Annotated in this window: 54 protein-coding genes and 1 pseudogene (2 of these 55 cut by a window edge); 28 read left to right on the top strand and 27 right to left on the bottom strand. The window is 67.5% G+C overall.

What is annotated here, in order from left to right; all coding sequences use genetic code 11:
* Both KDW55_RS11830 and KDW55_RS11835 read left to right on the top strand, forming a co-directional pair.
* On the top strand, nucleotides 1-665 hold the 3' portion of the coding sequence (locus KDW55_RS11830) for a nitronate monooxygenase family protein (protein WP_069241964.1). The gene continues 526 nt to the left of window position 1, outside the view; the window shows 665 of its 1191 coding nt (coding positions 527-1191); its start codon lies beyond the left edge, outside the window; it ends in the stop codon at nucleotides 663-665.
* A gap of 65 nt (nucleotides 666-730) precedes the next feature.
* Entirely contained in the window at nucleotides 731-1372 is a 642-nt protein-coding gene (locus tag KDW55_RS11835; RefSeq protein WP_040144245.1) for an OmpW family outer membrane protein, read from the top strand.
* An 81-nt stretch (nucleotides 1373-1453) separates the two neighbouring features.
* Here the strand turns inward: KDW55_RS11835 and KDW55_RS11840 are convergent, their stop codons facing one another.
* A complete protein-coding gene (locus KDW55_RS11840) occupies nucleotides 1454-1657 on the bottom strand; it encodes a DUF1289 domain-containing protein (protein WP_040144244.1) in 204 nt (67 codons plus the stop codon).
* A 339-nt stretch (nucleotides 1658-1996) separates the two neighbouring features.
* On the opposite strand from KDW55_RS11840, the gene KDW55_RS11845 reads away from it, so the two are divergent.
* The 4 genes from KDW55_RS11845 to KDW55_RS11860 all read left to right on the top strand — a co-directional run bounded on the left by KDW55_RS11845 (nucleotide 1997) and on the right by KDW55_RS11860 (nucleotide 6082).
* A complete protein-coding gene (locus KDW55_RS11845) occupies nucleotides 1997-3091 on the top strand; it encodes a polyamine ABC transporter substrate-binding protein (RefSeq protein WP_069241425.1) in 1095 nt (364 codons plus the stop codon).
* A gap of 86 nt (nucleotides 3092-3177) precedes the next feature.
* On the top strand, nucleotides 3178-4338 hold the full coding sequence (potA, locus tag KDW55_RS11850) for a polyamine ABC transporter ATP-binding protein (protein WP_040144242.1): 1161 nt from the start codon (nucleotides 3178-3180) through the stop codon (nucleotides 4336-4338).
* Entirely contained in the window at nucleotides 4335-5264 is a 930-nt protein-coding gene (locus KDW55_RS11855; RefSeq protein ID WP_040144241.1) for an ABC transporter permease subunit, read from the top strand. The genes potA and KDW55_RS11855 overlap by 4 nt, the downstream gene beginning before the upstream one ends.
* Nucleotides 5261-6082: an ABC transporter permease subunit gene (locus KDW55_RS11860; RefSeq protein ID WP_040144240.1), complete on the top strand. Its 822-nt coding sequence runs from the start codon at nucleotides 5261-5263 to the stop codon at nucleotides 6080-6082. Before KDW55_RS11855 ends, KDW55_RS11860 begins: the two co-directional genes overlap by 4 nt.
* 128 nt (nucleotides 6083-6210) lie before the next feature.
* Here the strand turns inward: KDW55_RS11860 and KDW55_RS11865 are convergent, their stop codons facing one another.
* From KDW55_RS11865 to KDW55_RS11875, 3 genes are read right to left on the bottom strand one after another with little or no spacing between them, the layout of a single operon-like run.
* On the bottom strand, nucleotides 6211-7017 hold the full coding sequence (locus KDW55_RS11865; protein WP_212160614.1) for a sulfite exporter TauE/SafE family protein: 807 nt from the start codon (nucleotides 7015-7017) through the stop codon (nucleotides 6211-6213).
* A gap of 18 nt (nucleotides 7018-7035) precedes the next feature.
* Nucleotides 7036-8727 (bottom strand): bifunctional protein tyrosine phosphatase family protein/NAD(P)/FAD-dependent oxidoreductase, encoded by a 1692-nt coding sequence (locus KDW55_RS11870; RefSeq protein ID WP_212160615.1) that lies wholly within the window; start codon nucleotides 8725-8727, stop codon nucleotides 7036-7038.
* Between the two features lie 28 nt (nucleotides 8728-8755).
* The gene (locus tag KDW55_RS11875; protein ID WP_059544295.1) at nucleotides 8756-9640 is read right to left on the bottom strand and encodes an MBL fold metallo-hydrolase; all 885 of its coding nucleotides are present in this window, start codon (nucleotides 9638-9640) and stop codon (nucleotides 8756-8758) included.
* Nucleotides 9641-9887: 247 nt separating this feature from the next.
* On the opposite strand from KDW55_RS11875, the gene KDW55_RS11880 reads away from it, so the two are divergent.
* Nucleotides 9888-11300: a sigma 54-interacting transcriptional regulator gene (locus tag KDW55_RS11880; protein WP_212160616.1), complete on the top strand. Its 1413-nt coding sequence runs from the start codon at nucleotides 9888-9890 to the stop codon at nucleotides 11298-11300.
* A 104-nt stretch (nucleotides 11301-11404) separates the two neighbouring features.
* On the opposite strand, the gene KDW55_RS11885 is transcribed toward KDW55_RS11880, so the two are convergent.
* From KDW55_RS11885 to KDW55_RS11900, 4 genes are all read right to left on the bottom strand, one after another.
* Entirely contained in the window at nucleotides 11405-12433 is a 1029-nt protein-coding gene (locus tag KDW55_RS11885; RefSeq protein WP_040144236.1) for a MerR family transcriptional regulator, read from the bottom strand.
* A 129-nt stretch (nucleotides 12434-12562) separates the two neighbouring features.
* Nucleotides 12563-14152, bottom strand: coding sequence for an efflux transporter outer membrane subunit (locus tag KDW55_RS11890; protein WP_212160617.1), 1590 nt, complete (start codon nucleotides 14150-14152; stop codon nucleotides 12563-12565).
* Between the two features lie 2 nt (nucleotides 14153-14154).
* Nucleotides 14155-17289, bottom strand: coding sequence for an efflux RND transporter permease subunit (locus KDW55_RS11895; protein WP_212160618.1), 3135 nt, complete (start codon nucleotides 17287-17289; stop codon nucleotides 14155-14157).
* Nucleotides 17286-18395, bottom strand: coding sequence for an efflux RND transporter periplasmic adaptor subunit (locus tag KDW55_RS11900; RefSeq protein WP_040144233.1), 1110 nt, complete (start codon nucleotides 18393-18395; stop codon nucleotides 17286-17288). Before KDW55_RS11900 ends, KDW55_RS11895 begins: the two co-directional genes overlap by 4 nt.
* Before the next feature lie 187 nt (nucleotides 18396-18582).
* Here KDW55_RS11900 and KDW55_RS11905 point away from each other — a divergent pair, with 187 nt between their 5' ends.
* On the top strand, nucleotides 18583-19203 hold the full coding sequence (locus tag KDW55_RS11905; RefSeq protein ID WP_040144232.1) for a TetR/AcrR family transcriptional regulator: 621 nt from the start codon (nucleotides 18583-18585) through the stop codon (nucleotides 19201-19203).
* Nucleotides 19204-19301: 98 nt separating this feature from the next.
* Here KDW55_RS11905 and KDW55_RS11910 read toward each other — a convergent pair whose 3' ends face one another.
* Both KDW55_RS11910 and KDW55_RS11915 read right to left on the bottom strand, forming a co-directional pair.
* A complete protein-coding gene (locus tag KDW55_RS11910; protein WP_212160620.1) occupies nucleotides 19302-21035 on the bottom strand; it encodes a ClcB-like voltage-gated chloride channel protein in 1734 nt (577 codons plus the stop codon).
* Between the two features lie 115 nt (nucleotides 21036-21150).
* On the bottom strand, nucleotides 21151-22227 hold the full coding sequence (locus tag KDW55_RS11915; protein ID WP_059544070.1) for a YeiH family protein: 1077 nt from the start codon (nucleotides 22225-22227) through the stop codon (nucleotides 21151-21153).
* A 111-nt stretch (nucleotides 22228-22338) separates the two neighbouring features.
* Between KDW55_RS11915 and KDW55_RS11920 the strand changes: the two genes are divergently transcribed.
* From KDW55_RS11920 to KDW55_RS11955, 8 genes are all read left to right on the top strand, one after another.
* Complete coding sequence (locus KDW55_RS11920; RefSeq protein ID WP_212160621.1) at nucleotides 22339-23232, top strand: LysR family transcriptional regulator; 894 nt, start codon at nucleotides 22339-22341, stop codon at nucleotides 23230-23232.
* A 162-nt stretch (nucleotides 23233-23394) separates the two neighbouring features.
* The gene (locus KDW55_RS11925) at nucleotides 23395-24159 is read left to right on the top strand and encodes a xylose isomerase (RefSeq protein ID WP_040144228.1); all 765 of its coding nucleotides are present in this window, start codon (nucleotides 23395-23397) and stop codon (nucleotides 24157-24159) included.
* Nucleotides 24160-24187: 28 nt separating this feature from the next.
* Nucleotides 24188-25180 (top strand): sugar kinase, encoded by a 993-nt coding sequence (locus KDW55_RS11930; RefSeq protein ID WP_059544077.1) that lies wholly within the window; start codon nucleotides 24188-24190, stop codon nucleotides 25178-25180.
* Between the two features lie 163 nt (nucleotides 25181-25343).
* Nucleotides 25344-26624, top strand: a complete 1281-nt coding sequence (locus KDW55_RS11935; protein WP_069241418.1) for an MFS transporter — start codon at nucleotides 25344-25346, stop codon at nucleotides 26622-26624.
* Between the two features lie 5 nt (nucleotides 26625-26629).
* A complete protein-coding gene (locus KDW55_RS11940) occupies nucleotides 26630-27595 on the top strand; it encodes an NAD(P)-dependent oxidoreductase (RefSeq protein ID WP_040144957.1) in 966 nt (321 codons plus the stop codon).
* 317 nt (nucleotides 27596-27912) lie between these two features.
* A complete protein-coding gene (locus tag KDW55_RS11945) occupies nucleotides 27913-28956 on the top strand; it encodes a LacI family DNA-binding transcriptional regulator (RefSeq protein WP_040144956.1) in 1044 nt (347 codons plus the stop codon).
* Between the two features lie 55 nt (nucleotides 28957-29011).
* The gene (locus KDW55_RS11950; RefSeq protein ID WP_069241417.1) at nucleotides 29012-29800 is read left to right on the top strand and encodes a YhfC family intramembrane metalloprotease; all 789 of its coding nucleotides are present in this window, start codon (nucleotides 29012-29014) and stop codon (nucleotides 29798-29800) included.
* A 12-nt stretch (nucleotides 29801-29812) separates the two neighbouring features.
* A complete protein-coding gene (locus tag KDW55_RS11955; protein WP_069241416.1) occupies nucleotides 29813-30175 on the top strand; it encodes a DUF3022 domain-containing protein in 363 nt (120 codons plus the stop codon).
* Nucleotides 30176-30199: 24 nt separating this feature from the next.
* Here the strand turns inward: KDW55_RS11955 and KDW55_RS11960 are convergent, their stop codons facing one another.
* Nucleotides 30200-30631 carry a PGDYG domain-containing protein gene (locus tag KDW55_RS11960; RefSeq protein WP_040144223.1) on the bottom strand — a complete coding sequence of 144 codons (432 nt, stop codon included), beginning with the start codon at nucleotides 30629-30631 and terminating at the stop codon, nucleotides 30200-30202.
* Between the two features lie 130 nt (nucleotides 30632-30761).
* The gene (locus KDW55_RS11965; protein WP_040144222.1) at nucleotides 30762-31301 is read right to left on the bottom strand and encodes a Spy/CpxP family protein refolding chaperone; all 540 of its coding nucleotides are present in this window, start codon (nucleotides 31299-31301) and stop codon (nucleotides 30762-30764) included.
* A gap of 321 nt (nucleotides 31302-31622) precedes the next feature.
* Here KDW55_RS11965 and KDW55_RS11970 point away from each other — a divergent pair, with 321 nt between their 5' ends.
* Together KDW55_RS11970 and KDW55_RS11975 are read left to right on the top strand one after the other, a co-directional pair.
* Nucleotides 31623-32087, top strand: coding sequence for an Lrp/AsnC family transcriptional regulator (locus KDW55_RS11970; RefSeq protein WP_006481526.1), 465 nt, complete (start codon nucleotides 31623-31625; stop codon nucleotides 32085-32087).
* 431 nt (nucleotides 32088-32518) lie between these two features.
* The gene (locus tag KDW55_RS11975) at nucleotides 32519-33619 is read left to right on the top strand and encodes a saccharopine dehydrogenase C-terminal domain-containing protein (protein WP_040144221.1); all 1101 of its coding nucleotides are present in this window, start codon (nucleotides 32519-32521) and stop codon (nucleotides 33617-33619) included.
* 121 nt (nucleotides 33620-33740) lie between these two features.
* Here the strand turns inward: KDW55_RS11975 and KDW55_RS11980 are convergent, their stop codons facing one another.
* Both KDW55_RS11980 and cydX read right to left on the bottom strand, forming a co-directional pair.
* Complete coding sequence (locus KDW55_RS11980) at nucleotides 33741-34367, bottom strand: ATP-binding protein (RefSeq protein WP_069241415.1); 627 nt, start codon at nucleotides 34365-34367, stop codon at nucleotides 33741-33743.
* Nucleotides 34364-34510 (bottom strand): cytochrome bd-I oxidase subunit CydX, encoded by a 147-nt coding sequence (gene cydX, locus KDW55_RS11985; RefSeq protein ID WP_040144219.1) that lies wholly within the window; start codon nucleotides 34508-34510, stop codon nucleotides 34364-34366. The genes KDW55_RS11980 and cydX overlap by 4 nt, the downstream gene beginning before the upstream one ends.
* A gap of 179 nt (nucleotides 34511-34689) precedes the next feature.
* On the opposite strand from cydX, the gene corA reads away from it, so the two are divergent.
* Nucleotides 34690-35667: a magnesium/cobalt transporter CorA gene (gene corA / locus KDW55_RS11990; RefSeq protein ID WP_040144218.1), complete on the top strand. Its 978-nt coding sequence runs from the start codon at nucleotides 34690-34692 to the stop codon at nucleotides 35665-35667.
* Between the two features lie 2 nt (nucleotides 35668-35669).
* Here corA and KDW55_RS11995 read toward each other — a convergent pair whose 3' ends face one another.
* Nucleotides 35670-35957: a YciI-like protein gene (locus KDW55_RS11995; RefSeq protein ID WP_040144217.1), complete on the bottom strand. Its 288-nt coding sequence runs from the start codon at nucleotides 35955-35957 to the stop codon at nucleotides 35670-35672.
* A 477-nt stretch (nucleotides 35958-36434) separates the two neighbouring features.
* On the opposite strand from KDW55_RS11995, the gene KDW55_RS12000 reads away from it, so the two are divergent.
* From KDW55_RS12000 to KDW55_RS12010, 3 genes and pseudogenes are all read left to right on the top strand, one after another.
* On the top strand, nucleotides 36435-36923 hold the full coding sequence (locus KDW55_RS12000) for a YbaK/EbsC family protein (RefSeq protein ID WP_040144216.1): 489 nt from the start codon (nucleotides 36435-36437) through the stop codon (nucleotides 36921-36923).
* Nucleotides 36924-37230: 307 nt separating this feature from the next.
* Nucleotides 37231-37714, top strand: a pseudogene (locus KDW55_RS12005) (helix-turn-helix domain-containing protein); the annotation flags it as partial.
* Nucleotides 37715-38298: 584 nt separating this feature from the next.
* Complete coding sequence (locus KDW55_RS12010) at nucleotides 38299-39006, top strand: SDR family oxidoreductase (RefSeq protein WP_069241413.1); 708 nt, start codon at nucleotides 38299-38301, stop codon at nucleotides 39004-39006.
* Between the two features lie 93 nt (nucleotides 39007-39099).
* On the opposite strand, the gene KDW55_RS12015 is transcribed toward KDW55_RS12010, so the two are convergent.
* Complete coding sequence (locus KDW55_RS12015) at nucleotides 39100-40032, bottom strand: LysR family transcriptional regulator (protein ID WP_212160622.1); 933 nt, start codon at nucleotides 40030-40032, stop codon at nucleotides 39100-39102.
* A gap of 289 nt (nucleotides 40033-40321) precedes the next feature.
* Between KDW55_RS12015 and KDW55_RS12020 the strand changes: the two genes are divergently transcribed.
* The 4 genes from KDW55_RS12020 to KDW55_RS12035 all read left to right on the top strand — a co-directional run bounded on the left by KDW55_RS12020 (nucleotide 40322) and on the right by KDW55_RS12035 (nucleotide 42294).
* Entirely contained in the window at nucleotides 40322-40786 is a 465-nt protein-coding gene (locus KDW55_RS12020) for a RidA family protein (protein ID WP_040144213.1), read from the top strand.
* 287 nt (nucleotides 40787-41073) lie between these two features.
* The gene (locus KDW55_RS12025) at nucleotides 41074-41493 is read left to right on the top strand and encodes an organic hydroperoxide resistance protein (protein WP_040144212.1); all 420 of its coding nucleotides are present in this window, start codon (nucleotides 41074-41076) and stop codon (nucleotides 41491-41493) included.
* A 65-nt stretch (nucleotides 41494-41558) separates the two neighbouring features.
* Nucleotides 41559-41891, top strand: a complete 333-nt coding sequence (locus tag KDW55_RS12030; RefSeq protein WP_069241961.1) for a DUF4148 domain-containing protein — start codon at nucleotides 41559-41561, stop codon at nucleotides 41889-41891.
* A 73-nt stretch (nucleotides 41892-41964) separates the two neighbouring features.
* A complete protein-coding gene (locus KDW55_RS12035; protein ID WP_069241411.1) occupies nucleotides 41965-42294 on the top strand; it encodes a DUF4148 domain-containing protein in 330 nt (109 codons plus the stop codon).
* A gap of 1043 nt (nucleotides 42295-43337) precedes the next feature.
* On the opposite strand, the gene KDW55_RS12040 is transcribed toward KDW55_RS12035, so the two are convergent.
* The 7 genes from KDW55_RS12040 to KDW55_RS12065 form a co-directional block, all read right to left on the bottom strand.
* Nucleotides 43338-43793, bottom strand: a complete 456-nt coding sequence (locus tag KDW55_RS12040; RefSeq protein WP_040144954.1) for a MarR family transcriptional regulator — start codon at nucleotides 43791-43793, stop codon at nucleotides 43338-43340.
* 130 nt (nucleotides 43794-43923) lie between these two features.
* Entirely contained in the window at nucleotides 43924-44058 is a 135-nt protein-coding gene (locus KDW55_RS29635; RefSeq protein ID WP_257785753.1) for a hypothetical protein, read from the bottom strand.
* Nucleotides 44055-44426, bottom strand: a complete 372-nt coding sequence (locus KDW55_RS12045; protein WP_040144953.1) for a GFA family protein — start codon at nucleotides 44424-44426, stop codon at nucleotides 44055-44057. The genes KDW55_RS29635 and KDW55_RS12045 overlap by 4 nt, the downstream gene beginning before the upstream one ends.
* A gap of 135 nt (nucleotides 44427-44561) precedes the next feature.
* Nucleotides 44562-45662: a nitronate monooxygenase gene (locus tag KDW55_RS12050; protein WP_212160623.1), complete on the bottom strand. Its 1101-nt coding sequence runs from the start codon at nucleotides 45660-45662 to the stop codon at nucleotides 44562-44564.
* Between the two features lie 261 nt (nucleotides 45663-45923).
* Complete coding sequence (locus KDW55_RS12055) at nucleotides 45924-47183, bottom strand: MFS transporter (RefSeq protein ID WP_212160624.1); 1260 nt, start codon at nucleotides 47181-47183, stop codon at nucleotides 45924-45926.
* A complete protein-coding gene (locus KDW55_RS12060; RefSeq protein ID WP_069241960.1) occupies nucleotides 47180-48382 on the bottom strand; it encodes a YbfB/YjiJ family MFS transporter in 1203 nt (400 codons plus the stop codon). Before KDW55_RS12060 ends, KDW55_RS12055 begins: the two co-directional genes overlap by 4 nt.
* 116 nt (nucleotides 48383-48498) lie before the next feature.
* On the bottom strand, nucleotides 48499-49425 hold the full coding sequence (locus tag KDW55_RS12065) for a LysR family transcriptional regulator (protein WP_040144208.1): 927 nt from the start codon (nucleotides 49423-49425) through the stop codon (nucleotides 48499-48501).
* A 146-nt stretch (nucleotides 49426-49571) separates the two neighbouring features.
* On the opposite strand from KDW55_RS12065, the gene KDW55_RS12070 reads away from it, so the two are divergent.
* Complete coding sequence (locus KDW55_RS12070) at nucleotides 49572-50720, top strand: hypothetical protein (protein ID WP_212160625.1); 1149 nt, start codon at nucleotides 49572-49574, stop codon at nucleotides 50718-50720.
* 439 nt (nucleotides 50721-51159) lie between these two features.
* Nucleotides 51160-52617, top strand: coding sequence for an MFS transporter (locus KDW55_RS12075; RefSeq protein WP_040144206.1), 1458 nt, complete (start codon nucleotides 51160-51162; stop codon nucleotides 52615-52617).
* Nucleotides 52618-52704: 87 nt separating this feature from the next.
* Here KDW55_RS12075 and KDW55_RS12080 read toward each other — a convergent pair whose 3' ends face one another.
* The 4 genes from KDW55_RS12080 to KDW55_RS12095 form a co-directional block, all read right to left on the bottom strand.
* On the bottom strand, nucleotides 52705-53598 hold the full coding sequence (locus KDW55_RS12080) for a LysR family transcriptional regulator (RefSeq protein WP_059544099.1): 894 nt from the start codon (nucleotides 53596-53598) through the stop codon (nucleotides 52705-52707).
* A 109-nt stretch (nucleotides 53599-53707) separates the two neighbouring features.
* Entirely contained in the window at nucleotides 53708-54532 is an 825-nt protein-coding gene (locus tag KDW55_RS12085) for an alpha/beta hydrolase (protein WP_069241407.1), read from the bottom strand.
* A gap of 255 nt (nucleotides 54533-54787) precedes the next feature.
* Nucleotides 54788-55171, bottom strand: coding sequence for a VOC family protein (locus tag KDW55_RS12090; protein ID WP_040144952.1), 384 nt, complete (start codon nucleotides 55169-55171; stop codon nucleotides 54788-54790).
* A protein-coding gene (locus tag KDW55_RS12095; RefSeq protein ID WP_052111042.1) for a hydroxymethylglutaryl-CoA lyase crosses the window boundary here: on the bottom strand, nucleotides 55158-56111 show its 3' portion. Its footprint extends 39 nt past the window's final position; only the last 954 of its 993 coding nucleotides appear in the window; the start codon falls outside the window, past its right edge; its stop codon occupies nucleotides 55158-55160. The genes KDW55_RS12090 and KDW55_RS12095 overlap by 14 nt, the downstream gene beginning before the upstream one ends.

The following is a 56111-nucleotide window of genomic DNA, read 5'->3' on the forward strand; positions in this document are numbered from 1 at the left end:
CGGCGCGTGCGGGCGGGCACCTCGGCGTCACGCAGATCGACGACATGAACGACGCACGCTTCGATTTCGCGCGGGTGCTCGACGAGACCGCGCAGGTGATGGCATCGCTCGGCATCGCGCGCGACACGATTCCGCTGATCGTCGCAGGCGGCATCAACAGTCACGACACGGTGCGCGCGGCGCTCGCGGCAGGCGCGAACGGCGTTCAAGTGGGCACGCCGTTCGCGGTGACGGAAGAGGGCGACGCGCACCCGAACTTCAAGCGCGTGCTGGCCGATGCGCAGCCCGAGGACATCGTCGAATTCGTCAGCGTGACGGGGCTGCCCGCGCGCGCGGTGAAGACGCCGTGGCTCGATCGTTACCTGCGCAACGAAACGCGCATTCGCGACAAGCTCGGTGCGTTCAAGCAGCGCTGCCCGACGGCCCTCGAATGCCTGAGCGTGTGCGGCCTGCGCGACGGCATCGAGAAGTTCGGCCACTTCTGCATCGACACGCGGCTCGCGGCCGCGTTGCGCGGCGACGTCGCGAACGGCCTGTTCTTTCGCGGCCGCGAAGCACTGCCGTTCGGCAACGCGATCCGCAGCGTGCGCGACCTGCTCGACCTGCTGCTGACGGGCCGTGCGGCGGAGCCTGCGACAAAGCGTCCGATGTTTACGCTGGCTTGATGAATATCAAGATGAGGCAAAGACCCTACGTAGAGAATGGAATCAATTCTTCAAGGGTCCGCATCATGCACAAAACCATTCGAACATGTGTCACCGCCGCCGCTGTCGCGGCCACCGTCGTAGCAATGCCGTCGCTGTCGTACGCGGCATCGCCGGGTGACGGGATCAACCAGGGCGACGTGCTGGTACGGCTGCGCGCGATCAGCATCCAGCCGAACGAGCGCGCGAGCGACACGCTCGGCGCGATCAACACCGGCGTGAACAACGCGATCGTGCCGGAGCTCGACTTCACGTACATGATCCGCGACTACCTGGGCGTGGAGCTGATTCTGGGCACGTCGCGTCACCAGATGACGTCGAGCCTCGGCAATCTCGGCGGCGTCGGCGTGCTGCCGCCGACGCTGCTGCTCCAGTACCACTTCAATCATGCGGGCAAGGTGCGTCCGTACGTCGGCGCAGGCCTGAACTACACGTACTTCTACAACAACGGGCTCAACGTCGGCGGGGAGGGCGTGTCGATCAACAAGAGCAGCTTCGGTCCGGCACTGCAGTTCGGCGTCGACGTGCAGCTCACGAAGAAGGTGTTCATGAACGTCGACGTGAAGAAGATCTGGATGAGCACCGACGCGACGCTCGGCGACAAGGGCATCGGCACGCTGCACATCGATCCGCTGATCGTCGGCGTGGGCGTCGGGATGAAGTTCTAGACGCAGCGCGCGCGCACGGGAACAGAGTTGGGGTTGGCGGCATGGCAGTTGGCATGCCGCTCTTTTTTTTTGTGCGCGGAATTACAGCTTGTCGTACTGGAAACGCATCGCGGTGCCGTCGCGCGTGATGCGCTCCCAGATCGCGCGTTTTTCGTCGTCGCTCAGGAACACCCAGTTCGATACCTCGGCGGCGGTGCGGCCGCAGCCCTTGCAGACTTCGTCGAAGAGGGTGGAACAGACGCCGATGCAGGGGCTGTCGGGCAGGTCATGGAGATTGGATGCCATCGGAAGGGGCGCGCCGTGAAATCGTCAGGGCGTCATTTTAATGCATCGGCCGACGCGGCCCGGTCGCGCGGGCGGCGGCCGGTTTCGGCGCCGCTTTGTTTTCCTGATGGACAGCCGCCGATTACCCGATAGAATTCCCCGGAACGCCCCGCTGCGCGGGCCGCACGACCGGCCGGCAGCGGGAATCTGTTCCGTTTGCGCGACACGGTCATGATTTTTTTGTGACGGAGCGCGAATGATGGTAGCGTTCGGGGTTTTCGAGGGGCGGCGCGCCAGAACGCGCCGCCATGACGAGGCAGACGGCAGCCGGACACACGGTCCGGCCGGAGGGAGAACGGGATGAAGGCAAAGGTAGTGGGCCGGTTCGCAGCGCTTGCGCTGTGCGTGGGTGCATCGGCGGCGGCGGCGAAGGATACGCAACTCAATATCTATAACTGGTCGGACTACATTGCGAAGGACACGATCCCGAACTTCGAGAAGCAGACGGGCGTCAAGGTCCGCTACGACAACTACGACAGCGACGACACGCTGCAGGCGAAGCTGCTGACGGGCAGCTCGGGCTACGACATCGTCGTGCCGACCAGCAATTACGCGGGCAAGCAGATCGCTGCCGGCATCTTCACGCCGCTCGACAAGTCGAAGCTGCCGAACCTCAAGTACCTCGATCCGCAACTGATGGCGCTCGTCGCCGGCGCCGACCCGGGCAACAAGTACGCGGTGCCCTGGGCATACGGCACGACGGGTCTCGCCTACAACCTGACGAAGGCGCAGCAGGCGCTCGGCAAGGTGCCGCTCGATAACTGGGACATCCTGTTCAAGCCGGAAAACCTGTCGAAGCTGAAGAGCTGCGGCGTGTCGGTGCTCGACGCGCCGGACCAGATGTTCGCGGCCGCGCTGCACTACATCGGCAAGGATCCGATGAGCACGAACCCGGCCGACTACAAGGCCGCGATGGACGTGCTGAAGAAGATCCGCCCGTACATCACGCAATTCAACTCGTCGGGCTACATCAACGACCTGGTCGGCGGCGACGTCTGCTTCGCATACGGCTGGTCGGGCGACGTCGTGATCGCGAAGCATCGCGCGGCCGAAGCGAAGAAGCCGTACAAGATCGAGTACTACATCCCGAAGGGCGGCGCGCCGGTCTGGTTCGACGTGATGGCGATCCCGAAGGATGCGAAGAACAAGGAAGCCGCGCTGCAGTGGATCAACTACATCGAGGATCCGAAGGTGCACGCGGCGATCACGAATGCGGTGTATTACCCGAGTGCGAACGCCGAGGCGCGCAAGTACGTACGCCCGGATGTCGCGAACGACCCGGCCGTCTACCCGCCGGCCGACGTCGTGAAGACGCTGTTCCTGCTCAAGCCGCTGCCGCCCGAAATCCAGCGTCTGCAGACGCGTCTGTGGACCGAGCTCAAATCGGGCCGCTGACCCGAGCCGCAGTGAGCCAGCAGTCATGAAGCCCCTGGTGCCCCCGGGGGCTTTGTTCGTCAAACGCAGGAGAGAAGCAGCACATCATGAATAGCCAGTCGGGCGCGCCGGTCGCGGGCGTGCCGTCCTTCGTTCCTTCGACCGGCGCCGCCGCGCGCGCCGAGAACTTTGTCCAGATCGTCGACGTCGTCAAGAAATTCGGCGAGACCGAAGTGGTCCGCAACGTGAACCTGACGGTGCGCCAGGGCGAGCTGTTCGCGCTGCTCGGCAGCTCGGGGTCCGGCAAGTCGACGTTGTTGCGGATGCTCGCCGGCCTCGAGACGGTCACGTCCGGAAAGATCCTGATCGACGGCGAGGACCTCGCGCAGATGCCGCCGTACAAGCGGCCCGTGAACATGATGTTCCAGTCGTATGCGCTTTTTCCGCACATGTCGGTCGAAGCGAACGTCGCGTACGGGCTGAAGCAGGAAGGCACGCCGAAGGCCGAGCTGAAGGAGCGCGTGGCCGCCGCGCTCGAGCTCGTGCAGATGAGCAAGTACGCGAAGCGCAAGCCGCATCAGCTGTCGGGCGGCCAGCAGCAGCGCGTCGCGCTCGCGCGTTCGCTCGTCAAGCGCCCGAAAGTGCTGCTGCTCGACGAGCCGATGTCGGCGCTCGACAAGCAGATCCGTCAGCGCACGCAGATCGAACTCGTCAACATCCTGAAGAAGGTCGGCGTGACCTGCATCATGGTCACGCACGATCAGGAAGAGGCGATGACGATGGCGAACCGGCTCGCGGTGATGAGCGAAGGCCAGATCGTGCAGATCGGCTCGCCGAGCGAAGTCTACGAGTATCCGAACAGCCGCTTCTCGGCCGAGTTCATCGGCTCGACGAACCTGTTCGACGGCGTCACCGTCGAGGACGAACCCGACCACGTGTACATCGAATCGCCGGAGTTGCCGAGCCGGTTGTACGTGAGCCACGGGATCACGGGGCCGCTCGGGATGCCGGTCACGGTGTCGGTGCGCCCCGAGCGGATCGCGCTCACGCGCAAGCCGCCCGAAGGCGCATTCAACTGGGCGCGCGGGCGCATCACGAACGTCGCGTACATGGGCGGCTATTCGCTGTATCACGTGAAGCTCGACGCGGGCAAGACGGTGATCGCGAACGTGTCGAGCCTTGCGATCACCGAGCTCGATACGCCGGCGCTCGGCGACGAGATCTACGTGCGCTGGAGCGCGACCGCAGGCGTGGTGCTGACGTCATGAGCGCGCTCAAGTCCTTCTTCGCATGGCCGGTGCGACGCTTCAACCTGACGGGCGCGACGGCGGTCGTCGCGGGGCCGTACACGTGGCTCGTGCTGTTCTTCCTCGTGCCGTTCGTGCTGGTCGTGAAGATCAGCTTCGCGGAACTGCAGCTCGGCATCCCGCCGTATACGGAGCTCGCGTCGTACGCGGACGGCGTGGTGCACATCGCGCTGAACCTGTCGCACTACGCGTTCCTGCTCACCGACAGCCTGTATTTCGCGACCTACGTGAACTCGGTGGTGGTGGCCGCGATCACGACGCTGCTGTGTCTGCTGATCGGCTATCCGATGGCGTACTACATCGCGCGCTCGAATCCCGCGACGCGCAATCTGCTGATGATGGGCGTGATGCTGCCGTTCTGGACGTCGTTCCTGATCCGCGTGTACGCATGGATCGGGATCCTGAAGAACAACGGGCTGCTGAACAACTTCCTGATGTGGATCGGGCTCACGCATACGCCGATCGAGCTGTACCGCACGAACTACGCGGTCTACATCGGCATGGTGTATTCGTACCTGCCGTTTCTCGTGATGCCGCTGTACGCGCATCTCGTGAAGATGGACCTGCGCCTGCTCGAGGCCGCGTACGACCTCGGCGCGAAGCCGTGGAAGGCGTTCGTGCAGATCACGCTGCCGCTGTCGAAGAACGGGATCATCGCGGGCTGCCTGCTGGTGTTCATCCCGGCGGTCGGCGAGTACGTGATTCCGGAACTGCTCGGCGGTGCGAACACGCTGATGATCGGCCGCGTGATGTGGAATGAATTCTTCAACAACGCAGACTGGCCGATGGCGTCGGCCGTGACCTGTGCGATGGTGCTGCTGCTGCTCGTGCCGATGGCGATGTTCCAGCACTTCCAGGCGAAGGAGCAGGAGGGCCGCCGTCGATGAAGCCGAATCGCTACCTGCAGTTCGCGGCGCTGTTCGCCGGCTTCGCGTTCCTGTACATCCCGATCATCAGCCTGATCGTCTATTCGTTCAACGAGTCGAAGCTCGTCACCGTGTGGTCGGGCTTCTCGTTTCGCTGGTACGCGGCGCTCGCGCAGGACGACGAGCTGCTGACGGCCGCGTGGCTCTCGCTGAAGATCGGCGTGCTGACCGCGTTCGCGTCGGTGTTCATCGGCACGTGGGCCGGCTTCGTGCTCGCGCGGATGGGCCGTTTTCGCGGCTTCGCGCTGTTCAGCGGGATGATCAATGCGCCGCTCGTGATTCCCGAGGTGATCCAGGGCATTTCGCTGCTGCTGCTGTTCATCGAGCTCGCGAAGTGGATCGGCTGGCCCGCCGAGCGCGGCGTGTTCACGATCTGGCTCGGCCACGTGATGCTGTGCATCTCGTACGTCGCGATCATCGTGCAGTCGCGCGTGCGCGAGCTGAACCCGTCGCTCGAGGAAGCCGCGCTCGATCTGGGCGCGACGCCGCTGAAGGTGTTCTTCACGATCACGCTGCCGCTGATTTCGCAGGCGTTGATTGCGGGCTGGCTGCTGTCGTTCACGCTGTCGATCGACGACCTCGTGCTGTCGGCGTTCCTGTCGGGCCCCGGCTCGACGACGCTGCCGCTCGTCGTGTTCTCGCGCGTGCGCCTTGGCCTGAATCCGGAGATGAACGCGCTCGCGACGCTGTTCATCATCGCGGTGACGGCCGGCGTCGTGATCGCGAACTTCGTGATGCTGCGCCAGGAGCGCAAGCGGTTGGCGGCGTTCGCGGCCTGACGGCCTGCGCGGCCCGCGCGGCCCGCGCGGCCCCGCGCCGCGTGCTGCCGACGCAACGAAAAACGCCCGGTGCCGACGACGAGTCGGGCCGGGCGTCTTGCTTTGCGAATCGGGCGCTCAATGCCGATTCATGCGCCGACCGCCGCTTTCGCGAGCAAGCCGAGCGCGACGCACACGAGCACGGCCGCGAAGCCGGCTTGCACGTGCCGCGCGGAAAGGCGTCGGGACGCATTGCGGCCGATCGCCATCCCGACCGCGGTCGCGACGGTGAACCACAGCATCATGTCGAGCGGCGCGCGCGTGCCCGACACGAGCGTCGCCAGCACGCCGCCGGTGCCGACGAGCGCGATCACCATCAGCGACGTCGCGACCACGCCGTGCATCGACACGTTCGTCAACTTGCGCAGCATCGGCACGATCACGAAGCCGCCGCCGACCCCGAGCAGCCCGGTCATCAGCCCCGTCACCGCGCCGGTCGACGCGAGCGCGAGCCCGACCGGCCATGACCACACGAGCCGGCCCGTTTCAGGATTCACGCGGCCGACGCACAGCGGCGACTCGTCCGCGTCGCCGGGCGCATGGCGCAGCGCCTGCCGCAGCAGGCGGCCCGCGACGACCAGCATCGTCAGCGCGAACAGCGCCAGCAGCACGCGTTGCGGCAGCACGTGCGCGAGTTTCACGCCAAGCGTCGTGAGCGGCACGCCAGCCGCTGCCATCAACAGCGCGGCGCGATAGCGCACGAGCCCGCGGCGAAAGCCTTCGAGTGCGCCGAGCGCCGCGCTGCCGGTGACGGCGACGAGCGCGACGGGCGTGGCTTGCTGCATCGGCCAGCCCATTCCGACGACGAGCGCGGGCACCGCGAGAATGCCGCCGCCCGCGCCGGTGAGGCCGAGCACGGCACCGACGAAACCGCCGAGTACAAGGGAAATCAGCATGGTGTCATCGGGTTACGCTCAACGTGCGATCGCGGGCTTCGCAAGCCATTCGCGGCCCTTGAGCATCGCTTTCCAGTAGAGCGGCGGCAACACGCGCTCCTTGAGCAGCCATGCGAGCCGCGAAGGGCGCTTGCCGTCGATCAGCCACGCGGGAAACGTGGGCGCGACCTTGCCGCCGTACAGGAATTCGGCAAGCACGATCTTGCCGCGCTCGACGGTGAGCGGGCACGAACCGTAGCCGTCGTACGCGGCGTCTCCGTGCGCGCGGCCCAGCGACGCGAGCACATTGTGCGCGACGACGGGCGCCTGCTTGCGCGCGGCCGCGGCCGTCTTCGCGTTGGTCGTGTTGGTGACGTCGCCGAGCGAGAAAATGTCTGCGAACCGCTTGTGCCGCAGCGTCGCCGGATCGACGTCGATCCAGCCGGCCGCGTCGGCGAGCGGGCTCGCGCGCACGAAGTCGGGCGCCTTCTGCGGCGGCACGACATGGATCATGTCGAACGCGCGCTCGACGGTCTCCGTGCCGCCGTCGGGCAACGCGCGCCGGAACGTCGCGCGCCGTGCGGGCCCGTCGATCGCGACGAGGTTGTGGCCGAACGACAGCGCGATGTCGTAGCGTTTTACGTACTCCATCAGCGCGGGCACGTAGTCGGCAACGCCGAACAGCGCGCCGCCCGCGTTCAGGAACTCGACGTTCGCGGCGCCGAGGCGGCCCGTGCGCCGCCAGTGATCGCACGACAGGTACATCGCCTTTTGCGGCGCGCCCGCGCATTTGATCGGCATCGGCGGCTGCGTGAACAGCGCGTCGCCGCCGCGGAACGCCTGCACCAGCTCCCACGTGTACGGTGCGAGATCGTAGCGATAGTTCGACGTGACGCCGTTGCGGCCGAGGGTTTCCGCGAGACCGTCGATCGCGTGCCAGTCGAGCTTGAGCCCCGGGCAGACGACGAGCTTGCGGTAGCCGATGCGCCGGCAGCCGTCGAGTACGACCGCGTGCATGTCGGGTTCGAAGCCGGCGACGGCCGCGCGGATCCATTTCACGCCGCGCGGCAGCAGGTCGGCGAGCCGGCGCGCCGTCGTGTCGGGCCGGAACACACCCGCGCCGACCATCGTCCAGCCCGGCTGGTAGTAGTGCGTATCGGCCGGGTCGATCACCGCGATATCGAGCGATGCGTCGCGCGCGAGCAGGCTCGACGCGACCGCGACGCCGGCCGCGCCCGCGCCGACAATCACGATGTCGTGCCGTGCGTCGACGGTCGGTGCGGCGGCGCGCGGCTCGTGCGCGGTACGTTGCGTGACGCTTCGTTCGAGACGCGGCGCGAGCGCGCCGAGGTCGTAGCCGGCCGCGGCCGCGATGGCGACGATGTCACCGGCCGCTCGGCGGCCAGCCTGCGACAGCGCCCACAGGGTCGCGGAACGCGTGCCGCTGCGGCAATACGCGAGCACCGGGCCGGCGAGCGTCGCGACCAGCGCGCCGAACTGCTCGGCCTGCTCGTCGGTCACCTTGCCGGTATCGACGGGCAGGTAATGGACGGCGATGCCAAGCGGCGCGGCGGCGGCGCGGATCTCGGCGACGGTCGGCTGGTCGGCGCCTTCGCCGTCGGGGCGGTTGCAGACGATCGTGCGGATGCCGGCCGCCTGCACGGCGGGCAGGTCGTCCGCGGCGATCTGGGGCGAGACCGACAGCAGGTCGGTCAGCGTGCGGATGTTCATGTCGGGGGCTCCGGGTGAGGGTGGCGGCTCAGATCGCGTCGAGCGGGATCTTCAGGTAGCGCACGCCGTTGTCTTCGGGCTCGGGCAGGTGCCCGGCGCGCATGTTGACCTGCACCGACGGCAGCATCAGCACGGGCATGTCGAGCGTCGCGTCGCGCGCGGTGCGCATCGCGACGAAATCGTCCTCGGTCACGCCGTCCTTCACGTGCACGTTCGCGCGGCGCTGCTCGGCCACGGTCGTCGCGAACTGCACATCGCGGCCGCCCGGCTGGTAGTCGTGGCACAGATACAGGCGCGTGTCGGGCGGCAGCGCGAGCACGCGCGCGATCGAGCGGTAAAGCGTGCGCGCGTCGCCGCCGGGGAAGTCGCAGCGGGCGGTGCCGTAGTCGGGCATGAACAGCGTGTCGCCGACGAACGCGGCACGCTGCGTCGCGTCGTCGACGCAGTAGGTCAGGCACGCTGGCGTGTGGCCGGGCGTGTGCAGCGCGCGGATCGTCAGCGCGCCGAGCGGGAGCGTGTCGCCGTCGTCGAGCAGGCGATCGAATTGGCGGCCGTCGTGCGCGAAGTCCGGCCCGGCATTGAACAGCGCGCCGAACACGTGCTGCACGCGGCGCACGTGCGAGCCGATCACGATCTGGCCGCCGACGTGCGCCTTCAGGTACGGCGCAGCCGACAGATGGTCGGCGTGCACGTGCGTTTCCAGCAGCCAGTGCACGGTCGCGCCGAGTTCCGCGACGCGGGCGATCAGCCGGTCGGCACTGGCGGTGCGCGTGCGGCCGGATTTCGGATCGTAGTCGAGCACGCTGTCGATGAGCGCGCATGCGCGGCTCGACGTGTCGAGCAGCAGATAACTGACGGTATGGGTTGCCGGGTCGAAAAAGCCTTCGACCGACATCATGGGGGCATGGCTCACGGAGGGTCCTCGCTCGGGTTCTGCATCTGCAATTGGCACTCCATTGATCAAGAAGCGTGCCAGTCGCGGCCGGCGCGCCGGTCGATATCGCAGACGCTTGATTTTGCGCGGATTTTCGAGGCGCTCGCGGCCGGGTGCGCGCACGGCCGGCTGGCTGTCGTCGATGTCGACTGCCATCTCTGGCAGTGTCGTGGCAGAATTGGCAGCCAGCTGGCAGTTTGTCAGTTCCTTCGCATCGAGCATCCCCATGAATCCGCACGACACCATTCCGATCGTTCCCGCGCCGTCGCGCGACATGACACCCGACGTGCGCGCGCTCGTTGCATATCTCGAGCAGGATCCGCAGCCGACGATCGTCGTCGATCCCGACTACCGCATCCTCGCGGCGAACGATGCGTACCGGCGCCAGTTCGGTGTGGCCGGGGTCGAGCACGTGGGCCGGCACTGCTTCCAGGTCTCGCATCACTACGACGTGCCGTGCGATCAGGCGGGCGAGCATTGCCCGATGAAGCAGGCGCTCGAGTCGCGCAGCCTGAACCGCGTGCTGCACATCCACCACACGCCGCGCGGCCCCGAGCACGTCGACGTGGAATTGCGGCCGATCTTCGATGCGCGAGGCGACGTGGTCGCGTACGTGGAGCGGCTGACGACGGTGCGCAGCGCGTCCGCGCAGCCGAGCGCGGAAGGGCTCGTCGGTGGCGCCGATGCGTTCAATGCGGCGCTCGGCGCGCTGCAGCGGGTCGCGCCGTCGATGTTGCCCGTGCTGCTGCTCGGCGAGTCGGGCACCGGCAAGGAACTGTTCGCGCGGGCGCTGCACGAGGCGAGCGAACGCGCGATGGGGCCGTTTGTCGTCGTCGATTGCTCGGGCATCGCGGAGACGCTGTTCGAGAGCGAGCTGTTCGGCTACGAGAAGGGCGCGTTCACCGGCGCGAATCAGCGCAAGCCGGGGCTCGTCGAGACCGCGCAGGGCGGCACGCTGTTTCTCGACGAAATCGGCGACGTGCCGCTGCCGATGCAGGTGAAGCTGCTGCGGCTCATCGAGTCGGGCACGTTCCGGCGGGTCGGCGGCGTCGAGGCGCTGCGCGCAGATTTCCGGCTTGTCGCGGCCACGCACAAGCCGTTGCGCGAGATGATCGACGACGGACGATTCCGCCAGGACCTGTACTACCGGATCAATGCGTTTCCGATTCAGCTGCCCGCACTGCGCGAGCGGCGCGGCGACGTCACGCTGCTGGCGGAATCGATCCTGCGGCGGATCGCGAACGCGGGCGCCGGCACCGGCGACGCGAACGCACGGTCGTTCGGAGCCCGGCCGTTCGCGGCCCGGCCGTTCGTGCTGACCGAGGGCGCGCGTGCGTGCCTGGACGCATACGCATGGCCCGGCAACATCCGCGAGTTGCGCAACGTGCTCGAACGCGCGTGCCTGTTCGCGGACGACGGGACGATTCGCGTCGAGCATCTGCCGGCCGAGCTGGTCGCGGCGGCGGCCGCGCCGCAGAAGCTTGCGGCACAAGCGCGCGGCGTGTCTGACGCGGAGCTCGTGCGGATCGCGGGCACGTTCGACGGTACGCGCAAGCAGCTGGCCGACGCGGTCGGGATGAGCGAGCGCACGCTGTATCGGCGGATGAAGGCGCTCGGGCTCGGTATGCGCGCGCGGTAAACGGTGCACGGACCCGCGCACCGTGCGACGCCCCGTCGAGCGATGAACGGTGCGCGGGCCGGCACGACGCGGGCGGCGCGCGTGCCGCCCGCGTCGTCACCGGATCAACGCACCGGTGCGAGCTGCGCCATCGCGTCGCGCATGAAGCCGAGCAGCGTATCGTCGACCCACGAGTCCTTCGTGAGCGCAGGCTCGGTCATCATCGCCTTGCGGAATTTTGCGTGCGTGGCCGGATCGTCGCCCGCATAGCCGCGGAACAGTTCCATCCAGCGCTGCGCAAGCGCACGGCCTTCCGGCGAATCGGGGCGCTTGCCGGCTTCCATCGCATCGCGCACGTCCGCCATCAGTTGCGGCCATTCCATCGCGCGTTCGCCGTAGTGCGCGCGCATGAAGCGGATTTCCTCCGGGTTCAGGTACTTCTCGAAGATCCGCATCTTCGTCTCGGCCATCGCCTTCAGCACGTAGTCGCGCAGCGCGGTCGTGATGCCGATTTTCGACTGCATCGCGGGTTCGTGCTCATGCATCACGTTCAGCTTCGCGAGCAGCCGCGGATCGTTGTTCGTGTCGCGCACGAGCAGCGCCATCCATCGCCCGGCGAGCGTGCGCACGCGTTCGTCCTCCGGCGGCACGCCCGCGTCGTGCAGCGAACGCACCTGGGCAACGAGCGCGGCCCATTCTGCATCGCCGGTCTGGCTCTTGCGGTACATCGGCAGGCGCGCGAGTTCTTCCTCGGAAAAATATTTGTCGTACACGGTCATCAACTCCAGTGTGATAAGCCAGTCGGCCAGTTCCGGCTCCGTGCCCGCGGCGAGCTGCGCGTGCAGGTGCACGAGCCGCTCGCGCAGCTGCGCGGCCTGCGCGAGCTGCCGGTCGAGCGACGCGATCTGCTTCGCGACGAGTTCGACGAGCGGGGTGCCGGGCTGGTTCAGGTAGTCGCCGATTTCAGCGAGCGACAGTCCGAAGCGACGCAATGCCTGGATCTGATGGAGCCGGGCGATGTCGTGGCGGTCGTACAGCCGGTAGCCGTTATCGGCGCGCGCCGAAGGTGTCAGCAGGCCGATCGCGTGATAGTGATGAAGCGTGCGGACGGTCAGCCCGCTGCGTTTCGCCAGTTCTCCCACTTTCAGCCGCATGATGTTCTCCGTTCGGTGCGCACACTGGAGTCTCGAACGTTACGCTACGTAAGGGTCAAGCGGAAGATTTCAGGTCGGCGCGCGGGGTGAGGCCGCGCGCCGTGCCCTGTGCGCCGAGACGCACAACCGTTACTGCGGCGCCGGTCGTGCGTCGGGCGTGGTCACGGCGGCGTGGGGGGCGGGGACGTCCTGAGCCGCGTGGCCGGCGGCGCCGGCTGCATCGGCGTTCGCGGCTTGAGCCCTGTTGCCGGCCGGGCCGACCGGCGGCGTGCCCATCGCCTGATAAAGCCGCGCGGTGTCCGCGAAGCGTGCGCCGGTCGCGCGGATCTCGTCGAGCCGCGCATTGCGATACTGCAGTTCGCTCGCGCGCGCGGCCGACGGCGGCAGCGCGCCGAGCCGCACGCGGGCGGCGGCGTCGTCGTAAGCGCCGCGCGCCGACAACGCGGCGCGCGACGACGCATCGAGCGCCTCCGCATCATGCTCGAGTGCGGCGAGCGAATCGGCGACGTTCTGGAATGCGGCGAGCACCGTCTGCCTGTACTGGTCGACCGCGGCCTCGTACGTGGCCTTCGCCGCGCGGCGCTGCGCGAGCAGCGCGCCGCCATGGAACAGCGGCTGGCTCAGCGACGCGCCGACGTTCCAGATCGTACCGGCGCCCGACAGCATCGCCGGCCAGCTGAAGCCGCCCTTGCCCATCGCCGCCGACAACGACAGCTGCGGGAACAGCTGCGCAGTCGCGACGCCGACTTCGGCGGCGGCCGCCTTCAGCCCCGCGTCGGCGGCCTGAATGTCCGGCCGGCTTTGCAGCAGCGCCGACGGCACGACCACGGGCACCTGTTTCGGCAGATGCAGGTCGGCGAGCGCGAGGTCGGCGGGCGGCCGGTCCGGCGTGCGGCCGATCAGTACGGCGAGCGCGTGGCGGGCGGTGTCACGCTGCTGGCGCAGCGCGGGCAGGCTGGCCGCGACGGTGTCCGCGCTTTGCTGCGCATTCAGCGCGTCGCTGCGCGACGCGGAGCCTAGCGCGTAGCGGCGTTGCGCATCATGCGCCTGGTCGCTCGCGAGCGCGACGAGCCGTTCGGTCGTCGCGATCTGCGCATTGAGCACCGACACCGTGATCGCCGCGGTGACGATGTTCGCGGCGAGCGCGCGGCGGGCCGATTCGAGCTGGAATGCGCTGACGTCGACGCGTTTCGCGAGCGCGCGATTCGCGAAGCGCGCCGCGCCGAACAGGTCGAGCGTATAGCTTGCCTGCAGCTGCCCGACGAACGTGTCGTACAGCAGCGTCGGCGCGCCGAGCGCGGGGATCGGCACGCCGAGCGCGCGCTGGCGCGCGGCCTGCCCGCCGGCGTCGATCGACGGCAGCATCGAGCTGCCGACCTGCGCGCGCAACTGCTCGCGCGCGGCATCGAGCGAATGCGATGCCGCACCGAGCGTCGGGCTGTTGCGCAGCCCTTCGTCGACGAGTGCGTTCAGCGCGTCGGAGCGGTATTGCGTCCACCAGTCGGGCACCGGTTGCGCGCCGACCTCGAACTGCTGGGCCACGCCTTGCGCGACGACGGTCTGCTGCACTTGCGGCGCGGCGCCGTAATGCGCGGGCGACGGCATCGCGGGCGGCTCGCCGCTCGGCGCGAACCATGCGCAACCGGTAAGCGGCCCCGCGAGGGCCGCGGCGGCGAGCGCGCGCGCGGTCTTCGTTTTCAGGTTCATCGACAATTCCATGGTCAGGCTCCGGACGGCGCGGCAGGCGTGCCGCCGTCGTGCGGGTCGCGCTCGTCGCGCTTCACGCGGAACCATGCGGCGTACAGCGCGGGCAGGTAGAACAGCGTCAGCACGGTCGCGCTCGTGATCCCGCCCATCAGCGCGGTCGCCATCGGCCCGAAAAAGTTCGAGCGCAACAACGGGATCAGCGCGAGCACGGCGGCCGCGGCCGTCAGCGTGATCGGACGGAAGCGGCGCACGGTCGCGCCGACAATCGCGTCGAAGCGTCCGTGGCCGGCCGCGATGTCCTGCTCGATCTGGTCGACGAGAATCACCGAGTTGCGCATGATGATCCCGAACATCGCAATCACGCCGAGCATCGCGACGAAGCCGAACGGCTGGCCGAACAGCAGCAGCGTGCCGACCACGCCGATCAGCCCGAGCGGCGCGGTCAGCACCACCATCAGCACGCGCGAGAAGCTCTGCAGCTGGATCATCAGTAGCGTGAACACGGCGATCGCCATCAGCGGCATCTGCGCGTTGATCGACGCCTGCGCTTTCGCACTTTCCTCGACCGACCCGCCGATGTTGATCTGATAGCCGACCGGCAGTTGCGCACGCAACGCGTCGAGCTTGCCGTCGATCGCGTGCGTGACGTCGATGCCCTGCGCGCCGGCGCGTACGTCGGACTGCACGGTGATCGTCGGCTGGCGGTCGCGCTCCCACACCACGCCGTATTCGAGCGTCGGCGTGAAGCGGCCGAGCGAGCCGAGCGGCACTGGGCCGTTCGGCGTCGGCAGCGCGAGGCCCGCGAGCTTCGCGGGATCGACGCGGTCGGGGCGCGGCGCGCGCAGATCGACCGCGATCAGTTTGTCGCGTTCGCGATACTGCGTGACGGTCGTGCCCGACAGCGTCATCGCGAGGAAGCTCGACACGTCCTGCGACGTCACGTTCAGCTCGCGCGCCTTCTTCTGATCGAGCTCGAAGCGAACCGAACGCTCGGCCGGCTCGTCCCAGTCGAACTGCACGTTCACCGTGCGCGCGTCGCCGCGCATCGTCGCCGCGACTTGCTCGGCAATCGAGCGCACCTGCGCGATGTCGTCGCCGCTCACGCGGAACTGCACCGGGTAGCCGACCGGCGGCCCGTTCTCGAGGCGCGACAGCCGCCAGCGCACGGCCGGAAACTGGTCGCGCAGCGTGGTTTCGAGCCAGCTCGCGAGTTTCTCGCGATCCTCGACCGATTTCGCGGTGACGACGAACTGCGCGAAGTTCGGCAACTGCAGCTGCTGGTCGAGCGGCAGGTAAAAGCGCGGTGCGCCGCTGCCGACGAAGTTCACCGAATGATCGATCTCCGGCCGCTTGTCGAGCACTTTCTCGAGGCGCTCGGTTTCGCGCAGCGTCGCCGCGAACGACGCGCCCTCCGGCAGCCGCAGGTCGACCAGCAGCTCGGGGCGATCGGAACTCGGGAAGAACTGCTGCGGCACGAGCGTGAAGCCCAGCAGCGCGACCACGAACAGCGCGCCGGTGATCAGCAGCACGACGAAGCGCCGCTCGATGCACCAGTCGATCCAGCCGCGCAGCCGCGTGTAGAAGCGCGTGTCGTAGATGTCGTGCTCGTGATCGTCCGGCAGGTGCGCTTCGTGCGCATGCTTCTTGCGCTCGGGCAGCAGGTGATAGCCGAGCAGCGGGATCAGCACGACGGCCGCGAACCACGATGCGATCAGCGCGATCGCCGACACCTCGAAAATCGAGCGCGTGTATTCGCCGGTGCTCGATTTGGCGAGCGCGATCGGCAGGAAACCCGACACCGTGACGAGCGTGCCCGTGAGCATCGGGAACGCAGTGCTCGTGTACGCGAACGCGGCGGCGCGCGCGCGGCTGTAGCCCTGTTCGAGCTTCACGGCCATCATCTCGACCGCGATGATCGCATCGTCGACGAGCAGCCCGAGCGCGAGCACGAGCGTACCGAGCGACACCTTGTGCAGCCCGATGTCGAACAGGTACATGAACAGCGCGGTGACCGCAAGCACGACCGGAATCGAGATCACGACGACCATCCCGGTGCGCAGGCCGAGCGACACCAGGCTCACGACCAGCACGATCGCGACCGCTTCCGCGACGGCCTCGAGGAAGTCGTCGACCGAATGCGACACCGCGTGCGGCATGCTCGACACCTCGGTCAGCTTCAGGCCGGCCGGCAGCTGCGCCTGCAACTCCTTCGATTCGGCATCGAGCGCCTTGCCGAGCCGGATCACGTCGCCGCCCGGCTGCATCGTCACGCCGATGCCGAGCACCGCATGGCCGTTGGCGCGCATCTGCGTGACTTGCGGATCGTCGTAGCCGCGCTTCACGGACGCGAGATCGCCGAGCCGGAACGTGCGGCCGTTGATGCGGATCAGCGTGTCGGCGATCGCATCGACGTTGTCGAACTGGCCGCTGGGCCGCACGAACACGCGATCGTCGGCCGTCGTCAGCACGCCCGCCGACGAGATGTCGTTCTGCGCGTTGATCGCTTGCCCGAGCTGCTGCGGCGAGATGCCGAGCCGCGTGAGCTGCGCGTTGTTCACCTCGATGAAGATCCGCTGATCGGGATCGCCGAAATAGTCGACCTTGCCGACGCCCGGCACGCGCAGCAGCACCGTGCGCAGCTGGTCCGCGTAGTCGTGCAGCTGCGCGGGCGTGAAGCCGTCGCCTTCGAGCGTCCAGATGTTGGTGTAGACGTCGCCGAACTCGTCGTTGAAGAACGGGCCCTGCACGCCCGGCGGCAGCGTATAGCCGATGTCGCCGACCTTCTTGCGGATCTGGTACCAGGTCTCGGGTACGTCCTTCACCGGCGCGGAGTCCTTCATCGTGAAGAAGATCAGCGATTCGCCGGGGCGCGAATAGCTGCGCAGGAAGTCGATGGCCGGCGTTTCCTGGAGCTTGCGGCCGATCCGGTCCGTCACCTGTTCCTGCACCTGCCGCGCGCTCGCGCCGGGCCAGAACGTGCGGATCACCATCACGCGGAACGTGAACGGCGGGTCTTCGGATTGCGCGAGCCGCGTGTACGCCAGGATGCCCGCGAGCGTCGCGAGCGCGATCAGGTAGACGACCAGCGCCTGGTGGCGCAGCGCCCATGCCGACAGGTTGAAGCGGCCTTCTTCGCGGGAGCCGCTCATGACGCGAAATCCTCGCGATGCAGCGGTGCGACCGCGCGCACCTTCTCGCCCGCGCTGACCGTATGCACGCCTTGCAGCACGACGCGCTCGCCCGGCTGCAGCCCGCGCGACACGGTGACGGTGCGTTCGTTGAAGCGCACGACGTCGACGCGGCGCAGTTCCAGCGTGTCGTCCTTCGTGCGCACGACCCACACGGCCGGATGCGGGCCGTCGTGGAACAGCGCGGTCGCGGGCACCGTGATGCTCGGCGCGTTGCCGGCTGACGGCGCGCCGTCGAATGCGACGTTCGCGGTCATCCCGAGACGCACGGCAGGGTCGGGCGCGGCAAGCGTGAGCCGCACGCGCCAGGTGCGGCTTTGCGGATCGGCGGCCGGCGCGATCTCGCGCACTTTCGCGGCGAACTGGCGGCCCGGCAGCGACGGCAGCGTAACGCTTGCCGCGTGACCGGGCTTGAGCGACGCGAGCGCGGTTTCGGGCACGTCGCTGACGACGTCGACGTCGCCCGACCACGCGAGCTGGTAGACGGGCTGGCCGGCCGACACGTTCTGGCCGGTGTCTGCCTGTTCGGCGGTGATCGTGCCCGCGTGATCGGCGACGAGCGTCGCATAGCGCAGCTGGTTCTTCGCGAGCGCGAGCTGCTGCTGCGCCTGGTTGCGCTGCGCGAGCGCCGACGTGTAGCTGTTTTCGGTCTGTTCGAGCTGCGCGGTGGCGATCAGGTTTTCGCGCGCCTGCGCGCGATCGCGGTCGAGCTGCTGTTTCGCGAACGCGAGGCTGTGCGACGCGGCGTCGAACTGCGCCTGCGCGCTGGCGGCGTTCTTTTCGACGTCGGATGGATCGAGCAGTGCGACGACCTGGCCCGCCTTGACGGTATCGCCGAGCCGCACCTTGCGCTCGACGATCTTGCCCGCGATTCGGAACGACAGCGGTGTTGCATAGCGCGGCTGGATCTCGCCGGGCAGCGTGGCCCCGGAGGTGGCGCCGTCGGCGTGCACGGGCAGCGCGACGACCGGACGTGGCGCGGGTGGCGGGGCTTCCTTCGGATGACAGGCGGCGAGGACGAGCGCGGTGCCGACCAGCAGCACGGCGCGGGAACCGGAGCGATTCACGAAACCCCCAGAGCAGGTGAGAGCGGAACGAAGCCGGCAAGCGCGACGGACGCTTGCCACGAGTGGCGCCCGGGGCGCACACGGTCAGCCGAACGAGGTTGTTCGGAAACTGTGGCGGATTCTAATACACACCTGTATCTGAATGCAAAGATGAATCTGAAAGGGGGTTGGTGCTAGACTGCGCGCCATGAAACCACAGCGCTTAACTCGCGAGCAGAGCAGGGACCAGACGCGCGAACGTCTGCTGACTGCCGCGCACCGGATTTTTCTGAAGAAAGGCTATGTCGCCGCGAGCGTCGAGGACATCGCGGCGGCGGCCGGCTATACGCGCGGCGCGTTCTATTCGAATTTCCGCAGCAAGTCGGAACTGCTGCTCGAGCTGCTCGAGCGCGACCATGACTCGGTGCGCGCCGATTTCGAGGCGATCTTCGACGAAGGCGGCCCGCGCGAGCAGATGGAGTCGATGGCGCTCGCGTACTACCGGACGCTGTTTCGCGACGACGAATATTCGTTGCTGTGGGGCGAGGCGAAGCTGCAGGCGGCGCGCGACGCGAAATTCCGTGTGCGCTTCAACCAGTTCCTGCACGCGAAGCGGCTGCAAATGGCCGAATTCATCCAGCGCTTTGCCGAGCGCGCGGGCACGCCGCTGCTGCTGCCGGCCGACACGCTCGCGTTCGGGCTGATGTGCCTGTGCGACGGCGTGCAGTCGTACTACACCGCGGATCCGCAGCATGTGTCGGCCGACGCTGCCGAAGCGGTGCTTGCGGGCTTCTTCGCGCGGGTCGTGCTGGGGCGGTCGCCGGACTGAATGCGATCGGCTCGGGCGCGGCGGCCGGTGGACGGACTGGATGCCGTCGCACCGTTCACGGCACGGCCGGCGGCGTGCCGTCGAGCGGACGTCGTGCGTCAGCGCTCGCCGGTCATGCGCCGGTACGCGTCGAGCAGCGACGTCTTGTAGACGACGCCGGCGAGCGTCGGCTCCGCCTCGCTTTCGATCACCGGCAGCCGTTCGCCCTGGAACGCCATGAAACGTTCGAGCGCGGTCGCGAGCGGCATGTCGGGCGTGAGCAGCGGAAACGGCGTATGCGCATAGTGCGCGGCGGTCTTGTCGGTCGTGTCGCGCTTGTCGAGCAGATCGGACGTGATGTCCTTCAGCGCCACGGCGCCGCGGAAGCGGCCGGCATCGTCGGTCACGTACAGATACTTCACCGGATATTCGAGGAACACGCGGGTCATGTCGGCGACGCTCGCGGTGAGCGGCACGACCGTTTGCGCAGGCTGGATCAGCTCGCGCATCTGCGTGGTGCGCAGCCGCAGCCGTTCCTGTGCGTCCTGGAGATGGCGCAGCGTGATCTCGTACATCGACGTCGTGCCGGTCGCGCGCGCGGTGAAATACGCGAACACGCATGACACCAGCAGCGGCAGCACGACCTGGTAGCTGAGCGTCATCTCGAAAATCATCAGGATCGCCATCAGCGGCGCCTGCGTGGCGCCGGCCATGAACGCGCCCATGCCGACCATCGCATACGCGAAGTAGGCCGACGTGTGGCCCGGCCACAGCGCGTTCATCGCGAGCCCGAACAGCGAGCCGAACACCGCGCCGACGAACAGCGTCGGCGTGAACACGCCGCCGACCGCGCCCGAGCCGGCCGTCGCGGCAGTCGCGACGACCTTGAACAGCAGGACCGCGACGAGCGCCTGCCAGGTCCACGGCGCATGCAGGATATGGTTCACGACGCTGTAGCCGTTGCCCCACACGTCCGGAATCCATACCGAGATCACGCCGACCACGAGGCCGCCGAGCGCGAGCCGCACCGGCAGCGGCACGGGCAGTCGCTTGAACTGGTTCTTCGACGCATCGAGCAGGTGCAGGAACTGCGGTGCAAGCACGCCGCACAGCGCGCCCAGCACGACGAACAGCAGCACCTCCGGGCCGGTCACGGCCGGGAACACCGGCATTTCGTACGGCGGCCGATAGCCGGCGAATTCGCGCATCACGATGTTCGCGACGACGGACGCGACCACCATCGGCCCGAAGCTCTCCATCGCGATCGTGCCGAGCACGATTTCGGACACGAAGAACGCACCGGCGATCGGCGCGTTGTACGCGGACGTGATGCCGGCAGCCGCGCCGCACGCAACGAGCAGGCGCAGGCGCGGCGGGTCGAAGTGCACGAAGCGGCCGACCAGCGACGCCGCGAGCGCCGCGAGCTGCACCATCGGGCCTTCGCGGCCGATCGAGCCGCCGCTGCCGATCGTCAGCAGCGACGACACGCTGCGCCATAAGCTCTGCCGCACCGGCACGACGCCGTCGCCGAGCGCGACGGCCTCCATGTAGTCGGTATTGCCGGATTTCCTGTCGCCGCGCGTCGCGAGCAGCAGCACGCAGCCGGCGAGAAATCCGCCTGCGGCCGGCATCCAGAAGCGCACGTACCATGGCAGGCTTCGCGCCATCTGCACGAAGCTGCCGCTGTGCCCCGAGATCAGGCGCTGCATCAGGTCGATGCCCTCGCGGAACGTCATGGTCGCGAACGCGCCGCCGACGCCGACGATCGCCGACCAGATCAGCATCGTATGGGCGTCCGACAGGCGAAACAGCGTCTGCGCGCGGGTGCGCAGCTTCAGCAGGAACGAGAGCACGGCTGAAAGTAGATGATGAAGAGGACGAAGGAAAACGACGCGAAGCATAGCACCGCGCCGCGCCCGCGGGACCTTCCCGTCGTGCGCGGCGCGTGTCGCGGCGTGGACGTGCGGCTCAGCCAAGCCAGTGCTGCACGGCCCAGGTGATCGCGTAACCGCCGGCGATCAACCACACGTAAAGGATCAGGCCGGTGACCAGTGCGCGCGGGCCGGCCTCGCGGATCTGCGCGACACGCGTTTCGATGCCCAGCGCGGTCATCGCCATCGTCAGCGCGAAGGTGTCGAGCACGTTCAGCGTATGCGTGACGTCGGTCGGCAGCACGTTCAGCGAATTCACGATCACGAAGCCGAGAAACCCGAGCGCGAACCACGGCACGGCAACCTTGCGCGTGCGGTGCGCACCGTCGGCGCCGGCGTCGGCCGAACGCGCCGAGCGTGCGAGCCACCAGCCGAGCGTCAGCAGCACCGGCACCAGCAGCATCACGCGGGTCATCTTCACGATGGTCGCGACGTGCGTGACTTCGGGGCTGATGTCGCTTGCGGCGCCGACCACCTGCGCGACTTCATGGATCGTGCCGCCGAAGAACAGGCCGAGGCCGGCCGGGTCGAGATTCAGCAGACCGACGTGATACGCGAGCGGGTACAGGAACATCGACAGCGTGCCGAACAGCACCACGCTGCCTACGGCCATCGCGCTCTGGTGCGGCTTCGACTGCAGCGTCGATTCGAACGCGAGCACGGCGGCCGCGCCGCAGATTGCGCTGCCGGCGGCGGTCAGCAGTGCCGCGTCGCGATCGAGCTTCATCACCTTCATGCCGACCCAAGTCCCGATCGCGAGCGTGCTGACGACGATCAGCACCGAAACCGTCAGGCCCGGCAAGCCGACCTGCGCGATTTCCTGCAGGCTCACGCGCAGGCCGAAGAACGCGACCGCAATGCGCAGCAGCTTGCGCGCGGAAAAGTTGACGCCGGCCGCCCAGCTCGCGGGCATGCCGTCGCGCAGCGCATTGCCATACAGCGCGCCGGCGACGATCCCGACGATCAGCGGCGACAGGCCGAGCGCGGCGATTGCCGGAAGCTGCGACAGGCTCGTGACGGCGGCGGCGAACAGCGCGACGAACAGCACGCCGTTCAACTGGCCGCGCATCGACGGCGCGGCGTGACTGAGACGGGGACTCGGGGCAGTGGGCATGGGGCACCGTGATCAAGCGGGTTGCGATGGCTTAATCCTAATTTGGATATATCGATATGAAAAATTGTGATTTGTGACGTAAACTATCTGGAAAACCGATAATTCGATGCCATGACCCCGGATCAACTGATAACGTTCGCGGCCGTCGCCGACCACCTGAACATCAGCCATGCGGCCGTCGCGCTGCATCTGTCGCAGCCCGCTGTGTCGGGCCAGCTGCGGCTGCTGCAGGACGAGTTCGGCGAGCCGCTGTACCAGCGCGACGGCCGCGGCATCCGGCTGACGCCGGTGGGCGAACAGCTCGCGCAATACGCGAAAGCGCAGCGCGACTCGTTCGCGCAGGCCCGTGCGTTTCGCGATGCAGTGCGCGGCCTTGACGCGGGCACGCTGCGGATCGGCGCAAGCACGACGCCGGCGAGCTACCTGCTGCCGTATCTGATCGCGGCGTTCCAGCCGCGGGCGCCGCGGGTCGCCATCCACACGATGAGCGGCAACACCGCGGAGGTGGTCGCCGCGCTGGCGTCGCTCGATATCGCGATGATCGAAGGCCCGCCCGGCGAGGCGCTGCCGCCCGGCACCGCCGTACATGCGTGGCATCAGGACGAAATCGTCGCGGTCGTGCCGGCCGGACATCCGCTCGCGGCCGCCGATCACGACACCGGCGTGACGCTCGACATACTTGCCGCGTTTCCGCTGGTGCTGCGTGAGGAGGGTTCCGGTGTCCGGCAACTCGTCGAACGCGCCTTCGCGCACGGCGGGGCGCCGATGCGCGTCGCGTTCGAGATCGCAGGCGTCGAGGCCGTGAAGGAGGCGGTGCGCGCGGGGATGGGCGTCGGATTCGTGTCCGCGATGTCGCTGCGTCACGAGGATGCGGCGCTCGTGCCGCGCTCGCTCGCACCGGCGCGGCTGACGCGCCATTTCTCGATCCTCGTGCCGCACGGGGCCGCGCCGTCGCGGGTGGCCGCGCAGTTCCTCGAGATGAGCGTTGCGCACGCGGCCGGATAGGCAACGTGCGCCGCATCGGGTATGCCGGACGCACGGCCACGGGCGCGCGTGCGAGCGTCGGCGCCTGTTAGGGATTTTCTCTATGGCGTGCTCAAGAGGCGAAGCGCACCATCCGTCTCACGTTGATGGAACCGGTTCCATTCCGGTAAAAAAAGGGTAGAAATGGCAGACATCGTGATCGTGGCGAGCGCATTCGGGATGGACCGCGTGCGCCAGCAGGGCCACCGCGCGTTCGTCGCGACCGCCGCGGCATCCGGCGCGAGCGGCTTCGAGGTGCGGCGCGAACTGTTCGCGTCGGAGGACGACGCGACGCCCGGCGCGCTTGCCGCGCTCGGGGCCGAAATCGCCGCGCAGGGTTTGTGGTCGGTCTATTCGACACCCGCGACGCTGTACACGGAGACCGGGTCGCTGGACGCCGGCGCGTTGCGCGACACGCTCGCGCAGGCCGACGCGCTCGGCGCGCGCTTCGTGAAGTTTCAGCTCGGCGGGTTTGCGGGCGACGCCCATGCGGCCGAGATCGTCGCGCTGTCGCGCGGCGCGCGTGCCCGTGTGGTGGTCGAGAACGGGCAGCTGCCGGTCGGCGGTGCGCTCGCGCAGTTCCGCGGGCTGTTCGCGGCACTGAACGCGGCGGGCATGCCGGATGCGCTCGGCATGACGTTCGACATCGGCAACTGGCAGTGGCCGGGCGAAGCGCCGCTCGCGTGCGCGCACGCGCTGGCGCCGCACGTGGAATACATTCATTGCAAGGCCGTCGTTGGCGACGGCGCACGCCGCTTCGCGGTCGCGCCGGCGGCAGACGATCCGCTCGTCGCCGCTGTGCTCGCGGTGCTGCCGCAAGCGGCGCCGCGCGGGATCGAGTTCCCGTTCGATGCGGCGGACCTGGCCGGCGATGCGGGCCGGCGCGTCGCATGGCTTGCCGCCGCGTGATGCCGGAAGGATACGGAGGAGTTCATTCATGAAAGCAGCACTCGATGTCGTGACCTACGGCGAAGCGATGGCGATGTTCGTCGCCGCGGAACCCGGCCACCTCGCGCAGGCCGCGCAATTCACGAAGCGGATCGCCGGCGCGGACCTGAACGTCGCGATCGGCCTGTCGCGGCTCGGCTTTCGGGTCGGCTGGATGAGCCGGGTCGGCCGCGATTCGTTCGGGCGCTACGTGCTCGACACGCTCGCCCGCGAAGGCATCGACGCAGCGTGCGTGAGCGTCGATCCGCGCTATCCGACCGGCTTCCAGCTGAAGTCGCGCAACGACGACGGCAGCGACCCGACCGTCGAATACTTCCGCAAGGGTTCGGCCGCGAGCCACCTTTCGTGCGACGACTACGTGGCCGACTACGTGCTCGGCGCGCGCCATCTGCACCTGACGGGTGTTGCGCCGGCGATCTCGGCGACGTCGTGCGAGCTCGCCTTCAAGCTCGCGCGCGAGATGCGCGCGGCCGGCAAGACGATCTCGTTCGATCCGAACCTGCGCCCGACGCTCTGGCCGTCCGCCGACGCGATGGCGAAGACGCTGAACGCGCTCGCGACTTTCGCCGACTGGGTGCTGCCGGGTCTGGCCGAAGGGCGGCAATTGACCGGGCACGACACGCCTGCCGACATCGCCGGCTTCTACCTGGCCCAGGGTGCGCGCGGGGTCGTGATCAAGCTGGGCGCCGAAGGCGCGTACTTCCGCACGGCAGACGGCTGCGAGGGCACGGTGGCCGGCGAGCGCGTCGCGAACGTGGTCGACACGGTCGGCGCCGGCGACGGCTTCGCGGTCGGCGTGGTCAGCGCGCTGCTGGAAGGCAAGCCGATCGAGCAGGCGGTCGCGCGCGGCAACCGCATCGGCGCGCTCGCGATCCAGGTGATCGGCGATTCGGAAGGCTTGCCGACCCGGGCGGCGCTCGATCGGCTCGAAAACGTCAGCAATCGCGCCGATCGCTTAGAGGAAACCGTCTCCGCGCAATGAGATGCCGGACACGGCACAATCCGCGGACTATTGCGTGCTTCGTGCACGAGTTTGCATGAGGCCGGATTCGGCGCCATTGCGCCGACGCCGGCCGATTCCCAAAGGACGGGAGCGGAGCCGGGCGTTCGACCCGCCCACTCCGATCACCCAAGGAGACATTCAGATGGCAGCCAATCTCGCAGCCCGACGCTGGTGGACGATCATGCCGATCGTCTTCATTACCTACAGCCTCGCTTACCTCGACCGCGCGAACTACGGGTTCGCGGCAGCGGCCGGCATCAATCAGGATCTCGGTATCAGCAAGGGTCTGTCGTCGCTGATCGGCGCGCTGTTTTTCCTCGGCTATTTCTTCTTCCAGATTCCGGGCGCGATCTATGCGGAACGCCGCAGCGTGAAGAAGCTCGTGTTCGCGAGCCTCGTGCTGTGGGGCGCGTGCGCGGCGCTCACCGGCGTGGTCACCAATATCCCGTCGCTGATGGCGATCCGCTTCGTGCTCGGCGTGGTCGAGGCGGCCGTGATGCCGGCGATGCTGATCTACATCAGCAACTGGTTCACGAAGAACGAGCGCTCGCGCGCGAACACATTCCTGATTCTCGGCAACCCGGTGACCGTGCTGTGGATGTCGATCGTGTCGGGCTATCTCGTGCACGAATTCGGCTGGCGCCACATGTTCGTCGCCGAAGGCGTGCCGGCCGTCATCTGGGCCGTGTGCTGGTGGTTCCTCGTGCAGGACAAGCCGGCCGACTCGCCGTGGCTCACCGCACAGGAAAAGCGCGATCTCGACGCCGCGCTCGCGGCCGAACAGGCGGCGATCAAGCCGGTGCGCAACTACGCGGAGGCGTTCCGGTCGCCGGCCGTGATCAAGCTGTGCGCGCAGTACTTCTGCTGGAGCATCGGCGTGTACGGCTTCGTGCTGTGGCTGCCGTCCATCGTCAAGAACGGTTCGGAGCTCGGGATGGTCGCGACCGGCTGGCTGTCTGCATTGCCGTACCTCGCGGCGACGATCGCGATGCTGGCCGCGTCGTGGGCGTCCGACAAGGTCGGCTCGCGTCGCGGCTTCGTGTGGCCGTTCCTGCTGGTCGGCGCGGCCGCGTTCGCCGCCTCGTACGCGCTCGGCTCGTCGCATTTCTGGATCTCGTACGCGCTGCTGGTCGTCGCGGGCGCCGCGATGTACGCACCGTACGGCCCGTTCTTCGCGATCGTGCCGGAACTGCTGCCGAAGAACGTCGCCGGCGGCGCGATGGCGCTGATCAACAGCATGGGCGCGCTCGGCTCGTTCGTCGGCTCGTATTTCGTCGGCTACCTGAACGGGGCGACCGGTTCGCCGCTGGCGTCCTATGCGTTCATGAGCGCCGCGCTGGTGGCCGCGGTGATCCTCACGCTGTCCGTCAAACCCCAGGCCCGCGATGCACACGCGCTCGCGACGCCGTTGCAAGGAAAATGAAAACGATGAAGCCTCGTATCGTCGCGTACAAGCCGCTGCCCGATGACGTCCTCGCGTATCTGCGCGAGCACGCGGAAGTCGTGCAGGCCGACGGCGCCGACGCGCTCGCCGATGCGCTCGGCGACGCCGACGGCGCGATCGGCGCGAGCCTGAAGGTCACGCCGCAGATGCTCGATCGCGCGCCGCGGCTGAAGGCCTGGTCGACGATCTCGGTCGGCTACGACAACTTCGACGTCGCGGATCTCACGCGGCGCGGCATCGTGCTCGCACACACGCCCGACGTGCTGACCGAATCGACGGCCGACACCGTGTTTTCGCTGATCCTCGCGTCCGCGCGGCGCGTGGTCGAGCTGGCGGAGTGGGTGAAGGCGGGGCACTGGCATCGCAGCATCGGCCCCGATCTTTACGGTACCGACGTGCAGGGCAAGACGCTCGGCATCGTCGGGCTCGGGCGGATCGGCGGCGCGGTCGCGCGTCGCGCCGCGCTCGGGTTCCGGATGCGGGTGCTGTACGCGAACCGTTCGGCGCATGCCGAAGCCGAAACGCAGTACGGCGCGCGCCGCGTCACGCTCGACGAACTGCTCGCGCAGTCGGATTTCGTGTGCCTGCAAGTGCCGCTGTCGCCGCAAACGCATCATCTGATCGGCGCGGCCGAACTCGCGAAAATGAAGCGCGGCGCGATCCTGATCAATGCGTCGCGCGGGCCGGTGGTCGACGAGGCCGCGCTGATCGAGGCGCTGCGCGCCGGTACGATCCGCGGCGCGGGCCTCGACGTGTTCGAAAAGGAGCCGCTCGCAGCCGATTCGCCGCTGCTGCGAATGAGCAACGTCGTCGCGTTGCCGCATATCGGCTCGGCAACGCACGAGACGCGCCACGCGATGGCGCGCTGCGCCGCGGAAAACCTGGTCGGCGCGCTCGCCGGCACGCTGCGCACGAACGTGGTCAATCCGGACGCGCTCGTGCACGCATGAACGGCGACTGACGGCGGCGCCGGTTCGCCGGTGCGGTTAGAGTCGACGATCTTGGTGCGGGAGCGCTGGCTGCGTTATGATCGCCCGCTCGTCGCATCGACGAATCGTCCTTGCGGCCGGCGGCCACGGGCATCGATGCCGGCGCTGGCGCCGGGCGGTCTCGGGCGGTCTCAGGCGGCCGGGACGGGCGCGAACGCGCCGGCGCGGGTCGGCTGCGAAGCATGGGGCCGGCGGCGTCCGCCGGGTGGTTTTCGTATCCAACAACAATGGTCCGTCCGCGCGCAAAGCGGCGCGGATCGTACGTCGCGAGGCACCACTTGAGCGATTCGCAACCTTCCACGCAGCGTCCGGCGACGATCAGCGACGTCGCACGCGAAGCCGGCACGGGCAAGACCAGCGTTTCGCGCTATCTGAACGGCGAGACGCACGTGCTGTCCGCCGATCTGCGCCAGCGGATCGAGGCGGCGATCGCGCGCCTGAACTACCGGCCGAACCAGATGGCGCGAGGGCTGAAGCGCGGCCGCAACCGGCTGCTCGGCATGCTCGCGGCCGACCTCACCAACCCGTATACCGTCGAAGTGCTGCAGGGCGTCGAGGCCGCGTGCCACGCGCTCGGCTACATGCCGCTCATCTGCCACGCGGCGAACGAGGTCGAGATGGAGCGGCGCTTCCTGCAGCTGCTGACGACGTACCGCGTCGAAGGGCTGATCGTCAACGCGCTCGGCGCCGACGAAGACGTGCTGCGCCCGCTGCGCGGCGCGGGCATCCCGGCCGTGCTCGTCGACCGCACGGTCGAGGGCTTCGAGGCCGACCTGATCGGGCTCGACAACACCGACGCGATCGAGACGGCGCTCGCGCATCTCGTCGCGCGCGGATTCGATGCAATCCATTTCGTCGTGCAGCCATTCGAGCGCGTCAGTTCGCGGCGCCTGCGCGAAGTCGCGTTCCGTGCGGCGCTCGCCGCGCGGGGCCTGCCGGTGCCGCCGACGATCGTGCTGGACCTCGACGAACCTGCGGCGGCGGCCGCCGCACTGGCCGATCTCGACGTGCGCGTCGACGACGCGCTGCGGCGCGGCGTGCGCGCGGCGCTGTTCGCCGCGAATGCGCCGGTCGCGCTCGCGATCGCGCGTCACCTGCGCGCGCGGTTCGGCGCCGCGTGGCAGGACAAGGCCGCGCTGCTGTCGATCGACGATCCGGAGTGGGCCGAGCTGATCGGGATCACGACGATCCGCCAGCCGACCTACGAAATCGGCTACAAGGCCGTCGAATTCGTGCACGAGCGCATCGACGGCGCGGCCGGCGACGTGCGCGTCGCGATGCTGCCGGGCGAGCTGATCGCGCGCGCGTCGACCGCAAGCTGAGTATCATTCGGGGCACGCAGCGCGTCGGGTGCGCTGCTTCGAACCAAGGAAATACATGACTGTCGCCCCCGTCACGCTGGCGGTGCTGATCGCCGCCACGCTGATCATCGCGCTACTGCCGTTCGTTCTCTTCCGTACCCTGCGCAAGCCGCTTGCACTCGACCGCCGCGACACGATCGTCGGCGTCGCCGTCTTCACGCTGTTCGCGATGATCGTCGAACGCGCATTCCATGGCCTCGTACTGAGCCAGACGCCCGCCGGCGGCTGGCTCACGCGGCCGCTCGCGTTTGTCGCATACAGCGCGCTCGCGACCGCCGTGTTCGAGGAACTCGGCCGCTATCTCGGGATGCGCTTCCTGAAGCGTCGTTACGGCGCACCGGCCGGCGACAGCCGCGGCATCGGTTACGGGCTCGGTCATGCGGGCGCCGAAGCGTGGTTCGTTGGCGTGCTCGTGTGGGGCCAGTGGTCGTATCTCGCGTGGATCGCGAGCCGCGGGCAGCTCGACGCGCAGCTCGCGGACCTGCCGGGCGACACCGTCGTGCGCTTGCACGTGATGCTCGCGACGCTGTCGGCGCAGTCGATGCTGTTGCTGCTGATCGAGCGTTGCGCGTCATTCGCCGTGCAGCTGGCGCTGTCGGTGCTCGTCTGGCGCGGCGTGCGCGCCGGCCGCGCGGGCGTGCTGCCGCTCGCGATCGTGCTGCATGCGCTCGCGGTCGCGCCGGCGCTGCTGTATCAGGTGCGCGTGCTGCCGGCAGGCGCGCTCGAGGCGGTGTATTTCGTGCTGGCCGCGGTCCTTGCCGCCGTGCTGGTGAAGGCGTGCCGGCCGCAGCGTGCGGCGGCCTGACGGAGAGACGGAATGGACGATTATCTGATCGAATGCCAGAGCGTGGAGTTCGATGCGCTCGCGCGCGTGATCTGCGACCTCTTTCCGGAGCAGACGCGCTTCACCGAAAGCAGCGACGAGCGCGGACGGTTCCTGTCCGTGAAATGGCTTGCGATGCGGTTCGGTTCGACGCCGAAGCGGATGACGCTCGACATCCGGATCGTGCCGGCCGCGCTGGCGCGCTATCTGGCGCTGCGGCCGATGCAGCGCGCGCGCAGTCATGCGGTGCTGCATGCATACACCGAAGCAATGCTCGGCTCGCTCGAGGAGCGGCACGCGGCGGGCGAGGCCGTCGAGCGCGATGCGGAACTCGAACTCGACGAAGACTTTGCATGAGCGCTGTTGCCGGCGCGCCGTGTGTTAAGCGTCGCGATAAACCTGCGCGAAGCGCTGCGCCTGTACGACGCCATAGTCGCCGGGCGCATATTGCATGACCCAGTCGCCGGCGACGCCGCGCAGCGTGTCGCCGTTTTCCGAGCGCGCGATCGTGAACGGCTCGTCCATCCGGCGAGCGAGCACGACGGCCGGCCGGTTCCGGTACGCGCCTGCCGTGCCGTGCGCGAGCGCCGGATCGGCGGGCACGTACTTCGCGTCGAAGCGTGCGCGCGACACGACCCAGCGGTCGCCGGTCGACCCGGTGATCAGTGCGTCGCCCGCGACATAGCGGTTCGGGCCTTCCAGGCTCATCAGTTCGCCGTCGGCATCCGCGAATGCGACCGTGACGGTTTCGTCCTTCACGACGCGACGGGCCTGCGGATCGGTACGCAGATCGAGGTGCTTGAGTTCGAGCATGGCGGGGGATGTGCGGGAAAAGCCGGGAGCTTATCCCGAATTCGGCGCGCCGTGTGACGCGCCGAATTCCCGCCGGATGCGCGGCGCCGGTTTTGCCCGTGCGGGCAGCGCGGCGCCGGCGGGGCGGAGGTCAGGGTTGCGCGGGTGCGCTCGCGGCCGGCGCGGCTGCTGCCTTGCCATCCTTTCCGGCTTTGCCCTTGCCGCGGCGTTCGCCGCCGTGGTGCAGCCAGCTGCGGAACGTCGTGTCGGCCAGCGCCTTCTGGTCGGCAGGGAAGCTGTCGTAGAGCGGCGCGAACGCGTCGGCGAGCTTCTTCGCGCCGTCCGCATTCGCTTGCGCGAGTTCCGCGTACTGCTTCATGTCGTCGACTGCGGACACGTTGCGGCTTTCCATCCGCTCGCGATACAGGCGACCCATCGTGTCGCCGTTCGCGCGCATCGTGTCGGCGAACGTCTTCCACTGAGGTTCCTGCGCCGGCGTGATCTTCAACTGGTCGTGCAGGTACTTGATGCGTTGCTCGATGCGCGCTTCGTGGCGCGCGGCGCGTTGTTCGGCGCTCGGTGCCGATGCGGCGGGCGCAGCCTGCGCCGGCGGCGGAGTTTGCGGCTGGGTCTGCGCGAACGCGCCGGCTGTCACGGCGAGCATCGCAAGGGTGAGCGAGATTTTCTTCATGATGGGCTCTCCGGGGGGGTGTCGTGCGAGCGGGCGCGGCGGCGACTGCCACGGGCGCGCATCTCGCGTCGCCGTTATTAGTAGCACGTCGGATGCGGCGCGGCAGCGAAAGCGACACTTGCTTACATCCGATACGAATCGAAATCGAAGCGGTAACGCAGCGGGCAGTCGGCCGAACGCCGGATATTGCACGCGCAAGAGGAGGGCGGCGCGCATGCGCAGCCCGTCACGGCGCGCGATGCGGTTGGGGCGCACCGGCGTTCGGCGCTATCATCGCGTCACGTTCCATTTCGCCGGCGCGCTATACGCCGGCCCAGCCTCATGCGCCCACCTCGCCTCGATCAACTCGACGACCTCGACCGGCAACTCGTCGCACTGCTGCAAGCCGATGCGCGCGCAAGCGTCGCCGATCTCGCGCGGCAGCTCGACGTCGCGCGCACGACGGTCGTCGCGCGCATCGCGCGGCTCGAGCGCACGAACGTGATTGCCGGCTACAGCGTGCGGCTCGGCCAGGATGTACTCGATGCGAGCATCTACGCATACGTCGGCATCATTCTCACGCCGAAGTTCGGCAAGGACGTGCTGAGAAAGCTCGACCGGATGCCCGAAGTGCAGCTGCTATGCGCGGTGAGCGGCGAATACGACTATGTCGCGTGGTTGCGCGCCGATTCGCCGGAACGGCTCAACGACCTGCTCGACCAGATCGGCACGCTCGAAGGCGTCGAGCGCACGACGACGTCGATCATCCTGTCGCGCAAGATCGATCGCGGCACGATCGGCGGATGACGCGGCGCCGGCGGCGCGCGTGATGTCGTGATGTCGCGGCGCGGTTCGATTCGCCGCGTCTGCTTGTTCTTCCTTCGTATTCCGTCGACGCTTGCGCACCCGCGTAGCGTTGCTTCGTACAGCAGCGGCGCGTGCGTCGTTGCGGCGCATTCTTGTCGCATGCGTGCGCCCGAGTCCTTCGCATGCGCCGGTGCCGCTTTCCCGTCTCTTTGTGCCTTCCCGTGCGCGCCCGCCGCAGCCCGTTTTCGACACTGCATATACGCGATTTTTAGATGGTTTGGTCGTATCGACGAAATGTGTGGTCATTTCGTCGATTTCTTAGGTCGTTTCGCATCATTCTTCGTCTTGGAACTGATTTTGAGCGTCCGTAAACTGTGTTCATGGCTCGACGCCGTACACCAACACCAAACCCATCATCAGGAGATAAGCGCATGAAAATCGCCATCGTCGGCGCAGGTCTGATCGGCCACACCATTGCTCACATGCTGCGTGAAACCGGCGACTACGAAGTCGTCGCGTTCGATCGAGATGCGGATGCGCTCGCGAAGCTGTCGCGCGAAGGCATCGCGACGCAACGTGTCGATTCCGCCGATGCCAATGCGATCCGCGAAGCCGTGAAGGGCTTCGATGCGCTCGTCAACGCGCTGCCGTACTACCTCGCCGTCAACGTTGCCGCAGCGGCCAAGGCGGCCGGTGTCCATTACTTCGACCTGACCGAAGACGTGCGTGCGACTCACGCGATCCGCGAACTTGCCGACGGTTCGGACCGTGCATTCATGCCGCAATGCGGCCTTGCGCCGGGTTTCATCGGCATTGCCGCGCATGAGCTCGTGAACGGTTTCAGCGAAGTGCGCGACGTGAAGATGCGTGTCGGCGCGCTGCCCGAATATCCGACCAACGCGTTGAAATACAACCTGACGTGGAGCGTCGACGGCCTGATCAACGAATACTGCCAACCGTGCGAAGCGATTCGCGACGGCCGCAAGCAATGGGTGCAGCCGCTCGAAGGCCTCGAACACTTCTCGCTCGACGGCACCGAATACGAAGCGTTCAATACGTCGGGCGGCCTCGGCACGCTGTGCGAGACGCTGTCGGGCAAGGTCGAGACGCTCGACTACAAGTCGGTGCGCTATCCGGGCCACCGCGAGCTCGTGCAGTTCCTGCTCGAAGATCTGCGTCTGTCGAGCGACCGCGACACGCTGAAGTCGATCATGCGCCGCGCGGTGCCGTCGACGAAGCAGGACGTCGTACTCGTGTTCGTCACGGTGACGGGCGTCAAGGACGGCCAGCTGGTGCAGGACGTGTTTACGCGCAAGATCTTCGCGAAGGACGTGTGCGGAATGCACATGAGCGCGATCCAGATCACGACGGCCGGCGCGATGTGCGCGGTGCTGGATCTGTTCCGCGAGAAGAAACTGCCGCAGAGCGGTTTCATCCCGCAGGAAAAGGTGTCGCTGAAGGCGTTTCTCGCGAACCGCTTCGGCAAGCTTTACGAAGGCGGCACGATGGAGCGCGTGCACGAAGTCGCCTGACGGATCCTGACGGATCCTGACGGATTGACGGCACGAGGGCCGCACGACGCCGGGGGCGCTACAGCGCTTCCGGCGTTGTTTTTTTCGCGCGTGGCGAAGTCAGTGGAAGCAGGGTGCCGGCTCAGGCCGGCAGCGGGGGGACGATCGCGGTTCGCACCGCGGGCGGTGCCGGCGGTGCGATGCGGTACAGCAGCGCATCGATGTCCGCATCGGACGGTGCGGTGTTGTCGAACATCACGATGCCGTCGCATTCGTGGCCGGTCGGCACGAAGCGGCGCTGACGGTATTCGTCCCAGTGCGCGAGCTTGTACGCATCGTTCGGATTGCCGCGCGCGACGATCCGCTGATGCGCGACGTCTTCGGACGTATGGACCCACACGACCGTCAACGCGACGTCCGGCCCGACCCCCAGCCATGCGCGGTCGAGAATGCGCCGGTCGCGCACTTCGCGCGACAGCGGGCCGACCACAAGGACGCCGATACCGAGCGCAAGGTTTTCGCGGGCCGTGTCTAGCAGGCCCTGATATTCGGGATCGCGCAGGTGCTTCAGGTAGAGCGGGCTGTCGCGATCGTTCGGATCCGCAGCAAGCGCGCCCATCGCGGCGGCGCTGTAGCGTCCGTAAAGCGTATCCTTGTCGAGCAGGCAGAAGGCTTGGCCGGTTGCCCGCATCAGCGGCCCGATCAGCCGCTTCGCGAGCGTGGTCTTGCCAGTGCCGGCATGACCGCAGAAGAACACCAGGTGTGTCACGAATATCGGCTCCCCGAGCCCTGGCGCGATGCATCACCGCGCTTGTCGCCGCGCGAGAACACTTCCGCCTCCAGCCACATCGCGTTGATGATGCCGAAGCCGAGCGCCACGCCGATGCCGAGTATCCACGAGAAATACCACATGGGTCTGTCTCCCTGATGGTTGCGCCGCACGGCCGTGCCGTGGGCCTGTCGAAGCGATGCCGTGTGCGTGCAGCGGCGCACGCAGCCCGATCATGACCAATATCGGTCCGTCGTGCAAGCCGGGCCGACCGCGCGTCAAACCGGTAAACTGACGCCGAAACGGCAACCTCACGGACAACATGCTGATCAACTGCGCTGCATACCAGGACGGCCGCAAACTGGCCGACATCGATATCGATGCCATCAGCGACTACGTGTCGAAGCCCGAGTGTTTCGTGTGGGTGGCGCTGAAGGACCCGACGCCGGACGAGATCGACCTGATGGGCGAGGAGTTCGGGCTGCACGAGCTCGCGCTCGAGGATGCCCGCAAGGGCCATCAGCGCCCGAAGATCGAGGAGTACGGCGATTCGCTGTTCGCGGTGCTGCATACGGTCGAGCTCGATGACGACGACGAATTCAAGGTCGGCGAACTGAACCTGTTCGTCGGGCCGAACTACGTGCTGTCGATCCGCAACCATACGGAACAGGATTTCCGCGAGGTGCGCAAGCGATGCGAGCGCGAACCGCATCTGCTGCAGGAAGGCTCCGCGTTCGTGTTTTATGCGTTGATGGATCAGGTCGTCGATCGTTACTTCCCGATTCTGGAGACGCTCGGCGCCGAGCTTGAGGAACTCGAGGACCGCATCTTCACGAAGGCCACGCCCGCGTCGTCGCGCGCGATCATCGAAGATCTGTATTCGCTGAAACGCAGGCTCGTGATGCTGTATCAGCATACGGCGCCGCTGATCGAGCCGCTCGCGAAGCTGACGGGCGGACGCATTCCGCAGGTGTGCAGTGGCATGGATCACTATTTCCGCGACGTGTACGACCATCTGCAGCGGATCGTGAAGACGATCGAAGGGCGGCGCGAGATGGTCGTGACCGCGATCCAGGTGAACCTCGGGATGATCTCGCTTGCCGAGAACGAGGTGACCAAGCGGCTCGGCTCGTTCGCGGCGCTGTTCGCGATTCCGACGATGATCGCGGGCATCTACGGGATGAACTTCGCGAACATGCCCGAGTTGCACCTGAAGTACGGCTTCTACGGCTGCATCGCGGTGATGGCCGTGGCCGACCTCGCGCTGTGGTGGCGGTTCAAGCGGGCAGGGTGGCTGTAGGCCTAGCCCGGTGCATGCTTGCCGACCACGACGCGCCACGGCCGCACACGCCAGGATTTGACGAGGCCGTTCTGCACGTAGGGATCGGCGCGCGCGAACGATTCGGCGGCTTCCGGCGAATCGCCCTCGAACACGAGCACGGCCTGGTCGGCCGGGTCCTGCAGTGCGCCTGCGAGCACGAGCTCGCCGCGTTCGGTCGCCGCGCGGGCGAGCGCGAGGTGCTGCGCGCGGTATTGTTCCCGCCGGGCGAGGTAATCGTCGACGAGTTCGTAGATCAACTGATAGTGCATGGTCGCTCGCTCCTCGAATCGGCCGCCGCGTGATCGCGTGCGGTCGCTTTGGTATCTGGCTCAGTATAGGGCGCGGTACGGGTTTTGTCGGGCGTGGGTCGAGGTGGTCCCGGCGATCTGGCTTGCCGGCCGGTTGAAACCGACGCGCGATCTTCCCGTCTACGCGCCCCTTTTAACGCAACTAACGGTCTAAGAAAAATTCGACTTTGCATTGGTTGGGGTTGTCGCACAGCAATAGACGCAATGAGCGCCTCGAATCTTTGTCTACAGGAACGACAGGATTCGCAAGCGTATTGCTGCGCGGGCTTCATATGCCGACAGTGCGGTTGCCGCGTTGTCGGAAAAACGACTGGTGACGGGTAACGGGCCGCTTTGGTTGGCGCTGCGAGAGGGTATTTCCATCGGTCGAAATGCGACCTATGCTGAACGAATCCGGAGCGAGGTTGGTTCGCTCGATTCGTCGACACGAGGTGCGCCATGTCTGTGTCAGCCACCCTGCAGGATTGCCTGCGCAAGAAGTCATCGCGGTACGAAGTCGTGTATCACCCGTATAGCCATACCAGCATGGAGACGGCCGCCGCCGCGCATATTCCCGGCGACCGCCTGGCGAAAACCGTGCTGCTCGAAGACGACGAAGGCTATGTCGCCGCCGTACTGCCGACGTCGCATGCAGTGCGGCTGTCGGACCTATGGGTCAAGACCGGCCGCCATCTCGTGCTCGCAAAGGAAATGGAGCTGCGCGAGCTGTTCAAGGACTGCGACATGGGCGCTTTGCCGCCGGTATGCATGGCGTACGGAATGAAGACGTTCCTCGAGGAACAGCTCGCCCAACAGCCGGAAGTGTATTTCGAGGCCGGCGACCACGAAGCGCTGATCCACATGACGCAGGACGAATTCCTGTCACTGATGGAAACAGCCGAGCGTGCGCATTTCTCGCACAAAATGCAGGGAATGTGGGTTTCCTGATTGCGTTGGTGCGGTTTGTTTGCCGTAAATGGGACGGCGTCTTATGGGCGCCGTCGCGGAGCATTGCGGCTGGCGATTTTGTGGTTGCGGGCCGTGAAATCGCGGCTGGTGCAGGCGCGGTGGCCGGTGTCGGGTAAGGTGCTGGCCGCAGATCCAAGTTGTTTTCGATCGAATCTTGTATTTGACATAATCATAGTTATCACCGGTCACGATGTAGGTCCCAAGTTCAGATGTCGCGTTTCCGCTAAATAAAAATGTCGTGTTTTGGCCTGTAGGTTGATCGCCTGCACCCTTGGGAGCGCCGGCGATGAACGCGACTGGGACGATCACCATGACGATGCGTGAAGTGGATCGGCTGAAGGTCATCGAGGCTGTAGCCGAGTGTCGGCTCAAGCCTGGGCAGGCGGCCGAACGGCTGAAGTTGAGCGTGCGGCAGATTGAGCGTCTGGTATTGCGCTATCGCGCGGCCGGCGTGGCCGGATTGGTGTCAGGCAAGCGTGGGCGCCCGAGCAATCATCAGTTGCCGGCTGGAAAGGCGCAGCGGGCGCTGGCATTGATCCGCGAGCGCTACGCCGATTTCGGGCCGACGCCGGCGTGCGAGAAGCTCTGGGAGTGCCACGGCATTCGGCTGGCCAAGGAGACGGTGAGGAAGTCAATGACGGAGGCCGAGTTATGGATTCCGCGTCGGCAACGACCGCCCAAGATCTATCAGCCACGAGCGCGCCGGGCGGTGCCTCGGTGAACTGATTCGAGTCGACGGCAGCGACCATTGGTGGTTCGAGGAACGGGCGCGCCGGTCCCAGGTACCCCCTCGCCGACATCTGCGCGAATCCGGGCGAGCACCGTCGGGACGTCTCTCCTCGTATGGGCTGGATTGTGCGGGTGTTGACCACGTTCGGCGTGAAGGAACGCGCCGCCAGCGCACATGCATGCGGTCACGACCCTGTCCGTTCTGCGCGGGAATGTCAGGTCGGCGCGTTTTCATACTTCCGAGTTTGTATGTAGAACGAGTCTATTGTGATAAGAAAAGTTATCCAGATAACATTGATAAACATCGAAAATGCTCGATCCAAGACCGCGACAACCAGCGCGGCGCGCCTGCGTTCCGGGACGATAAACCGCCCGATTCTGCGCGATTCAGCGCATGCCTCGAACCCGCTCGCCGACCTCATGCGCGGCGCCGTTATCCAGTTTCCACAAGCGCAGTACCGCCACCGCCATTCCGTCGCTTCCCCGATTTGTTCCCGCGACGCAAGAGTGTTGGTCCACGGTGGGTGTTCGAACTCCGGCGCGACGCGCCTAGAGTCTCGTCCATCGGATCCATCGATCCGGGCGGCACTGAAAGCCGAAAACCATTCACCTGTCGAGGCATGTCATGAGCACTTCCAAAGTCATCATCGTTACCGGCGCATCCCAAGGCATCGGCGCGGAAACGGTCAGCGCATTTCGCGCGCACGGCCATCGGATCGTCGCGGTGTCACGTTCGATCGGACCGTCGGACGATCCGGATCTCGTCACCGTCGCGGGCGACATCGGCGATCCGGCCGTCGCCCGGCGCGTGGTCGACACCGCGCTCCAGCGCTTCGGCCGTGTCGACACGCTCGTCAACAACGCGGGCATTTTCATCGCGAAACCATTCACGCAGTACACCGCGGACGACTATGCGGCCGTCACGCGCGTGAACCTGGACGGCTTTTTTCACGTCACGCAGCAGGCCATTGCCGCGATGCAGCGCACCGGCGGCGGACACGTGGTCAGCATCACGACGAGCCTCGTCGATCACGCGAACAGCAGCGTGCCGTCGGTGCTCGCGTCGCTGACGAAAGGCGGGCTCAATGCGGCGACGAAGTCGCTCGCGATCGAGTATGCGAAGGCGGGAATTCGTGTGAACGCCGTGTCGCCCGGCATCATCAAGTCGCCGATGCACGCGCCCGACACGCACGCGACGCTCGCGTCGCTGCATCCGGTGGGCCGGATGGGCGAGATGAGCGACATCGTCGGCGCGATCCTGTATCTCGATTCGGCGCCGTTCGTCACCGGCGAGATCCTGCACGTGGACGGCGGCCAGAGCGCCGGGCACTGAACGACGCGTGGCGAACATGGGCGGGCGCCGGTACCCGAGTCGCCCGCCCTCACCTTTCCCCTGCGCCGCTGCCGGCTTGCCCGAATGTGCGAGCTAGCGCGCGCGCTGCGCCGGCGCCTGCTCCAGCTGTTCGATGAGGAAATCGACGAACACGCGCACGCGCGACGACAGAAAGCGCGCATGCGGATACAGCAGCATGAACGGTCTCGACCGGCCGCCATGGTCGGACAATACTTCCGTGAGCACGCCGTCCCGCAGATCGCGCTCGACAATGAATCGATAGGTCTGGAACAGGCCCGCGCCGCTGCGCGCGAGCGTGACGCCGGCGAGGACGTCGCCCGACGTGCCATAGCCGCCGGTCGTCATGACGTCGATCTCGGCGGCCCCGTCGCTGAACAGCCAAGGGATCGGCCGGCCGCTGCTCGGCAGCTCGAACTGGATGCATTCGTGCGCGTGCAGATCGTCGACGGCGCGTGGCACGCCGGCCCGCTTCAGATAGCCGGGCGTCGCAACGACTACGAGTTCGGCGTCTTCGAGCTTGCGCGCGATCAGGCCCGAATCCGCAGGCGCACGGCCGCGGATCGCGAGGTCGAAGCCCTCTTCCGCGAAGTCGATGTTGCGATTGCTCAGGTGCGTTTCGACGCGTACGTCCGGATATCGCTCGCGAAACGCCGGCAGCAGCGGCAGCACACGATAGTGGCCGTAAGGTGTCGGCATGCTGATGCGCAGCACGCCGGCCGGTATGGCCTGCTGGCCGGTCGCTTCGCGTTCCGCGTCGACGAGTTGCGCCAGCGCGTCGCGGCATTGTTCGAAGTAGCGCCGCCCGGAATCGGTCAGGCGGATCTGTCGCGTCGTGCGTACGAACAGACGCACGCCCAGCCGCTCCTCGAGTCGCGCGACCGATCGGCTCACCGCGGCCGGCGTGACGCTCGCCGCGTTTGCCGCCAGCGTGAAGCTGCCAAGTTCGGCCGCGAGGCAGAACAGCTCGATGCTGCCGAGCAGCAGGTCGTCGAATTTTCTTTGCATGGGGTGGCTCCTGCCCTCTCGGTGGCGTTCGTCGCGGGCCGCCGAAGCAGCGAGTGTGCATCAATCCCGAACGCGAAGCCAGTGTGCGCGTGCGCGCGGCGAATGGCTCCGCGGGCAGGCATTTGCGCCGCTTCATGTCGCGTGCGATTCGTTACATCGCGTGTCGACTCAATTGCGCGAACGATATTTACCGGCCTGGGCCGCGTCACTACAGTGACTGACGGAGGCCGCGCGAGCGACGCTGGCGCGCGGCGGCCGGTCCATCGAACTTCCGAAAAAGGAACACGTCATGACGATCGAACAAACGCTTGCCGAACTCGGCTTCGCGCTCCCCGAACCGCCGCAACCGCTCGGCAGCTATACGGCCGTCAGCGAAGCCGGCAACCTGTTGTTCGTTTCCGGACAACTGCCGCTCGTCGACGGCAAACTCGCTTATACGGGCCGCGTGGGCGAACGGCTGAGCATAGAGGACGGACGGCACGCGGCGCAGCTCGCTGCGTTGAACGTGCTCGCGCAGATCAGGAAGCATCTCGGCGGGTTCGATCGCCTGCATCACATCGTGCGGGTCGAGGGCCACGTCGCGTCGGCCGACGGCTTCTACGGTCAGCCGGCCGTGCTCGACGGCGCATCCGACCTGCTCGCCGCGGCGCTGGGCGAGCGGGCCGGACACGCACGTTCGGCGTTTTCCCAGCGGCAGTTGCCGGCCGATGCGACCGTGATCCTGGTCGTGATCGCCGAAATCCGCCCGGCCTGAGGATGGCGAATGGCCGCCGCGTCCGATCGGCGGTTACGAGGCCGTAACGGCGGCGGCTGCCCTCTCACCGCCCGGGATTTCGGTTTTCCCCGATTTTCGAATATTAGGGATAGACCGCGTGAGCGCCTTTATGGACAAGGCTGAGGGCGATTCAGATACATTGAAATACAAAATATCGCATGCGATTTAATCGAATGCGCTTGACGCCGCGTCTCGTCGCGACCAAACTGCATCGCATGCGATCGAATCGCATCTGAGAAAAACCTTCCTACATGACGGAGTGAACGATGAGCAAGATCGAAAAAGTGCTGTACACGGGCAAGACGCACACGACTTCCGGTGGTCGCGACGGCGCGGCGCGCAGTTCCGACGGTCGGCTCGACATCCAGCTGTCGTCGCCGGGCAGTGCCGGCACCGGCACGAATCCGGAGCAACTGTTCGCGGCCGGCTGGTCGGCCTGCTTCATCGGCGCGATGCAGCTTGCGGCGCGGGCGGCGAAGGTCACGCTTCCGGCCGATCTCGCGGTCGACGCCGAAGTCGATCTCGGCATGGGCGGCAACGCGTACTTCCTGCAGGCTCGCCTGAATGTGAGCGTGCCGGGCGTCGAGCGCGACGTCGTGCAGCACATCGTCGACACCGCGCATCAGACCTGCCCGTACTCGAAGGCGACGCGCGGCAACATCGACGTCGAGATCCGCATCGTCTGAATGCGGCGTCCGGCGGCCAGCGCCGCCTTCCCGAATGTTCTGTCCATATCCAGCCGAGGTGAATGATGAAAACCCAACTGATCGCCGCCGTTCTCGTTGCCGTGTCCGCTGCTGTTGCCGCGCCGGCTTTTGCCGTTGAAACCGTCGTGACGCGTGCGCAAGTGCATGCGGAGCTCGTCCAGCTCCAGCAAGCCGGATACGTGCCCGGCCGCGCGAACGATCCGCATTATCCGGACGACCTGCAAGCCGCGCTGGCGCGCATTCGCACGACGGGCGCCGTCGCAACCGACACGGCGACGTCCACGGCCGGTTACGGCAACGACGCGGCAGCCGCCACGCAATCGGGCAGTCGTCGTGCGACGCACATCGCCGAGCGCTCGATTTACTTCGGTCATTGAACGACGCCGCGATCGGCGCCGATTGCCGGCGTGCAATACACAACCCTGAATGCTCCCCCTTACTGCGAGGTGAATGATGAAAACCCAACTGATCGCTGCCCTTCTCGTTGCCGCATCCGCCGCTGTTGCCGCACCGGCATTCGCAAGCGAAAGCACGGTGACGCGCGCGCAGGTGCGCGCGGAGCTCGCCGCGCTCCAGCAAGCCGGCTATCTGCCGAATCGCCCGAACGATCCCAACTATCCGGACAATCTGCAGGCCGCGCTGAAGCGCGTTCGCGATAACGGAACGGCAGTCGCCGATGCCGACGCATCGGGCTACGGCAGCAACGCAGAAGGCACGATGCAGTCCGGCAGCCGCGTTGCGATGCGCACGGCCGAGCGCTCGATCTACTTCGGTCATTGAACGCCGCGTCGAAGCCGTCGGCGCCGCCCATCAAATAAAGCGCATGCGATGTAATCGCGTGCGCTTTTTGTTTGTGTGCCATCGGTATCGACGATTGCGTCCATCCTGCCTGCCCGATAGTGTGCAACCAACGATCGGACGATGCGGGAAGCGGCGACGTCGCACGAAGATGGCGGAGCGCATCCGCTCGCAACGCGATCTGCATGCGCTCGCCGGCGAGCAGCATCGCTTTGCGCTCGGCGACGAACACGCGCGGCGGTTTCCTCCGGCGCTTGCGCCGTTTGCGGGCCGGGCCGGCCGCAGCCCGGCCGCTTTCGACGCGTAGCGTGAACCGATTGACGCATACGGACCGGCGGCGTCGGTCTCGCCGGACGAGATTGCAGCGCCGCCCCGCTCTTTCGTGGTCTGGCGGGCGATGCGCCACCAGCTGCTCTGGCAGCAAGCGCTCGACGGCGCGCCGGCACGCGCGTTCGAGCATGTGCGGCTCACGGAAGCGACCGTGCCGGAGATGCCTGGACCGATCGCAACGTCGGAACCGCGCCCGTTCGGCCCGCGCACGGTCGAATCCGGCGGCTGGCCATATCGGCGTGCGCCGGCAAGGCCGGCTCGTCACGATGGCCGGCGAGTGGCTGAGAGCCGGCGGCTATATGGGGATCGGCGCTGTTTGCGTGGATGCTGCGTTTCGCGGGTCACGCGCTCGCGGCAGGACTGATTCGGGCGCTGATCGCGGCGATCCGGGCGCACGGCGAAATGCCGTACCTGCACGTGCTCACTTCGAAGCACGCCGCGATCGACCTATCGCGCACTCGGTTTCGTGCTGCGCCGCGACATGCATCTGCAGGCGCCGGGCGCGAGGATGCCGGCGCAGACGGGCTGCACGGCGCACCGTGACGGCCACGCCGCCGCTAGGCGGTGCTCGTGGCGGCAACAAAGGAGAAAGCAGCCGGGAAAACGCAGGAAGAACGCGCGGGAGCGGGACCAAATTTGCGGGCCGGCCGCCGACGACCGCGTCGCCGGCCCGAGATCGGCGTTTCGTGTGCGGGCTACTCGTCAATCGAATCGATCAAGTTGCCGCGCAGCGTGACGATCGCCTTCTGCATCTTCGCGAATTCGTCGGGCTTGAGCCCGGTTGCCTCGACGAGATTCATGTCGAGCCCCTTCTCGCGCACGCGACGACCGCTTTTCGTCAGACTCACGCGCACTTGGCGCTCGTCCGACGGATCGCGGTGCCGCTCCAGATACCCCATCGCCTCGAGCTTCTTCAGGATCGGCGTGAGCGTGTTCGATTCGAGGAACAGCTTTTCGCCGAGCTGCCCGACCGTCTGGCTGCCCTCCTCCCACAGCGCAATGATCGTGATGTATTGCGTGTACGTAAGGCCGAGCTCCTCGAGGATCGGCTTGTACGCCTTGCCGAACGCGAGGTTCGTCGAGTAGATCGCAAAACACAGAAACTCGGACAGTTTCGGCGTGGCCGGCGATTGAGCTTGGGTCGGTTTCATCAGCATTCCTCCATCGACCCTGGATCGGTCGCAGATGAACGCATTATATATCGCGTGCGATCTTATCGGAAGCATGATTATCGTTTCCGATCAACATGATGCGCCGTCCGATATGACCGCCCGCGCTCAGTCACGACGGGTACCGGCCGCGGCGCTCGCCGTTGCGCTGTCGGCTTACCGTCAGCAGCGAGCATTGCACGGGGTGCGCGATTTCGGTCGCGAGGCCGCCCGCCGCGAACAGCAGGATCATCAGCCAGCGTTTCATGCATCCTCCACGACGGAAAGGCTCGCGCCGTCGGCGACCGACGCGTCGAGTGCGTACGGATCGACGCCGTCGAGGCAGCCGAGATTGACGCGCCAGCACGCCGGATCCTTGCGGGTCTGATGGAACGGATAGATGCCGCACCGGCTGCAGAAATAGTGACAGGCCGTGTGCGTGTTGAAACGGTAGGTCGTCAGCGCGTCCTCGCCCGCGACGATCTTCAGGTCGGCGGCGGCAAACATCGGACTCATCAGTGCGCCGCGACGGCGGCACATGCTGCAATTGCAGCGGGTCGCCGGCGTGAGCGCGGTTCGCACTTCAAATTTGACGGCCCCGCAATGGCAAGATCCGTTGAACCATGTAGCAGACATGTCGTGCTCCTCGAAGGTCATGCCTGCTTTATAGCGGACGCGCGCCGGCTTCACGTATCACACTGTATCCGCACCGTGCGCCGATACCGGGCGTTGCAATTCTTTGGCCGGCGATGTCTGCGGCGCCGGCCCGAATCAGTCCAGCGCGTGCTGCAACCGCGCGATGGCCGCCCGCGTCTCGCGCTCGAGCGTCGCGAACAGTTCGGCGGCCGGCAGCGACCGGACGAGCGGCGCCGCCTGCCCGGCCCATTGGGCCCCATAACCGAACTCGCCTTTCGCCTTCGCGGCCGCATGCAGCGCCTTCCCAGCGTCATACGCGATTGGATAGGCCGGCGTGGCCGGTGCGTGCGGATCGTCGCCGAGCGCGGTCAGCCGGTTCGCAATACCGCGCGCGACGCGGCCCGAGATCGCGGCCGTAAACGTCGTGCGGTGCGCCGCGTCGCCGAGGATCGCGCGGCGGTAGCCGTCGTCGATCGACGTTTCCGGGCACGCGACGAAGGCCGTGCCGAGCTGCGCGGCCTGTGCGCCCAGCGCGAGCGCTGCGGCGATGCCGTCGCCGTCCATGATGCCGCCGGCCGCGATCACCGGAAGCGGGCATTCCCGCACGAGCAGGCGCGTCAGCGCGAAGGTGCCGAGCCGATCGTCGCGCGCCCTCGAATCGAATACGCCGCGGTGGCCGCCGGCTTCGATGCCCTGCGCAACGATTGCATCGATGCCGGCAGCGGCGATCTGCCGCGCTTCGTCGGGATGCGTCGCGGTCGCGAACAGCGTGATGCCCGCGCGCTTGAGCCTCGCGATCGCCTCGTCGGACGGCAACCCGAAATGAAAGCTGACGACGGCCGGCTTTTCATCGATCAGCATCGCAAGCATCGCGTCGTCTTCGACGAAGCTCGTGTAGATCTCCGACAGCGACGCGGGCGGCGTCGCGCCATGCTCGCGGAACGCAGGGGCGAGCCAGTCGAGCCACGCACGTTCGACCGCGGCGTCCGCGCGCGCCGGCTGGTGGCAGAACAGGTTGATGTTGAACGGCCGGTCGGTGAGCGCGCGCGTGTCGCGGATCATCTTGCGCGCGCCTTCGGCATTCTTCGCGCCGACGCCGAGGGAGCCGAGCCCGCCCGCGTTCGACACGGCAGCCGCGAGCGCCGGTGTGCTGACGCCGGCCATCGGCGCCTGGATGATCGGGGTGCGGATGCCGAGCGTGCGCAACAGCGTCCGGTTGTCGGTCGGTCGATTCATGTCGTTGCCTCCTGCAACGTCCGGGATCGGGATGCTGCGGCCGACAGGGGGCCGCAGGACTGGGTCGGGTCCGGCGCACGACGCGCTCGGCAGCGCACCGTGCGAAGCCGGTCACACGGTCGCACTGGCAAACACAGCGGCCGGTGATGGCGCTAGTCGGTTGCGCGCGGCGACGGGGTCAAGCGTCGCCGCGCGAGCGGTTCGCCAAACGCATTGCCGCCCATGCTACGCCACACCGTCGCCGTCAGGCCAGCGCCCGATCTAGCGGCTGCGCACCCTCACGGCGAGCGCCGCGCACGCGGCCAGCAACGCAGCCGTCGCGAAGAACACCGAATGCAGGCCGAGCGCGACGCCGATTTGCCCGCCGATCACGGGACCGAGCACCTGCCCGCCGAACTGCGCAGACTGCAGGTAGCCGAGCATCTGGCCCGTCGCGCGCTCGTCGACCGACTGCCGCACCAGTTTGCCGATCGACGGCAGCAGCCCGGCCAGCGTCATCCCCATCAGTACACGCAGCGCCGCGAGCTGCCACCAGTGCGTGACGAACGCCTGCGGCACCATCGCAAGCGCGGTCAACAGCAGGCAGCCGATGATCACGTTCCAACTGCCGATCCGGTCGGCAAGCGCGCCCAGCCGCGCGGCGGTCAGCATGCTGCCGAGCGCCGAACAGGCCATCACGACGCCGGCGACGCGCGCGAGATGATCGCCGCTTACCCCAAGCCCGCCGATATAGACCGTGATGATCGGCTCGATCGACATGTTCGCGAGCAGCACCATCATTGCCGTCGCCAGAAGCGCCGCGACTGCCGCGCGATCGGTGCGGCGGGTCGCGGACGCCGCGCTTGCGTGCACGCGGCGTGTCTGCGCATCGGCGCCCGTGTCGAAATCCTCCTTCACGACGACGATCGTCAGCAGCGCGGCGACCGCGATCATCGCGCCCCCTGCGAAGAACGTGCCGCGAATGCCGAGCCAGCCCGGCAGCAGCCCGCCGACAAGCGGCCCGACGAGATTGCCGGCGAGCGCGCCGGTCGACAGGATGCCGAGCGCCCAGCCCGCGCGTTCGCGCGGCGCCTGCGTGCCGACCATCACGGTCGAGGCCGACGCATAGCCGCCGACGAGCCCGGCAACGAGGCGCAGCGCAACGAGTTCCTGCACATTGTGTGCAACGCCGATCAGCGACATCACGACGGCCATTCCGAGGGCCGCACGTACGAGCATCGGCTTGCGACCGAAGCGATCCGCGAGCCGGCCCCACAGTGGCGCGGTGACGGCGGTGCCGAGAAACGTCGCGCCGAACGCGATGCCCGACCACTGGATCACCGCCGCCTGCGTGCCGACACCGAGCTGCCGCACGTACAGCGGGAGAAATGGCAGCAGCATGCTGAGACTCATGAGCGTCGTGAACGAACCGAACACGCAGACGGCGAGATTGCGTCGCCAGTAGCGCGCATTGCGCGCCGCGTAGCCGTCAGCCGGGCGGGCCGGGACGACCGTAGCCTGCGGGTGGGCTGCCGTGCTCATCGCGCCCTCGCCGTGGCAACGACGTCGACTGCGAGCGCGGCCAACAGCGCGACCGCGCCGACCGCGAACAGCGCTTCGTAACGGCCGCCGCTCGCTGCGAACAGATACGACAAGCCGTAGGCGGCGAGCGCCTGCATGATCGCGAAGCTCGTCGTCGCGCTGCGCCACGCGCGTGTCGCGGCCGACGGATGATGGGCGAGCAATTCGTTCACGCGGCCAAGCGCGAGCGGCACGATGCCGGGCGTGAACGCGCCGACCACCACGCTCGACACGATCAAGGCCGCCGGCCCCATCCCGACGAGCGGCAGCACGACCGCCACGGCCTCGATTGCAAACGCGATCCGCAATGCGCGGCCGAAACCCGCGCGATCGGCCAGGTGCCCGCATGCAAGCGGACCGACGATCGCGCCGAGGCCGTACAGCACCCAGTACTGCGCACCCGCGTCGACGCCCTTGCCGAGCCCGCGCGCGACGTAGTCGACGAGGAAGATCATGTGCGGGACGAGCCCGATCGCGTTGAGCCCGTATTCGACGTACAGCGGGCGCAGGCTCGCGGCACGCACGCTGCGCGCGTGAACGGCCGGCGCCTCGGTGGCGGCAGGCCGCGCATCGTCGGCCGGCCAGCCGCGCCACGCGACCACGGTCAACAGCAGCGACACGATTGCGAGCCCGAGCCAGGTCGCGGTGAGGCCCTGGCGCAGCAGGACCGGCACGATCGTGCCCGACGCCGCGATGCCGAGGCCGATCCCGGTGAAGATGCCGCCGCTCGCGAAACCGCGGCGCGCCGGCGGCACGTGCGCGAGGATCGCCGGCGCGGCAAGCACCATCAGCGCCCCGCCCGACACGCCCGACGCGAAGCGCCAGACGAAGAACCACAGGAACGACAACGGCGCCGCGCACGCGACGAACGCGAGCGTCGCGACCAGCATCATCGCGCGCAGCACGGCGGTGGAGCCGGCGCGGCGCGCGAGCCAGCCGGCGACAAGCGCGCCGGCCAGATAGCCGCCGAGGTTGGCCGCCCCGAGATAGGCGGCCGTCGACGCGGGAAACCAGTGCGCGCCGACGATCGCGGGCAGCAGCGGCGTGTACGCAAAGCGCGCGAGGCCGATACCGATCAGGCTCGCACTGGCGCCGGATACCGTGCCGCGCCATACGTTGAACGCGGGGGCATGCGGCCGGTCGAGAAGCGCTTGTTGCATGAGGACCTCCATTCGCTCGACGGACGAACGTGCGGCCGTCGCTTGAAGGAAGTCTAGATTGAACCGGCAGTCGGGAGAATTCATGCAACGCGGAAGCCATTCTTCCGCGGCGCGGTTCAATCCCCGTCGGTGATCGCTGCCAGTCGCGCGAAATGCTCGCGCAATCGCGGCGCGGCAAAATCGACGAACGTGCGCACCTTCGGCACCGACAGCCGTCCGTAAGGCGTGACCAGGTGGATCGGCAGCGGCGCATGCTCGCTGTCGCGCAGCACGATTTGCAGCGAGCCATCGCGAATCTGCTCGGCGACGTGGTACGAGAACAGCCGCGTGACGCCGTGCCCGTCGAGCGCCGACGCCAGCGCGCCGCGAATGGTGTTGACGATGAAGCGCGGCACGAACTGGACCACCTGCGGCAGCGCCGAGTGCCCGGACGGCGGGAAGCTCCACGAATCGAGCCCGAAGTGCGTCATCGAAATGATCCGGTGCCGTGCGAGATCGGCCGGCGCGGCAATCGGCGGGTGGGCCGCCAGGTAGCGTGGCGACGCAACGACGACGCGCCGCACCGAGCCCACCGGGATCGCAACGAGCGTCGAATCGGTCAGATGCGCGATCCGCAGCGCGACGTCGATTCCCTCGTCGATCAGGCTGACGGGCCGGTCGAGCAGTTGGAGGCGGACCGACACGGCCGGATGGCGGTCGATGAATTCGTCGATCAGTGCGCGCAGCACGTCCTCGCCCGCGGCGACGGGTGCGGTTACCGTCAGCAAACCGCGCGGCGCCGAGCGCGCGTCGGCGATCAGCATGTCGGCTTCTTCGAGATCCGCGAGAATGCGGCGGCATGCGGCAGCGTAGCGCTCGCCGGCTTCGCTCAGCCGGATCGTCCGGGTGGTCCGGTACAGCAGCGCCGTGCCCGTGTGTTCCTCGAGAAACGCGATCGCGCGGCTGACTGCCGCCGGCGAGCGGCCGAGGCGGCGGCTCGCGCCTGCGAGACTGCCCTCGTCCAGCGTGGCAACGAACACCTTCATCGCATCGATTCGGTCCATGGCGTGTGAGTGGGCGCGAGCGGTCGTGTCGTTGGGGGCGGGAACGCAGCGAGCAGTCTACCGCAGGCGCGCGCCAGCGCACCGATCGGCGGCAGCCGGTCGCGTCGTGAAATACTTCGGGCATGCGCCTTTGCGGAATTCCTCCGATGACTCGTGAAAAGCTTGCCACCCTGCCGTTGCATTGCGTGGTCGCGCGGCGGGGCCTGACGTGGGTTGCCGCGTTGTTGATCGGCGCGCAGCCGAACGCGGGTTCTGCCGCCGATTTCCCGCGCGCGCCGGCAGCACGCGCGCCGCAACGCATCCTGTTCGTCGGCGACAGCCTCACGCACGGCCGCTACGCGCCCGTGCGTTCGTACGACGCGATGCACACCGGCAGCGGCGCGCGCGGCGACGCCGCGCAGGTCGTCGACGAAAACTTCGGACAGACGGGCGCGCGCGCGGAACGCGAGCCTGGCCCGTGGGGCGGGATTCCGGGCATCTTCGCGCGCTTCGCCGTCGAAGCGGGGCTCGATTACGACGTGCATCTGGAGGCCATGTCGGCGACGAGCCTCGCGAAACACGATCGCGTTGCGGCGGATGTAATCTACCGGCCAGGGTGGGACGCGGTCGTGTTGCAGGAATTGAGCGCAAAGCCGCTGCCGTTCGCGCTCACGCAGCGCCGCGACAGCGATCCGGCCGGTTTCTGCGCGAGCGTCGCGACGCTCGCGCGCGGCATTCGTTCGGCGGCGCCGCAAGCGCGCATCTACCTGTATGAGACCTGGCCGAGCGCGGATCGCGCGAAAGCGCTTGCCGGCGAGCCGGGCAGCGATGGATTTCGCGCGCGCTACCTCGAGCGTATCGCCGACATTGCCGCCGCGTATCGCGAAGCGTTCGAACGTGCACGCCGATCCGATCCGTCGATCGTTGCCGTCGCGCCGGTCGGCCGAGCTTGGCTACGGGCGTGGGCGGCCGGCATCGCCGATCCCGATCCGTATGCGCCGTCCGGCGCGCCGCTGCTGTGGTACGGGATGCACGCGCAAGGCGACCCGCCGATCTCGCGGCCCGATTATCTGCATCCGGGCGTGCTCGGCGCCTACCTCGGCGCGCTCGTGCTGTTCCAGCAGATTGCAGGCATCGATGTGCGCACGCTCGGCCCGCACGAGCAGGCAGCGGCGCAACTCGGCATCGCGCCGCAGATGGCCGGGCGATTGCAGGCTGTGGCGTCGGATACGGTTCGCCACGAACATACGCGGGGCGGCGCCGGTTCACGTGGAGCGGCGCCGGCCGGAGATTCCAATCCTTGTGCGCCGCAATGACGGGCGCGTAATTCGTCACGTCGGCCGGCGCACGCTTGCCGACAAGGTACGCCGCTGCCCCGCTCCACCTTGATGGCGGCCGGCAAGACTGGCCGCGAACCGCGCGACACCGCTCTCCCCGATCACCGATCACCGATCACGCGCGATATCGCGCTCAGGGTTTTCCGTGCCCGAGGCTCCCGCATCGGCCGAGCATTGTCCGACGCCCGTGCGGCCCGCGTGGCGCAGCCTTTCTGCCCGGGAAAGGATGCTTGAAGCATCCGCAATTATCGCGGCGCGCGAATTCGCCCACCATGTTTCGGACGAGCGGCGCTGCCCTCGCCTGCAGCCGTTTCGCGGGCTTGCGGGGCGCGGCCGTCGCGTCGCGCGACCGGGTTCGTGATGGCGGCCGCGAACGGCCGGGCATCGCGCCACGGCAAATCGATAATCTGGAGACACGATGAACAGCCAATCCCTCGATATGGGCGGCCCTGCGGGCCGGCCCGCGTCAACCTTAGCGGCTTCGGCGCGGCCCGAAGCCGAGCCGCCCTCCGTCGCCGCCGGCGGCGTCACGCTCGGCGAATTCATGGACGACCTGCCGGTCGGCGCGCTGCACCGGTTCGTCGTCTGGGTGATCGGTATCGGGCTGTTCTTCGACATGTACGAGATCTTTCTCGTCAGCACGATCGGCTCCGCGCTGCAGCACGAATACGGGCTGAGCCGGCAAAGCGCCGATTTCAAGCTGCTGCTCGCATCGGCCTTCATCGGGATGTTCGTCGGTGCGATGTGCCTCGGCAGCCTCGCCGACCGGATCGGCCGGCGCAAGGCATTCCTCACGACGCTCGTGTGGTACAGCGCGTTCTCGCTGATCGGCGCTTTCTCCGTGAGCGCCGACATGCTGGTCGCGTGCCGCTTCCTGACGGGCATCGGTGTCGGCGCGATCTATCCGGTTGCCGACAGCTACCTGTCGGAAATCCTGCCGAAAGACAAGCGCGGACGGCTCGCCGCGTGGGCGTACACAACTTCTTACGTCGCGGTGCCGCTCGTCGGCTTCCTCGCGCTGTGGCTCAATCCGCTGCATGTCGCCGGCGTGGCCGGCTGGCGCGTCATTCTCGCGACCGGCAGCCTTGGCGCCGTGTACGTGCTGCTCGTCCAGCACCGGCTGCCGGAAAGCCCGCGCTGGCTGTTCGCGCAGGGCCGCACCGCGGACGCGCATGCCGCCGCGCGGCGCTTCGCCGACAGTGCCGGCGTGCGCGTGCCGGAGCAATTCGCCGCATCGACGGAGCCGCAGCGGCCGCTGGGCGTCGGCGAGCGCTTCGCGCTGCTGCGCCGCCGCCCGTATGGCGCGCGCTACCTGATGCTCGCGGTGTTCCACCTGCTCCAGGGATTCGGCTATTACGGTTTCGGTACGCTCGCGGGCACGGTCGTCAAGAGCCGCGGCTTCGACGTGACGGACAGCACGCTGTTCATCGCGCTGTCGTTCATCGGCTATCCGATTGGTTCGCTGCTGTCGATTCCGCTGCTGAACCGGATCGAGCGTCGCACGCTGGTGATCGCGTCGATCCTGTCGATCGCCGCGTTCGGGCTGTGCTTCGCGTATTCGGGCAATACGCTGCTGATCGTGTGCTTCGGCTTCCTGACGACGTGCGCGTCGAACGTGTTCAGCAACGCTTATCACGTGTATCAGGCGGAAATTTTTCCGGCGCGCGTGCGCTCGACAGCGATCGGCAGCACGTACGCGCTGTCGCGCATCGTCAGCGGTGCGCTGCCGTTCGTGCTGCTGCCGGTGCTCGTCGAACACGGTGCGGGTGCGATGTTCGGCGTGATCTCGGTCGCGCTCGGCATCGTCGCCGTCACGCTGCGCGTGTTCGGGCCGTTGACCACGCGGCGCAGCCAGGACGATATCAATCCGGTGTGAAGCGTCGTCCGGGACGGCGCCGCGAACGCGCGCGCCCGGCCGTTCGTGCGCCGCATGCATTCCGTGCATTCGGCGCATGCGGCACGTTCATCGCGCCGACATGAAATCGAACAGCTTCGCGATGTCGGTGGTCAGCGCCGCGCCGGCCTTCACGCCGACCCACAGTGTGCGCGTTGCCCACGCGTCGTCGAGTTTCACGACGCCGAGGCGCGCCGCGCGCTCGCCGGTCACGGCATCGCGCGGCAGCACGCCGATCCCGAGCCCGGCCTCGATCATTCGGCTCACGCCGTCAAAATTCGATACCTGGATGCGCAGCTTCAGCGAGCGCTCGGCGGCGAATGCGGCATCGGTCATCCTCGTGAGCAACGAGCTGCCGTCGCTCAGGCCGACGTAATCTTCATCGAGCGTGTCCGCGAAGCGGATGCTGGCGCGCGCGGCGAAGCGATGGCCGCGCGGCACGAGCAGCACGAGTTCGTCGCGCCGGTACAGCCGGCGTTCGATGCCGGGCGCCGGCACGTTGTCCGCGAATACGCCGAGATCGGCTTTGCCCGACGCAAGCGCATCGACGATCTCGTGGCTCAGCCGCTCCTCGAGACTGATCTTGATGCCCGGATTGCCGGTGAGGAATGCGGCGAGATCGGCGGGCAGGAACTGCACGATCGCCGACGTGTTGGTCCATACGTGAATGTGTCCGCGCACGCCGGCGACGTAATCGCTCATCTCGTGCGCCATCCGGTTGACCTGCTCGACCACTTTCGCCGCATGGTCGAGCAGCGCGCGGCCTGCGGGTGTCAACTCGACGCCGCGCGCATGGCGGACGAACAGCGCGCTGCCGGTCACGCTCTCCAGTTCGGCGATCCGCTTGCTGACCGCCGACAGCGTCAGCTGGCCGTGCTCGGCCGCTTTGGTCAGGCTGCCGTGCTCGGCGACGAGCGCGAACACGCGCAGCGACTGCAGATCGAAATGAAGCGGATTCACCATGATGAAGGTCCTGGGAATGGCCGGGCGGCGACCGAGCGGTGCGGCAGCGGCCTGATGCGGATCATACGCCCGGCCGCTCGATGCAAGTCGTCGCGCCGCCGCACGGTCATCACGGTACGAGCGTGTGCAACGCAGCGAGCATCGCGCTGTCGGGCGTCGCGAGATCGTCGAGCACCGTGAAGTGCCGCATGCCGGGCAGCCACGCGCGCGCGACACGTTCGCCGGCCGCTTCGCACGCGTGCGCGTAGTCGTGCGCATGCCGCACGAGCTCCGGCAACTCGGCGTCGCCTACCGCAATGACGGTCGGCGCGCCGCGGCCGATGTGGCGCAACGGGCTGTAAGCGGCGATCTCGCGCGCGGTGAGCCGAAGCTTGTCGCCGAGCACGCACAGTGCGATCGGCTCGAGGTCGACGAGCGGGCTGATCGCGAGCGCGGACACGACCGCCGGATGCGCGCGATGCACGGCCGTCAGATGGCCGCCCGCCGAATGACCGCTCAGGTGAATCGGGCGGCCGGCGGTGCCGATACCGTCGGGATCGGCCGCGAGATAGTCGAGCAGCGCGCCGATCTCGCCGACGATGTCGGTCATCGATGCGGCCGGTGCAAGCGTGTATTCGGCGAGCACGACGTCGAAGCCGCGCGCGAGCGGTCCGGCGGCAGCGTACGCGAAATCCTCTTTTGCGCAGTGCTGCCAGTAGCCGCCGTGAATGAATACGAACAGCGGTGCATCGGGCCGGCCGCACCGCAACCAGTCGAAGCGCTGCGCGGCATGCGCGCCGTAACGCAGGTCGCGCTGCCCGCGCGTCGCTTCATAGAGCGCCGCACTGCGCGCCTGACAGGACGCGAGCACGGCCGGGAAGTCGGGAATGGCTTTGGTGTTCAGGTAGGCGGCGTCGAGCGCCGCGCGGTCCATGCCGCGATAGAGGATCGTCATGCGGAAAGTGCCCGGTCGGATGGCGGATGCGCGGGACGTGAATGATGCCCCGCCGTGAAGGCGGCGGACGGACCGACGCCGTTGCACCATTATCCGCAGCGTGAGCGCGCCGTGCTATCCGGAATCGGCGGGCGGCGCTTATGTCTGTCCGCTTTCGGCGAAGGACTGTCTTGCGGCCGGAGCGGCCGGAGCGGCCGGACGAACGCGATCGACGCGTTGAAGCGGCACGACGCCAGCCACGCAGCGCGACGCGGCTCAGGCCAGCTCGGAGATCTCGATCAGGTTCAGGTCCGGATCGCGCACGTACACGGACCGGATCTTTTGCGTTGCACCCGTGCGCTCGACGGGCCCGTCGACGATCGGCCACCCGACGCGCTGCAGATGCGCGATCACGTCGTCGAGCGGCACGGACGCGATGAAGCACACATCGAGCGCGCCGGGCACCGGCACGTGCGCCTTCGGCTCGAACTCCGCGCCGCGCACGTGCAGATTGATTTTCTGATTGCCGAAGCGGAACGCGATCCGGCCCGTGCCGAAGGTTTCGAGCTGCATCTGCAGCACTTTCGTATAGAAGTGCGTTGTCCGCTCCGGATCGACGCAGGTCAGCACGAGGTGGTCGAGATGGTCAATCAGCGCCATGCGCTTCGCTCCTGTTCACGAGAAAAGTCCGCTGCGCCGGCCGGTCCCCGGCGTGCGCGCGCGGCGGCGGATGAAGGTCCGATCGGCGCCCGGCCTTCAGAAGCTGGCTCGGCACGTCGTGCCCGATCAGCGCGGGCAGCCGTGCAGCCGCGGCGAGCACGGCCGCGAGATCGACGCCCGTGTCGTAGCCGTCGAGCGCGAGCATGTGCACGAGCTCTTCCGTGCATGCGTTGCCCGTCGCGCCCGGCGCGTACGGGCAGCCGCCGAGGCCGCCGAGCGATGCGTCGAAGCGATCGATGCCGGCGTCGAGCGCGGCAAGCGTGTTGGCAAGCGCCATCCCGCGCGTGTTGTGAAAGTGCAGCGTGAGTTGAAGCGCGCCGAAGCGTTCACGCGCGCGCCTGGCGAGATCGCGCACCTGCGACGGATACGCCATTCCGGTCGTATCGCACAGCGTGAAGCCGTGCACGCCGAGATCCGCGAAACGCTGCATCCACGCGAGCACGGTTTCCGCGCGCACGTCGCCTTCCATCGGGCAACCCATCGCGGTCGACAGCGACACATTGATCGCGATGCCGGTGCCGCGAACCGCGTCGATCACGTCGTGCAGTTGCGCGAACGACTGCTCGCGCGTCATCCGCAGGTTCGCGCGATTGTGGCTCTCGCTCGTCGACATCACGAGGTTGACTTCATCGACGCCGCACGACAGCGCACGCTCGGCACCGCGCACGTTCGGCACGAGCGCCGTATAGACGACCGCCGGAGCACGCACGATGCCGTGCATCACGGCCTCGGCGTCACGCAGCGCCGGAATCGCGTTCGGCGACGTGAACGATGTGACTTCGATCTTCGCGTAGCCGCATGCGCTCAATGCGTCGACGAGCGCGATCTTGTCGTCGGTATCGACGAACGCCGCTTCATTCTGGAATCCGTCGCGCGTCGC

The organism is Burkholderia sp. AU19243, assembly GCF_018148075.1.
Taxonomy (GTDB): Bacteria; Pseudomonadota; Gammaproteobacteria; order Burkholderiales; family Burkholderiaceae; genus Burkholderia; species Burkholderia latens_A.

Coding starts and splice junctions, on each gene's coding strand:
- KDW55_RS11835 (WP_040144245.1), top strand. CDS start 731: ATGCACAAAACCATTCGAACATGTGTCACCGCCGCCGCTGTCGCGGCC.
- KDW55_RS11840 (WP_040144244.1), bottom strand. CDS start 1,657: ATGGCATCCAATCTCCATGACCTGCCCGACAGCCCCTGCATCGGCGTC.
- KDW55_RS11845 (WP_069241425.1), top strand. CDS start 1,997: ATGAAGGCAAAGGTAGTGGGCCGGTTCGCAGCGCTTGCGCTGTGCGTG.
- potA (WP_040144242.1), top strand. CDS start 3,178: ATGAATAGCCAGTCGGGCGCGCCGGTCGCGGGCGTGCCGTCCTTCGTT.
- KDW55_RS11855 (WP_040144241.1), top strand. CDS start 4,335: ATGAGCGCGCTCAAGTCCTTCTTCGCATGGCCGGTGCGACGCTTCAAC.
- KDW55_RS11860 (WP_040144240.1), top strand. CDS start 5,261: ATGAAGCCGAATCGCTACCTGCAGTTCGCGGCGCTGTTCGCCGGCTTC.
- KDW55_RS11865 (WP_212160614.1), bottom strand. CDS start 7,017: ATGCTGATTTCCCTTGTACTCGGCGGTTTCGTCGGTGCCGTGCTCGGC.
- KDW55_RS11870 (WP_212160615.1), bottom strand. CDS start 8,727: ATGAACATCCGCACGCTGACCGACCTGCTGTCGGTCTCGCCCCAGATC.
- KDW55_RS11880 (WP_212160616.1), top strand. CDS start 9,888: ATGAATCCGCACGACACCATTCCGATCGTTCCCGCGCCGTCGCGCGAC.
- KDW55_RS11885 (WP_040144236.1), bottom strand. CDS start 12,433: ATGCGGCTGAAAGTGGGAGAACTGGCGAAACGCAGCGGGCTGACCGTC.
- KDW55_RS11890 (WP_212160617.1), bottom strand. CDS start 14,152: ATGGAATTGTCGATGAACCTGAAAACGAAGACCGCGCGCGCGCTCGCC.
- KDW55_RS11895 (WP_212160618.1), bottom strand. CDS start 17,289: ATGAGCGGCTCCCGCGAAGAAGGCCGCTTCAACCTGTCGGCATGGGCG.
- KDW55_RS11905 (WP_040144232.1), top strand. CDS start 18,583: ATGAAACCACAGCGCTTAACTCGCGAGCAGAGCAGGGACCAGACGCGC.
- KDW55_RS11915 (WP_059544070.1), bottom strand. CDS start 22,227: ATGCCCACTGCCCCGAGTCCCCGTCTCAGTCACGCCGCGCCGTCGATG.
- KDW55_RS11920 (WP_212160621.1), top strand. CDS start 22,339: ATGACCCCGGATCAACTGATAACGTTCGCGGCCGTCGCCGACCACCTG.
- KDW55_RS11925 (WP_040144228.1), top strand. CDS start 23,395: ATGGCAGACATCGTGATCGTGGCGAGCGCATTCGGGATGGACCGCGTG.
- KDW55_RS11930 (WP_059544077.1), top strand. CDS start 24,188: ATGAAAGCAGCACTCGATGTCGTGACCTACGGCGAAGCGATGGCGATG.
- KDW55_RS11935 (WP_069241418.1), top strand. CDS start 25,344: ATGGCAGCCAATCTCGCAGCCCGACGCTGGTGGACGATCATGCCGATC.
- KDW55_RS11940 (WP_040144957.1), top strand. CDS start 26,630: ATGAAGCCTCGTATCGTCGCGTACAAGCCGCTGCCCGATGACGTCCTC.
- KDW55_RS11950 (WP_069241417.1), top strand. CDS start 29,012: ATGACTGTCGCCCCCGTCACGCTGGCGGTGCTGATCGCCGCCACGCTG.
- KDW55_RS11955 (WP_069241416.1), top strand. CDS start 29,813: ATGGACGATTATCTGATCGAATGCCAGAGCGTGGAGTTCGATGCGCTC.
- KDW55_RS11960 (WP_040144223.1), bottom strand. CDS start 30,631: ATGCTCGAACTCAAGCACCTCGATCTGCGTACCGATCCGCAGGCCCGT.
- KDW55_RS11965 (WP_040144222.1), bottom strand. CDS start 31,301: ATGAAGAAAATCTCGCTCACCCTTGCGATGCTCGCCGTGACAGCCGGC.
- KDW55_RS11970 (WP_006481526.1), top strand. CDS start 31,623: ATGCGCCCACCTCGCCTCGATCAACTCGACGACCTCGACCGGCAACTC.
- KDW55_RS11975 (WP_040144221.1), top strand. CDS start 32,519: ATGAAAATCGCCATCGTCGGCGCAGGTCTGATCGGCCACACCATTGCT.
- cydX (WP_040144219.1), bottom strand. CDS start 34,510: ATGTGGTATTTCTCGTGGATACTCGGCATCGGCGTGGCGCTCGGCTTC.
- corA (WP_040144218.1), top strand. CDS start 34,690: ATGCTGATCAACTGCGCTGCATACCAGGACGGCCGCAAACTGGCCGAC.
- KDW55_RS11995 (WP_040144217.1), bottom strand. CDS start 35,957: ATGCACTATCAGTTGATCTACGAACTCGTCGACGATTACCTCGCCCGG.
- KDW55_RS12000 (WP_040144216.1), top strand. CDS start 36,435: ATGTCTGTGTCAGCCACCCTGCAGGATTGCCTGCGCAAGAAGTCATCG.
- KDW55_RS12010 (WP_069241413.1), top strand. CDS start 38,299: ATGAGCACTTCCAAAGTCATCATCGTTACCGGCGCATCCCAAGGCATC.
- KDW55_RS12015 (WP_212160622.1), bottom strand. CDS start 40,032: ATGCAAAGAAAATTCGACGACCTGCTGCTCGGCAGCATCGAGCTGTTC.
- KDW55_RS12020 (WP_040144213.1), top strand. CDS start 40,322: ATGACGATCGAACAAACGCTTGCCGAACTCGGCTTCGCGCTCCCCGAA.
- KDW55_RS12025 (WP_040144212.1), top strand. CDS start 41,074: ATGAGCAAGATCGAAAAAGTGCTGTACACGGGCAAGACGCACACGACT.
- KDW55_RS12030 (WP_069241961.1), top strand. CDS start 41,559: ATGAAAACCCAACTGATCGCCGCCGTTCTCGTTGCCGTGTCCGCTGCT.
- KDW55_RS12035 (WP_069241411.1), top strand. CDS start 41,965: ATGATGAAAACCCAACTGATCGCTGCCCTTCTCGTTGCCGCATCCGCC.
- KDW55_RS12040 (WP_040144954.1), bottom strand. CDS start 43,793: ATGAAACCGACCCAAGCTCAATCGCCGGCCACGCCGAAACTGTCCGAG.
- KDW55_RS29635 (WP_257785753.1), bottom strand. CDS start 44,058: ATGAAACGCTGGCTGATGATCCTGCTGTTCGCGGCGGGCGGCCTCGCG.
- KDW55_RS12045 (WP_040144953.1), bottom strand. CDS start 44,426: ATGTCTGCTACATGGTTCAACGGATCTTGCCATTGCGGGGCCGTCAAA.
- KDW55_RS12050 (WP_212160623.1), bottom strand. CDS start 45,662: ATGAATCGACCGACCGACAACCGGACGCTGTTGCGCACGCTCGGCATC.
- KDW55_RS12055 (WP_212160624.1), bottom strand. CDS start 47,183: ATGAGCACGGCAGCCCACCCGCAGGCTACGGTCGTCCCGGCCCGCCCG.
- KDW55_RS12060 (WP_069241960.1), bottom strand. CDS start 48,382: ATGCAACAAGCGCTTCTCGACCGGCCGCATGCCCCCGCGTTCAACGTA.
- KDW55_RS12065 (WP_040144208.1), bottom strand. CDS start 49,425: ATGGACCGAATCGATGCGATGAAGGTGTTCGTTGCCACGCTGGACGAG.
- KDW55_RS12070 (WP_212160625.1), top strand. CDS start 49,572: ATGACTCGTGAAAAGCTTGCCACCCTGCCGTTGCATTGCGTGGTCGCG.
- KDW55_RS12075 (WP_040144206.1), top strand. CDS start 51,160: ATGAACAGCCAATCCCTCGATATGGGCGGCCCTGCGGGCCGGCCCGCG.
- KDW55_RS12080 (WP_059544099.1), bottom strand. CDS start 53,598: ATGGTGAATCCGCTTCATTTCGATCTGCAGTCGCTGCGCGTGTTCGCG.
- KDW55_RS12085 (WP_069241407.1), bottom strand. CDS start 54,532: ATGACGATCCTCTATCGCGGCATGGACCGCGCGGCGCTCGACGCCGCC.
- KDW55_RS12090 (WP_040144952.1), bottom strand. CDS start 55,171: ATGGCGCTGATTGACCATCTCGACCACCTCGTGCTGACCTGCGTCGAT.